Consider the following 57,671-nt stretch of genomic DNA (forward strand, 5'->3'; position numbering starts at 1 on the left):
TAAGCGTTCGCCTGCTCGACCGCGGAGAGTCCCCGGGTTATCCGCCCGGGGACCCTCCGCGTGTGTGACGCTTGATCGCATGCCTGTCGTACGTGACTTGCGCGTACTCCTGCGCCTGACGAATTTCCGGCGGCTGCTTGCTGTCCGGCTGCTCTCCCAGTCGGCCGACGGTGTCTACCAGGTCGCGCTCGCCACGTACGTGGTCTTCTCCCCGGAGAAGCAGACCTCGCCGGCCGCGATCGCCTCCGCAATGGCGGTGCTGCTGCTGCCGTACTCCGTGATCGGTCCGTTCGCCGGCGTCCTGCTGGACCGCTGGCAGCGCAGGCAGGTCTTCCTCTACGGGAATCTGCTGCGGGCCCTCCTCGCGAGTGGTACGGCCGTGCTGGTCCTGGTCTCCGTGCCCGACTGGCTCTTCTACGCCTCCGCCCTGTCCGTCACGGCGGTCAACCGCTTCGTACTGGCGGGGATCTCTGCCTCGCTGCCCCGGGTGGTCGACGCGGACCGGCTCGTCATTGCCAACTCGCTCTCTCCGACGGCGGGCACGCTCGCGGCGACCGCGGGCGGCGGGCTCGCCTTCGCCGTGCGGCTGGTGTCGGCAGACTCCGACGCCGCAGTGGTGCTCCTCGGTGCCGTGCTCTACCTCTGCGCCGCGCTTGCCTCCCTGCGGATGCCGCGTGACCTGCTCGGCCCCGATCCGCAGTTGGTCCAGCCGCGACTGATGTCCGCCCTCGCGTCCACCGCACGCGGTCTGGCGGGCGGGCTGCGGCATCTGGCCGAACGCCGAGCGGCCGCCCGTGTGCTGGTCGCGATGACGCTGATGCGCTTCTGCTACGGCGCGCTGACCGTCATGGTGCTGATGCTGTGCCGGTACGCCTGGTACGAGAAGCAGTCGGACGGCCTGGCTCTGCTGGGCGTGGCCATTCTCATCTCGGGTGCCGGCTTCTTCGCGGCGGCCGTGCTGACCCCGTGGGCGGTCGGCCGGCTCGGCCAGTTCGGCTGGGTGGTGGCGTGCGCGGGGACGGCAGCCATCCTCGAACCGGCGCTGGGGCTGCCTTTCGAACCCGGGCCGATACTGGTCGCCGCGTTCGTCCTCGGACTGATCACCCAGGGCGCGAAGATCGCCACGGACACCGTGGTGCAGATGTCGGTGGACGACGCCTTCCGCGGCCGGGTCTTCTCCATCTACGACGTGCTCTTCAACGCCGCCTTCGTGGGTGCTGCGGCAATCGCCGCGCTGATGCTGCCTCCTGACGGCAGGTCGGTTCAGCTGGTGGTCGTGGTGGCGGTCATCTACGCGGCGGTGGCGGCAACGATGGCCCGTTGGAGGCGTGTTGGCGCGGTGATATAGCGTGCGCGCGTCAAAGAATTGATCGCACACGTTCACTGGGGGACTCCCGCATGACCTATCCGCCTCAGCAGGGCCAAGGCGCGTACGGCCACCCTGACCCGTACGCACAGCAGCCTCAGCAGCCGTACCCGCCGCAGCCCGGCTACGGATATCCGCAGCAGCAACAGCCCTACCCGCAGCAGCCGCAGCCGGGGTACGGGCAGCCTCAGCAGCCGCACCCGCAGCAGCAGTGGGGCGCCCCGCCGCCCCCGCCGCCCTCGTCCGGGCGTAGCGGCCTCGGCATCAAGAACATCCTGAAGATCATCGGCGTTGTCATCGCCCTCATAGTCTTCGCGATCGTCTACTTCACGAGTCAGGACGACGCTGACAAGGCGGAGGTCGGCGACTGCATGCACAACAGCGGCTCCAAGCTCACTCCCGACCTTGAGGTAGTGAAGTGCGGCGACGCGAAGGCTGATTACAAGGTCGTCGAGGTTCACCCCGACACGACCGACCAAAAGCTCTGTGAAGGTAAGTCCGACGTTGGCTACTTCGAGCAGACGCGCGGCAGCCGACGCAGCTCGGGCAAGCAGTTTGTGCTCTGCCTGAACGAGATCAAGAAGTAGGCGCGGAAGCAGCCGCGTGCACCGAGGGGCGATGTTTCACGTGAAACATCGCCCCTTCGCTCGTCGATCCGGCGCCATGTTTCACGTGAAACATGGCGCCGTTTCACGCTCAGCCCTGCGTCGCCCACCATTCCTTGAGCGCCGCGACCGCCGCATCATGCCCCATCGGCCCGTTCTCCAGACGCAGCTCCAGCAGGAACGCGTACGCCTTGCCGATCACCGGGCCTGGCCCCACGCCCAGAATCTCCTGGATCTGATTGCCGTCCAGGTCGGGCCGGATCGCGTCCAGCTCTTCCTGCTCCTTCAGCTGTGCGATGCGCTGCTCGAGCCCGTCGTAGGTCCTGGAGAGGGCGATCGCCTTGCGCTTATTGCGCGTGGTGCAGTCCGAGCGGGTCAGCTTGTGGAGCCTGCTCAGCAGCGGTCCGGCATCGCGTACGTACCGCCGCACCGCCGAGTCGGTCCATTCGCCGGCACCGTAGCCGTGGAACCGCAAATGCAGCTCCACCAGTCGGGAGACATCCCTGACCATGTCGTTGGAGTACTTGAGCGCGGTCATCCGCTTCTTGGTCATCTTCGCGCCCACCACCTCGTGATGGTGGAAGGAGACCCGGCCGTCGGCCTCGAAGCGCCGGGTGCGCGGCTTTCCGATGTCATGGAGCAGCGCGGCAAGCCGCAGCACCAGGTCCGGCCCGTTCTCCTCCAGATCGATGGCCTGATCCAGGACGGTCAGCGAGTGCTCGTACACATCCTTGTGCCGATGGTGCTCATCACTCTCCAGCCGCAGCGCCGGCAGCTCGGGCAGCACATGATCGGCCAGGCCGGAGTCGGCGAGCAGTCCCAGCCCCTTGCGCGGGTGGGCAGAGAGGATCAGCTTGTTCAGCTCGTCGCGCACGCGCTCGGCGGAGACGATCTCGATGCGGTCCGCCATCTCCTTCATCGCGGTGAAGACCTCGGGGGCGACCTCGAAGTCGAGCTGCGCCGCGAAACGGGCGGCGCGCATCATGCGCAGCGGATCGTCGGAGAAGGACTCCTCCGGCGTGCCGGGGGTCCTCAGTACACGCTCGGCCAGGTCCTCAAGGCCGCCGTGCGGATCGATGAACTCCTTCTCCGGCAACGCCACGGCCATCGCATTCACGGTGAAATCGCGACGTACGAGATCTTCTTCGATCGAATCACCGTAGGACACTTCGGGCTTCCGAGAAGTCCTGTCGTACGCCTCCGAGCGGTACGTGGTGACCTCGATCTGGTAGCCCGCCTTCTGGCAGCCGACCGTGCCGAACGCGATCCCGACCTCCCACACCGAGTCCGCCCAGGGACGGATGATCTTCAGTACGTTCTCGGGGTGGGCGTCGGTCGTGAAGTCCAGGTCATTGCCGAGCCGGCCGAGGAGCGCATCCCGGACCGAGCCGCCGACCAGGGCAAGACTGAACCCGGCCTCCTGGAAGCGTCGGGCGAGATCGTCGGCGACAGGCGAGACACGCAGCAGTTCACTGACCGCGCGGCGTTGCACCTGGCTCAGTGCGGTGGAGTTGTCTTCGTTGGCGTTCGGCACAACAGAAAAGGGTACGTGCCGCGGCCCACCCGAGCGTCCCCGTTTATGGCGGCGCACAGAGTAACCGCTCACAGCGGCGCTCTCGGCCACCCGGAAGTCCCTTCCGATCACGTGGGCCACTCCGCGGCACTTCGACGCCGCGCACCTCGTTACCATGCGTGGACGCAAGAACCGAGAACCACCACCGGCAGCAGACGACGAGGGACGGGCGAGCGCGTGGCCGACGCGGCAGACTTCCAGGGGATGGGTCCTTCTCCTGCCCGCCGGTGGCTGCGCCGCACAGCCTCCCTGATCCTCGGCGCACCTCTGGTGGCCGGACTGCTGAGCGGTCCCGCCACACCGGCCGCGCACGCCCACGAGGCCGCCTCGAGCTCGCAGACCGCTTCCGGTTCGCACACGGTGGATGTGTCCCTCGACACTCTGACGCCGGCAGCTCCTGGACAGCACGACACGCTCACCGTCTCCGGCTCGGTGACCAACAAGGGCAAGCAAACCGTCACCGACGCCCAGATCGATCTACGGGTGGGCCCGAGGCTGTCCGGCAGGACCGCGATCGACCGCGCCGCCGAGCGGACCGGTGATACCGCGGTCGCCGACGCACCACCCGTCGGTGGCAAGTACAGCGTCAAGCTCCCGCAGCTTCTCTCCGGCATCAGCCGGGACTTCACGCTGTCGATCCCGGTCGATGAGCTGGGACTCGACGACGACGGCGTCTACCAGCTCGGTGTCTCCCTCTCGGGCCAGACCCCGGCCGAACCCTTCGATCAGCTCCTGGGCGTCGAGCGGACCTTCCTGCCCTGGCAGCCGGAGGCCACCGAGAAGAAGACCCAGTTCAGCTATCTCTGGCCGCTGATCTCCTCGACCCACCTCACTTCGGAGACCGGTTCGGACGAGCAGCAGACGCCCGTCTTCGAGGACGAGGCGCTGGCTACGGAGCTCGCCCCTGGCGGGCGGCTGGACCAGCTCGTCTCGCTCGGCAAAGAGCTGCCCGTCACCTGGGTCATCGACCCGGATCTGCTGGCCACCGTCGACGCGATGACCAGGAGCTACCAGGTCAAGAACGGGAACACCACGGTTCCGGGCAAGAACCAGGCCCTCGCGAAGCGGTGGCTGAGCGCCGTCGAGGCCGCCGTCCAGGGCCGCAAGGTGGTCGCGCTTCCCTTCTCCGACCCAGATCTGGCGTCCCTGGCACACCGCGGAAAGAACGTCTCCGGATCCCTCAGCCATCTTCAGCCGGCCACCGAGGTCGCCGAGACGACCGTGGAGACGATCCTCCATGTGAAGCCGTCCATCGACTTCGCCTGGCCCGTCAACGGCGCCATCGACTCCTCGATCGTGGATGTCGCCACCTCGGCCGGCGCCCACAAGGTGATCGCCCGCAGCGACAGCCTGCGGGACGACCTGTCGTACACGCCCAGCGCTGCCCGGCCGATCGGCGGCGGGACAACGGCGGTGGTCGCCGATTCCCGGCTCTCCACCGCCTTCGAGGGCGACATGATCAGTACGGAGAATTCGACGCTCTCGGTCCAGAAGTTCCTGGCCCAGACACTTGCGCTGACCCTCCAGGACCCGGACAACCAGCGGAGCATCGTCGTCGCCCCGCAGCGGATGCCCACCGCGTCCCAGGCGCAGTCCATGGCACGTGCGCTGCAGGCCCTCGATGGTCAGCGCTGGACGCACCCGCTCGACCTGGTCGCGGCGGCGGGCGCCAAGCCCGACGCCAATGCCACGACCAAGGTGCCCGGCACCTCCCGGTACCCCGGGCATCTGCGCAAGCAGGAGCTGCGGATCCAGGCGTTCCGGGACATCAGGAACACGCAGAACACCCTCGACAACTTCAAGGTCATCCTCACGGCGCAGGACCGGGTCGAGACCCCCTTCGGCAGGGCGATCGACCGGGAGATGTCCACTTCCTGGCGAGGCAAGCCGGTGGAGGCCAAGGGGTACCGGGACCAGGTACGGGCCTATCTGCGGAGCCTCACCGAAGAGGTGCAGCTGATCGAGAAGTCGGCCATCACGCTCTCGGGGCGTAGCGCGACGATCCCGGTCACCGTGCAGAACAGGCTGGTCCAGGGAATCGACCACCTGGTCCTGCGGCTTACGTCGGACAACCCCACCCGCCTCAACCTCGACCACGACAAGGGCACCGCCGAGCAGCCGATCAAGGTCGAAGGGGGCCACAGCCAGTCCGTGAAGTTCGCAGCGTCGGCCAACGCCAACGGCCCCGTGAAGATGACGGCACAGCTCTTCACCGAGGACGGCAAGCCGTACGGCGATGCCATGGAGTTCACGGTGAAGGTCTCCGAGATCACCCCTACTGTGATGCTCGTCATCGCGGGTGGTGTCCTGCTGCTCGTCCTCGCCGGCATCAGGATGTACAGCCAGCGCAAGCGCGCGGCAGCCCGCGAGGCGACCGCGGCTGACGCAGACGGGCCGGAGGGGATGGAAGACTCCGACGACGCGGATGACGAGGACGGCTCCGAGGGATCTGAGGACGCCGAAGGTGGCATCGAAAGCCCCGATCCCGGGCAGGCGAGTGACCCGACACCGGACACCGGACCGGAAAGCGGCGACCCGTCCGGCACTGGTGAGAAGGTGGACCGTTGAGCGATGTCGTGGCCGGTCGGCCGGGGACGATGAGGTGGGGTTGCAATGAACGCGCCGTACGACGGTGACCGCGGCCAGGATGTGAGCAGAGACCCGGCAGGCCAGGTTCCGCCGCAGCCGACCCCTGAGCCCTCCACACAGGACCCGTACATCCAGGACGCCTATGCCCATGATCCCTACGGGGCGCAGGATCTGTCGGCCCAGGACCCGGTGACCGAGGCGCTCTACGACCGCGCCGCGCACCCGCCGCCACCCCCAGGCACCTACCAGGAGCCCCAGCCGCTGTACCAGCAGCCGCCGTCCCCGCAGCACACACCGGACCCGCGTATCTGGGCGCAGACCCCGCCGCCCGAGCCCGCGGGGCCGTCCCGTCACCTGCCGTTCGGCGACGACGTCAGGACCACCCAGTTCACCGGCGTCGACGATCTGGTGACCCGGGCCGGCGAGCAGGAGCCGGAGCCCGACGCCTTCGCACACCTCTTCCGGGACCAGCAGGCATCCGGTCAGCCCGAGCCCGCCCCCGAACCGCTCCCGGCAGCTCCGGCCCCCAAGAAGCCGGGCGGCCGGGGCTCCAGCCTGCTGAAGTCCAGCGCTGTGATGGCGGCCGGCACGATCGTCTCCCGGATGACGGGCTTCCTGCGCACCCTGGTCATGGCCGCGGCAATCGGTGTCGGCACGCTCAACGACTCCTACCAGGTCGCCAACGTACTTCCGACGATGATCTATGTACTGGTCGGCGGCGGTGCTCTGAACGCCGTCTTCATCCCTCAGCTCGTGCGGGCAATGAAGAACGACGACGACGGTGGCGAGGCGTACGCCAACCGGCTGCTGACCCTCGTGGTGGTGCTGCTCGCCGGTGTCACGACGATCTGTGTGCTGGCCGCGCCCGTCCTCATCCGGATGATGTCGACGGAGATCGCGTCCGACCCGCAGCGGATGGAAGTAACGGTCGCATTCGCGCGCTACTGCCTGCCCACGATGTTCTTCATGGGCCTCCATGTGGTGCTCGGCCAGATCCTCAACGCCCGCGGCAGGTTCGGCGCGATGATGTGGACCCCGGTCCTGAACAACATCGTGATCATCGCGACCTTCGGTGCCTTCATCTGGGCCTTCGGCAGTTTCACCGGCTCCCGGTTGCAGGCCGAGACCATCACCCCGGAAGGCGTCCGGCTGCTGGGCCTCGGCACCCTTCTCGGCCTCGCCGTACAGGCGCTTGCGATGGTTCCGTATCTGCGCGAAGCGGGCTTCAAGATGCGGCTCCGCTTCGACTGGAGGGGCCACGGTCTGGGCAAGGCCATCCGGCTCGCCAAGTGGACCTTCTTCTTCGTCCTCGCCAATCAGCTCGGCATGATCGTCGTCACCCAGCTCGCCACCTGGGCGGGCTCCGTGGCCGAGAAGCAGGGCTTCACCGGCACCGGCATCACCGCATACAACTACGCGCTTCTGCTGTGGCAGATGCCACAAGCCATCATCACCGTCTCCGTGATGACCGCGGTTCTGCCGAGAATCTCCCGATCGGCCCATGACGGCGACCCCGCCGCGGTGCGCGACGACATCTCGTACGGGCTACGCACCTCCGCCGTTGCGATCGTGCCGTGCGCCTTTGCCTTCCTCGCACTCGGCGTGCCGATGGCGACGCTGCTCTACGCGGGCTCGGGCGCCGAGGGCGCCCGCGGCATCGGCTTCATCCTGATGGCCTTCGGTCTCGGCCTCATCCCGTACTCCGTGCAGTACGTCGTGCTGCGCGGCTTCTACGCCTACGAGGACACCCGGACCCCCTTCTACAACACCGTCATCGTGGCCCTCGTCAATGCCGCAGCTTCCGGACTCAGCTTTGTCGTGCTGCCGGCCCGCTGGGCGGTCGTCGGCATGGCCGCCTCGTACGGCCTCGCCTACGCCGTCGGCGTGGGTATCGCCTGGCGGCGGCTCAAGAACCGCCTCGGTGGCGATCTGGACGGCTCGCACGTCATGCGCACGTACGCGCGCCTCTGCATGGCTTCCGTTCCCGCAGCGGCGGCCGGAGGTGCGGTCGCCTTCGTCATCATCCAGGCGCTGGGCACCGGTGCCCTCGGTTCGCTCGCCGCCCTGGCCGGCGGCGGGGTCGTGTTGCTGGGCGTCTTCTTCGTTGCCGCGAAGCGGATGCGCATCGACGAGCTCAACGCAATGGTCGGCATGGTGCGCGGGCGCCTCGGACGCTAAGGAGCCCGCGGGTCCCGCACAACCATCGTCGGCCGCCGTGTGTCGTGCATAGGGGCCGACTGTGGGCACAATTGGCATGGCTGTTGAATATGCGCAACGGATGGGGAGGCAGGAACGACGGTGGCGGAACGTAGCACGGCTGCCGTCGACGTGGCCGACAACAGCGGAGACGATCCGCTGACCGCGCAGGCGGGCAAGGCCACGACCGACGGGGCGGCGGAATCCCAGGACACAGCGGAGAAGACCGCACCGGACACAGGCAGCGAACGGCAGGACACCGATCCCGCCATCGCGACGCCCGAACTGCACAGTGGTCATAAGCTCGCCAGACGCTATCGGCTGGAGGAGTGCGTCACCCGTCTGGACGGTTTCAGCAGTTGGCGTGCTGTCGACGAGAAATTGCGCCGCGCCGTCGGCGTCCATCTGCTCCCCGCCGACCACCCGCGGGCCCGTTCCGTGCTCGCGGCGGCCCGCTCATCGGCGCTTCTCGGCGACCCCCGCTTCGTACAGGTCCTGGACGCCGTCGAGGAGAACGACCTCGTCTACGTCGTCCACGAGTGGCTTCCGGACGCGACAGAACTCACCGCGCTGCTCGCCATGGGACCCATGGAGCCGCACGACGCGTACCAGCTCGTCGACCAGCTCTCCCAGGCCATGGCCGCGGCACATCGTGAGGGGCTGGCACACCTCAGGCTCACCCCGGGCGCGGTACTGCGGAGTTCGACCGGCCAGTACCGGATCCGCGGCCTCGCGGTGAACGCCGCCCTGCGCGGAATCACCGCGGACCGACCCCAGCGCACCGACACCGAGGCGATCGGCGCCCTGCTCTACGCGGCGCTGACCCAGCGCTGGCCGTACGAGAACGACGCGTACGGACTGTCCGGCCTGCCCAAGGGCGTCGGACTCCTCGCTCCCGACCAGGTCCGGGCCGGGGTGCACCGCGGGCTCTCCGAGCTCGCCATGCGCGCCCTGGTCAATGACGGCGCCACGGCATCCCGCCAGGAGCCGCCCTGCACTACGCCCGACGAACTGGCCAGGGCCGTCGCAGCGATGCCCCGCATCCGGCCGCCGGAGCCCGCGTTCACCTCCCCGCCCGAGTACCAGCGGACCACGTACCAGCAGGGCACGTACGGCCGTCCTGCGGCCCGCCCGGGCCCCACGGCGCCCCAGCCGGTGGCAACCCCGCCGGCGCCGCTCCAGAGCCGCACCGGCAAGGTCCTGAAGTGGACCGTGGCCGCGCTGCTCATCGCAGCGCTGGGACTCGGCAGCTGGCAGATCGCCGACAAACTCATCGACCGTGACAAGGACCCGGTGGATCCGGGTACGTCGCAGCCGAACAGCGGCGAGAGCAACACCGGCGACGACAAGTCCGGCAAGCCGGTAGCCATCGCCGGTGCCCGTGACTTCGACCCCTTCGGCCAGGATCGCTCGGAGAAGCCTGCCGGGATCAAGAACAGTTACGACAACGATCCGACCAGCTACTGGAACACCGACGGCTACAAGTCCTCAGCCTTCGGGAACCTGAAGTCCGGTGCCGGCATCATTCTGGACCTCGGTAAGGTCCAGCAAGTCGGCACTGTGGATGTCTCGTTCCTCGGTGGCGAGACATCCGTGGAGCTTCGGGCCGCACCCGAGGGGACCACGGCTGAGCCGACGACGTTCAACGAGTTCACCAAGGTATCGGCCGGGACCGGGGTGAATGTGTCCCTCAAGCCCGGAAAGCCGGTGCAGGCGCGATACGTTCTGCTCTGGCTGACAAAGCTGCCGCCGAGCGGCGACGGCGACTGGCGGGGCAAGGTATCGGAGATCAAGATCACCAGCTGACGGCACCAGGGGAGGGGGCTCACCGTTGGACGACGCGACACTCGGCGACACGAGCGACCAGGACCTTCTGGCTCGCCATGTCGCGGGGGACCCGGATGCCTTCGGTGAGCTCGTACGGCGACACCGCGACAGGCTCTGGGCAGTTGCCCTGCGCACGCTGGGAGACCGCGAGGAAGCCGCGGACGCGGTCCAGGACGCCCTGGTGTCCGCCTTCCGGGCCGCCCACACCTTCCGTGGCCAGTCCGCCGTCACCACCTGGCTCCACCGCATCACGGTCAATGCCTGTCTGGACCGGGCACGCAAGGCCGCCTCACGGAAGACCTCTCCCGTCGACGACACCGAGCGACTGGAGCAGCTCCTCGAACCGTATGAGTCCGCCGAGGCCCCGGCCGAGCGTCAGGATCTGCACCGCGAACTCCTCGCCGCCCTGGCAAAGCTTCCCGTCGACCAGCGGGCCGCCCTGGTACTGGTGGACATGCAGGGCTATCCAGTGGCGGAGGCTGCGCGCGTCCTCGATGTGCCGACAGGGACCGTGAAAAGCCGGTGCGCTCGCGGTCGGGCGCGGCTGTTGCCGATGCTCACTCATCTGCGCGGTGATGCAGGGGATAACACGCAGCTCAGCATGGGAAGGAACCGGACGCCGGGGACATCCGTCCCACCGGCGTCAGGGCAAGAGAACGCAGGGACGAGTGATCCTGCAGCTGTGAAGGGCGGAGGTGGGCGCGCGTGACTTCCACGGCCGACACGACTCAGCATCCGGACGTCTCAGAAATCTCCGACCTCACCGAAGGTCTGCTCTCCCCTTCCCGAACTGCCGACGTACAAGAGCATCTGGACAGCTGTCCCCTGTGCGCCGATGTACGTGCGTCCCTCGAAGAGATCCGCGGGCTGCTCGGCACACTGCCCGGAGCCCATCGCATGCCCGCCGATGTCGCAGGCCGCATCGATGCCGCTCTGGCCGCTGAAGCTCTCCTCAACGCGACCATGCCCGAGGAAGCCACGCATGTTTCACGTGAAACATCACCCTCCCCGCAGCCGGCCGAGACCACCCCTGCCGATCGTCCAGCGGGCCACGCGCGCGCCGCAACCGGCCCCGGCCGCAGCCGCAAGGCCCAGCGGCGTCGAAAGACTGTGCTGGGCACCGTCTTCGGCGCAGCCGCGGTCGGCATGAGCGTCCTGCTCCTCCAGTCGCTGCAGCCCACTGGTGGGAACAGCGCCGACTCGGCCAAGAAGGATGCCAGCGTCAGCGCTGCAGCAGGAGACTCCCAGGACTTCTCCGCGTCCGGCCTCCAGAAGCACGTACAGGCACTGCTCTCCACCAGCTCCGGTCAGCCGGAGCAGCGGATCGAGAAGGGGCCGTCCATCGAAGGCCAGACCAGTCCCGCCTCACCCCGGATGCTGGAGCACCCGACGGTGCCGCCCTGCATCCAGAAAGGCACCGGCCGGACCGAGACCCCGATCGCCTTCGAACGGGGCCAGTACAAGGGCGACAATGCCTACCTCGTCGTGCTCCCGCATCCCACGGACAGCAAGCAGGTTCAGGCGTATGTGATCGACGCCGCATGTGTCGACACGGCGTCCGCGCCCACGGGAGAACTCCTGCTGACGAACACCTATCCTCGCCGCTGACACACACCACTGCGTCGCTCGGGTATCCCGGGAATGCAAGCCCCGTAGGATCCGTTGGGTCGGGTGGGAGTCATTCTCCCGGCCCAGTAGGCAGCATGCAGTCCGCAGAGACGAGGAAGAAACCCGTGAGCGACGTCCGTAACGTGATCATCATCGGCTCCGGGCCGGCCGGCTACACGGCGGCGCTCTATACGGCGCGCGCATCGCTGCAGCCGCTGGTCTTCGAGGGTGCCGTCACCGCAGGCGGTGCACTGATGAACACGACCGATGTGGAGAACTTCCCCGGTTTCCGCGACGGCATCATGGGCCCCGACCTGATGGACAACATGCGCGCCCAGGCCGAGCGCTTCGGCGCTGAGCTGGTGCCGGACGACGTCGTCTCGGTCGACCTCAGCGGCGAGATCAAGACCGTCACCGACACTGCGGGCACCATCCACCGGGCCAAGGCCGTCATCGTCACCACCGGCTCCCAGCACCGCAAGCTCGGCCTGCCGAACGAGGACGCGCTCTCCGGACGCGGCGTCTCCTGGTGCGCGACCTGCGACGGGTTCTTCTTCAAGGACCAGGACATCGCCGTGATCGGCGGTGGTGACACGGCGATGGAGGAGGCAACCTTCCTCTCCCGGTTCGCCAAGTCCGTCACCATCGTCCACCGCCGTGACACGCTGCGCGCCTCCAAGGCGATGCAGGACCGTGCCTTCGCCGACCCGAAGATCTCCTTCGCCTGGCACAGCGAGGTGGCGGAGATCCACGGCGACCAGAAGCTCACCGGTCTGACCCTGCGCAACACCAAGACCGGCGAGACCTCTGCGCTCCCCGTCACCGGGCTGTTCATCGCAGTGGGCCACGACCCGCGGACCGAGCTCTTCAAGGGCCAGCTCGACCTGGACGACGACGGCTACCTGAAGGTCGATGCGCCGTCCACGCGCACCAACCTCAGCGGTGTGTTCGCCGCGGGTGACGTCGTCGACCACACCTACCGTCAGGCCATCACCGCTGCCGGCACCGGCTGTTCCGCCGCTCTCGACGCCGAGCGCTACCTCGCCGCTCTCGCCGACGGCGAGAAGGCGGCAGAACCGGAGAAGACCCCCGTGGTCTGACCTCCTGCGCACCATCCCCCCTCTCACCCCCGTAAAAGAAGTAAGGAGGCCGCCGTGGCCGGCGCCCTGAAGAACGTGACCGACGCATCCTTCGAAGAGGACGTCCTCAAGAGCGACAAGCCCGTACTGGTCGACTTCTGGGCCGCCTGGTGCGGTCCGTGCCGCCAGATCGCTCCGTCCCTCGAGGCCATTGCAGCCGAGCACGGTGACAAGATCGAGATCGTAAAGCTCAACATCGACGAGAACCCGGCCACCGCAGCCAAGTACGGTGTCATGTCCATCCCGACGCTAAACGTCTACCAGAACGGCGAGGTCGCCAAGACGATCGTCGGCGCCAAGCCGAAGGCCGCGATCATCCGCGATCTTGATGGCTTCATCGGCGAGTAGTCAGGGCCTCACTGTTTCACGTGAAACACGAGTGGGCTCATCCCCTGACCGGGGATGAGCCCACTTTTGCGTGCGGGGTCTCACAGGGGCCGCAGAATGGGCTCCTTCTGTACAGCGCCGAGCAGCCGGTCCAGCGCCAGCTCCACATCTTCCTTCCAGGAGAGCGTGGTCCGCAGTTCCAGTCTCAGCCGGGGATACGTCGGATGCGGACGCACGGTCTTGAAGCCGACGGCCAGAAGATGCTCGGCGGGCAGCACACAGGCGGGCTCCTTCCAGCGGGCATCGCCGAATGCCTCGATCGCACGGAAACCGCGTCGCAAGAGATCCTTGGCCACCGTCTGCACGATGACCCTGCCGAGCCCCTGTCCTTGATACCCCGGGCTGATCCACGCGGTCATCAGCTGGACGGCGTCGGGTGAGACCGGGCTCGTCGGGAAGGCCGTGGACCGTGGCACATAGGCCGGAGGCGCATAGAGCACGAAGCCGACCGGCACGTCGTCGACATAAACAACCCGGCCGCAGGAACCCCATTCGAGCAGCACGGCCGAGATCCAGGCCTCTTTTTCAAGCTCGGGAGTTCCCGCCTTTACCGCGGCTTCTCCACTGACCGGATCAAGCTCCCAGAAGACGCACGCACGACAGCGCTTGGGAAGGTCCGACAGGTTGTCCAGCGTGAGCGGTACAAGCCGACGCCCCATGAAGGCTGTTCCTCGCTTCCTTCACCCGCCGCGCTACGAGCGGCTGCCAGCGCGCTCCGCTCCTGGAGCAGGCTGCTGATAAAACCTCCGACTGCCCCAAGGCCCAAGCCTGCTGTCACCAGTTGGCTGCGGCTCACCGTTCGCATGGCCCTCGCCCTCCCTCTGAGGTGGATCAAGGTGGATGCGCCATACCAGAACGCATCGTATCCACCCAGCCCCGGCACGGGTACCGCCCTACAGCAAAGGGCGGGTCGCGTCCGGTCAACCCACCGGACGCGACCCGCCCTTTCCCACACCCTGAAGCCTCAGACCTCGTCGTCCTCGGGCCCCTCAGCAAGTCCCTGCTCCAAGACCCGCCCCTCGCCAGGTGCGAGGGTGCCGAGGATCCGCTCCAGATCGTCTATCGAGGCGAATTCGACGACGATCTTTCCCTTCTTCTGACCGAGGTCGACCTTCACTCGGGTCTCGAAACGGTCGGAGAGCCGTGAAGCGAGGTCGGTCAGAGCAGGCGACAGCCGGGCACCGGCACGCGGGCTCTTCGGCTTGGACGTGCTCTTCGGGTTCGAGTTGATCAGCGTCACGATCTCTTCGACCGCTCGGACCGAGAGCCCCTCGGCCACGATCCTGTGTGCCAACCGGTCCTGCTCCTCGGAGTCCTCCACCGAGAGCAGCGCGCGCGCATGACCGGCCGAAAGCACCCCTGCGGCGACCCTGCGCTGGACGGGGGGCGACAGACGCAGCAGGCGCAGCGTGTTGGAGACCTGCGGACGCGAGCGTCCGATCCGGTCGGCCAGCTGGTCATGCGTGCAGTTGAAGTCCTTGAGCAGCTGGTCGTAGGCGGCAGCCTCTTCCAGCGGATTCAGCTGCGCGCGGTGCAGGTTCTCCAGCAGCGCGTCCAGGAGAAGCTTCTCGTCGTCCGTGTGCCGGACGATCGCGGGGATCCGCTCCAGAGCGGCCTCACGGCAGGCCCGCCAACGGCGCTCGCCCATGATGAGCTCATAGCGCTCCGGCCCCAGCTGCCGAACGACGACGGGCTGGAGAAGCCCCACTTCCTTGATGGAAGTAACCAGTTCGGCGAGAGCGTCCTCGTCGAAGACCTCACGCGGCTGGCGCGGGTTGGGCGTAATGGCGTCGAGCGGCAGCTCGGCAAAGTGCGCGCCGGCCGGCTCCGCGGGCGATGCCGCCTCCGGCTCCGGCGCGGGCGTGATCGCCTCGGGCGAGGCAGCGGCCGCCGGAAGCGTTGTCACCTTGGCTGCTGCCACCCCACGTTCCGCCGTCAGAACCGGAGCCGCTCCCGGAGAGCCGGAAGCCCCGGCAGGGGGCACCTGCTTCTCCTGGGGAGCGGCAGGGATCAGGGCACCGAGCCCACGCCCCAATCCTCTACGTCGCTCGCTCACTGGATCCCCTCCGAGATGTTCTGCTGACTGTTCTGGCTGCCCACATGGGCCTGCTGCGGGTCGTAGTGAATCCCGACCCCACGCAGGGCGATTTCACGAGCCGCCTCAAGATACGACAGCGATCCGCTGGAACCCGGATCGTAGGTCAGCACCGTCTGTCCATAACTCGGCGCCTCCGAGATACGCACCGAGCGCGGGATGCTCGTCCGCAGCACCTCGTCACCGAAGTGGCTGCGCACCTCGTCCGCCACCTGCGAAGCGAGCCGGGTTCTGCCGTCGTACATGGTGAGCAGAATCGTCGAGACATGCAGCGTGGGGTTGAGATGCCCGCGCACCAGATCCACGTTCCTCAGCAGCTGTCCCAGCCCCTCCAGCGCGTAGTACTCGCACTGGATGGGGATGAGCACTTCCGCACCGGCGACCAGCGCATTGACGGTCAACAGACCGAGCGACGGCGGGCAGTCGATGAGGATGTAGTCCAGCGGCTGCTCATAGGCCTGGATAGCCCGCTGCAGTCGGCTCTCCCGCGCCACCAGCGATACCAGCTCGATCTCCGCACCGGCGAGATCGATGGTGGCGGGGGCGCAGAAGAGGCCTTCGACGTCCGGGACCGGTTGGACCACCTCGGAGAGCGGCTTGCTCTCCACCAGGACGTCATAGATCGAGGGGACTTCGGCGTGGTGATCGATCCCCAGTGCCGTGGAGGCGTTGCCCTGTGGATCCAGGTCGACCACCAAGACGCGCGCGCCATGCAGCGCGAGCGAGGCGGCGAGATTGACCGTGGTGGTGGTCTTCCCTACGCCGCCCTTCTGGTTGGCCACGACCATGACGCGTGTCTGCTCAGGTCGGGGAAGACCCTCACCGGCACGCCCCAGCGCCTCCACGGCCAGCTGGGCAGCACGGCCAATGGGGGTGTCGTCCATCGGGGGCGGTGTTTCACGTGAAACATCCTCCCCCGACGACTCGGTACGGGGACCGGGGACCGGATCGGTCATCGGTCCCGCGATGTTGGCGTCGGACCGCAAGGATTCACTCTCCTCGACTTCAGGCTCGCAATGAACAGAGCCTGCCATGCTTTCGGGGTCGTGAACCAGCGAGGCCCGTGGTTCTGTGGATGAATCCACATCTGTGGATAATTTCGTAGCCCTCATGAGGGGCTTGCGGTCCCGCATCGGGGCGGCAGCACGGCCGCGGCTGATGATTCCCTGCAGCAGTGAGCGACGTTTCACGTGAAACACGATGCACGCGCCGCATGCCTACAGCCGCTCGACACTCCGAATTGCGTACGTATGGCAGCTTGTATGGAGCATCGCTGATAGACAGTACGAACTGTGGATCAGCGACGCCGACGGGTCCGGCTGGTTCGGGCGGCCTTGGCCCGCTTCGCCGCGAAACGCACTCCGCCGGGGCTCTCCCCGACCACGACGCGCACCACGGTGGACAGTGGATCGACCAGCCCTTCGCCGACATGCAGCACCGAGGTCTCCACCACACCGAGCTTGCTCAGCGCGGCCCGGGCTCCCTGAATCTCCTCCTCCGCAGTGTCGCCCTTGAGCGCCAGCATCTCGCCGTACGGACGCAGCAGGGGCACCCCCCAGCCTGCCAATCGGTCCAGCGGAGCCACGGCCCGGGCGGTCACCACATGGACCGGGGGCAGCGTGCCCAGTACTTCTTCGGCCCGGCCGCGGACCACACTCACATGGTCCAGACCCAGCAGCTCGACCACTTCCTGGAGGAAGTTCGTCCGCCGCAGAAGCGGCTCAAGGAGCGTGATCTTCAGATCGGGGCGCACCAGCGCGAGCGGAATGCCGGGCAGCCCCGCCCCCGAGCCCACATCGCAGACCGTGACGCCCTCCGGCACGACCTCTGAGAGCACCGCGCAGTTCAGCAGATGCCGCTCCCACAGCCGCGGCACCTCACGGGGACCGATCAGGCCACGCTTGACTCCGGCGTCCGCGAGCAGCTCCGCATACCGCACGGCCTCCGGAAAGAACTCGCCGAATACCGTCCGCGCCACTTCTGGCGCCTGGGGAAGCTCTGCTGCCTCCGTCACGGGAACCGTCCTTCCGTACCGCACTGTCGCAATGTGGACTGTGGTGGCTGACTATCAGGCTGACAAAGATCGGCCCCGCCTGCGAACAGACGGGGCCGAGGAAACGATGAGGGTCAGGCAGGGAGCACGACGACGAAGCGCTGCGGCTCCTCGCCCTCGGACTCACTGCGCAGACCCGCGGCCGCAACCGCGTCGTGCACGACCTTGCGCTCAAAGGGCGTCATCGGGTTCAGCTTCACCGGCTCACCGGTGCTCTTCACCTCGTCGGCGGCCTTGGCGCCGAGCTCGGCAAGCTCCGTGCGCTTCTTGGCCCGGAAACCCGCGATATCGAGCATCAGCCGGCTGCGATCCCCGGTCTCCCGGTGCACGGCGAGCCGCGTCAGCTCCTGGAGAGCCTCCAGGACCTCGCCGTCACGACCGACAAGCTTCTGCAGATCCCGGCTGCTCGCGTCACTGATGATCGAGACCGCAGCCCGGTCGGCCTCGACGTCCATGTCGATATCGCCGTCGAGATCGGCGATGTCGAGCAGACCCTCGAGGTAGTCGGCCGCGATCTCCCCTTCCTGCTCAAGGCGGGTCAGGGTGTCGCCACCCTCGGCGGCGGCGGAGATGGTGCCTTCCGTCACGGATGGACTCCTTTTTACTTCTTGGACGACGGGTGCTTGGGGCGCTGCTGGCCCTTGCGCTGACCGGACTTGGGCTGCTGGCGCGCGGAGCCCGAGGCGGGCTTTCCTGCCGACTTCGGCTGCGCGTCCTGAGGCGCGTCCTTCTGCAGCGAAGGCTTGGCGTCGGCGTCTTCAGAGCTCTTGCCCGTGCCCTGCTGGGCACTGGCGGACTGACGCTGCGACTTGGACTGCCGCTTGGGCTGCTGCCGCCTCTGCGCTGCTCCGCCCTCGGCCTCGGCGACAGCAGTGTCGCTCTTGGTTACGGTTCCGTCAGCCTGAGCAGCGAGGCCCGCCTTGGCCAGGCCAGTGATGAAGCGGCGCTCGTTCTCGTTGCGGTCCGAGCCCTTGGCCACGATCGCCTGGATGACGTTGCGCTTGCGGCGCGACTTGACCTCGTTCTGGGCGGTGACGCCCTTCAGCAGCCGCTGCAGGTAGTGGTCCTGGGCCTTGCTGCCCGGCGTCGGGTTCTGGTTGATCACATACATCTGCTGGCCCATGGTCCACACGTTGGTGGTCAGCCAGTAGACGAGGACACCGACGGGGAAGTTGATGCCCATCACGGCGAAGATGACCGGGAAGATGTACATCAGCATCTTCTGCTGCTGCATGTACGGCGTCTTGACCGTCAGGTCGACGTTCTTCTGCATCAGCTGGCGCTGCGTGTAGAACTGCGACGCCGACATCATCACGATCATGATCGCGGTGACAATGCGCACATCCAGCAGCGTGGCGCCAAGAGCGGCGACCTTCTCCGGACTGTCCGTGAACTTCGAGGCGAGCGGGGCACCGAAAATGTGCGCCTGACGCGCGCTGTCCAGCAGCGATTCATTGATGACGCCGATGGTCTTGCCCGAGGCGATGCTGGAGAGCACGTGGTAAAGGGCGAAGAAGAACGGCGACTGCGCGAGGATCGGAAGGCACGAGGAGAGCGGGTTGGTGCCCGTCTCCTTGTACAGCTTCATCATCTCTTCGGACTGACGCTGCTTGTCGCTCTTGTAGCGCTCCTGGATCGCCTTCATCTTCGGCTGGAGCGCCTGCATGTTCCGGGTCGACTTGATCTGCTTCACAAAGAGCGGGATCAGACAGATCCGGATGAGGATCACCAGCGACACGATGGACAGTCCCCAGGCCCAGCCCGTGTTGGGGCCGAAGATCGCCCCGTAGAGCGTGTGGAACTGGACGATGACCCACGAAACAGGTGTGGTGATAAAGCTGAAGAGACTGGCAATCGTGTCCACTAATCAGGCTCCTTGAGCATTGGGCGAGGTCTCTGCTGCCGGACTCGGGGGTTCGGGGGTCGATCCCCGGGGAGGCACATCGGCGGCGGAGTGCCCGCCCTTGCTGCCACGCAAGGCGTCGCGCAGCATTTCGTGCCACCGCGGTCGCTTACGCGGCGGCACATGGTCCACACCACCCGGCGACCACGGATTGCACCGCAGGATGCGCCAGGCGGTCAGTGCTGTGCCCTTGATCGCGCCGTGCCGGTCGATGGCCGTGTATCCGTAGTGCGAGCAGGACGGGTAGTACCTGCAGACAGGCCCCAGCAGCGGGCTGATCGTCCACTGGTAGATCTTGATCAGAGCCAGCAGCGGGTACTTCATCGAGCGCCCCCTCCCAGCAGCCGCTGGAGAGCGGCATCCAGGTCTCGGGCCAGCTGTGCATGATCGGCGTCGCCCGCACCGGGCAGCGCCCGTACGACCACCAGGCTACCGGGGGGCAGCTCGGCGAGTCGGTCGCGCATGAGGTGGCGCAGTCTCCGCTTGACCTTGTTGCGTACGACCGCCCCGCCCACAGCCTTGCTTACAACGAAACCCGCACACGTCGGGGGAGCGCTCTCCCCAGGCGCGTGCGGGTCCGTTGCACCGCTGCGTAGATGGACGACGAGGAGCGGGCGGCCTGCCCGGCGTCCTCGGCGTACCGCAGTCGCGAAGTCCTCGCGCCGCCTCAGCCGATTCTCGGTAGGCAGCACGTCATGACCTGTACGCGATCAGGCGGACAGGCTGGCGCGACCCTTGCCACGGCGGTTCGCGAGAATCGCGCGGCCGGCACGGGTGCGCATCCGCAGGCGGAAGCCGTGGGTCTTGGCGCGACGACGGTTGTTCGGCTGGAAGGTGCGCTTGCTCACTCGGGGGCTCCAGAAATGATTGTGTGGTGGCGGGACATCGCCTGGCTGTCACCGTGCGCCCACGAGTAGCTCGCGTTTACGCCCGAGTGCACCGCTTCACGATCACAGACCGTGATCATTGCCCATCGGAGGCAGGCGGCAGCAGCCATCGACAACTCGACCTGGTTACGGTACGCGCGGCTACGCCATCCGGTCAAACCAGGGTCACGGCGTGCTCCACTGTGCACAGGCTGTGGACAACAACTTGAACCGCGCGGGTCGCCCTGACTACCGTGGCTGAACTCCAATTCCTTTCCTGCCTGTCTTCCCATCCCGTCCCGAGAACCACACATTCGTGGGACCTGCGAGAGAGCGTGCCTTGTGGCTGACGTACCTGCCGATCTTGCCGCAGTGTGGCCACGAGTGCTGGAACAGCTCCTTGCAGAGGGCCAGCAGGGCATCGAACCCAAGGACAAGCAGTGGATCGAACGCTGCCAGCCTCTCGCACTGGTGGCCGACACCGCACTTCTGGCCGTACCCAATGAATGGGGCAAGCGGGTCCTCGAGGGCCGGCTCGCCCCGCTGATCAGCGAGACCCTCAGCCGTGAGTGCGGCCGCCCGATCCGGATCGCGATCACTGTGGACGACTCCGCGGGCGAGCCTCCGGCCCAGCAGCAAGCCGCCCGCTATCAGGGGCCGCAGCACGACGAGCGGCAGAACGACCCCTACGACAGTTACGGACGCCGACCCCCCAGCGACGACGGACTGCCGGATGTGCGCCCTGCCTATCCCGAGTATCAGCAGCAGCGCCCGGAACCCGGCGCGTGGCCGCGTACGCAGGAGGATCTGTCCTGGCAGCAGCCCCGGCTCGGCGGCTTCCAGGACCGGGACCCGTCCACGGACCAATGGCGCGAGCCCTACGGCACCGCCCGGCCGCGCCCTCCCCAGCACGACTACCGGCAGCCGCAGCCGCCCGAGCGTGCGCAGTACGAGCAGCGGCGCCCGGAGCGTCACGAACTTCCCGACCAGGCCCCGCACCGCGGCGCCGGCTCAGGAGCGACCGGACCGCTCGGCGCACAGCCCTCGCCGGCTCCCCGCCCCGGTGAGCCGCATGCCCGCCTCAACCCGAAGTACCTCTTCGACACCTTCGTCATCGGCGCGTCCAACCGGTTCGCGCACGCGGCTGCGGTCGCGGTCGCCGAGGCACCCGCGAAGGCGTACAACCCCCTGTTCATCTACGGGGAGTCGGGGCTCGGCAAGACCCACCTGCTGCATGCCATCGGGCACTACGCGCGCAGTCTCTATCCGGGCACGCGGGTGCGGTATGTGAGCTCGGAGGAGTTCACCAACGAGTTCATCAACTCGATCCGCGACGGCAAGGGCGACACCTTCCGCAAGCGCTACCGCGATGTGGACATCCTGCTGGTCGACGACATCCAGTTCCTGGCGAGCAAGGAGTCGACGCAGGAGGAGTTCTTCCACACCTTCAATACGCTCCACAACGCCAACAAGCAGATCGTGCTCTCCTCGGACCGGCCGCCCAAGCAGCTGATGACGCTGGAGGACCGCCTGCGCAACCGCTTCGAGTGGGGGCTGACCACCGATGTACAGCCGCCGGAGCTGGAGACGCGCATCGCGATCCTCCGTAAGAAGGCGGTGCAGGAGCAGCTCAACGCTCCGCCGGAGGTGCTGGAGTTCATCGCCTCCCGGATCTCTCGCAACATCCGCGAGCTGGAGGGCGCGCTGATCCGGGTGACGGCGTTCGCGTCGCTCAACCGGCAGCCGGTGGACCTCGGGCTCACCGAGATCGTGCTCAAGGACCTGATCCCGGGCGGGGAGGACGCGGCCCCCGAGATCACCGCAAGCGCGATCATGGCCTCGACCGCCGACTACTTCGGTCTCACGGTGGAGGATCTCTGCGGATCCTCGCGCAGCCGGGTGCTGGTGACGGCCCGCCAGATCGCGATGTATCTGTGCCGCGAGCTCACCGATCTGTCGCTACCGAAGATCGGCGCACAGTTCGGCGGCCGTGACCATACGACCGTGATGCACGCGGACCGCAAGATCCGCGCGCTGATGGCCGAGCGGCGCTCCATCTACAACCAGGTCACCGAGCTCACCAACCGGATCAAGAACGGCTGACGACAGCGGCCGCAGCGGCCGCTGCGGCCGCCGAAGACGCCTTCGAGGGCGCCCCAGGACCTGAGTCCTGGGGCGCCCTTCGTCGTCCCCAGCCTGTCCCGCCGATGTCCGCTGTTCGAATCCGCGGCGACGGGAAGGTGTTCTCCACAGATCTGGGGACTATCTCCCATCCACAGCCTGGGGACTGGGAAGTTGTCCAGATTGCGTCCACAAGGGCGGTTGCTGAAACTTCATCACGCCAGGTCAGCAGGTTGTGGATTTGTGGCCAACCGTGCTCCACAGTCTGTGGACGCCGAGACCGTCCACAGGGCGTGATCAAGGTTGTCCACCGGCGGCCCACAGGCAGCACCGCGTTGCCCACAGCTTCTCCACACCCCTGTCCACTGTTCGGCAACGAAACACCAGAGATCACCGCGTCGAGTGAAAGGCGTCACACCAACGTGGTCGGTTGGGCTGTGGGGAACGCGGGTAAAGCTGGGGACAGCACTGGGGAGAAGTCCCCCGGGTCTGTGCATCGGATGTGCAGAACTTTCCGGCGTCCACAGAAACACCGGGTTGTCCACCGGCTCCACCCACAGGTCCCGTGGACAAAAAAACGGGTCTGACCTGCGCAGACAGGGTTATCCACCGTTTCCACAGGCCCTACTACTACTCCCACTTAGAGTTACCGGGGAATTCGCTTCGAAGAAGGCCCTGTGCACAACTCGAGCCCGGAGCACCCGACACCTCTTGCCACGACTTGACCCCGACCCGCACCGACTGTCGGTGCCGTACGTCAGACTGGTCCCCGGCGACACAGCCGACGACGAAGGCCAGCAAGGGCGAGCCAGCAACAGCAGGAGGCGGTTCCGGTGAAGATCCGGGTGGAGCGCGATGTACTCGCGGAGGCGGTGGCCTGGGTGGCCCGCAGCCTTCCGGCCCGTCCGCCGGCGCCCGTACTCGCGGGCCTTCTCCTGAAGGCGGAGGACGGCGCTCTCAGCTTCTCGAGCTTCGACTACGAGGTCTCGGCGCGAGTCTCCGTGGAGGCGGAGGTGGACGAGGACGGCACCGTGCTCGTCTCCGGCCGGCTCCTCGCCGACATCTGCCGCGCCCTGCCCAACCGTCCGGTGGAGATTTCCACAGACGGTGTACGGGCAACCGTGGTCTGCGGCTCCTCGCGATTCACCCTCCACACCCTGCCTGTGGAGGAGTACCCGGCGCTGCCGCAGATGCCGACCGCGACCGGCACCGTGCCCGGTGAGGTCTTCGCCTCCGCCGCCGCCCAGGTGGCCATCGCCGCGGGTCGCGACGACACGCTCCCCGTGCTCACCGGCGTACGCATCGAGATCGAGGGCGACACCGTCACGCTGGCCTCCACCGACCGCTACCGCTTCGCGGTCCGCGAGTTCCTGTGGAAGCCGGAGAACCCGGAGGCGTCCGCCGTCGCGTTGGTGCCCGCCAAGACGCTGCTGGACACCGCGAAGGCGCTCACCAGCGGTGACACGGTCACGCTGGCGCTTTCCGGCTCCGGTGCCGGCGAGGGGCTCATCGGTTTCGAAGGCGCCGGGCGGCGGACCACGACCCGGCTGCTCGAGGGCGATCTGCCGAAGTACCGGACGCTGTTCCCCACCGAGTTCAACTCCATCGCGGTCATTGAGACCGCACCCTTCGTCGAGGCCGTCAAGCGCGTGGCGCTGGTCGCCGAGCGGAACACCCCGGTGCGGCTCAGCTTCGAGCAGGGCGTGCTGATCCTGGAGGCCGGTTCCAGCGACGACGCACAGGCTGTGGAGCGTGTGGACGCCCAGCTGGAGGGTGACGACATCTCGATCGCCTTCAACCCGACGTTCCTGCTGGACGGTCTGAGCGCGATCGACTCGCCGGTGGCCCAGCTCTCCTTCACCACCTCGACGAAGCCCGCGCTGCTGAGCGGGAAGCCGGCGGTGGATGCCGAGGCGGACGAGGCGTACAAGTACCTGATCATGCCCGTACGCCTCTCGGGCTGACGCACACAAGGGCGTTGGGCCCGGTCGGCGGTCCGGGGTGGTCCCCCGGAACAACGCGGTACGCGTGAGCGGATGAGCCCGGGCGACTGAGCGCCTGACCCCACAGGTGTGCACCCGCGTCCGGGCGTAGGCTCGGTCGCGGGTACGAAAACTGCACACAACGCTTAAGGAATCTCTGATGGAGCTCGGTCTCGTCGGTCTCGGCAAGATGGGCGGCAACATGCGTGAGCGCATCCGCCGCGCAGGCCACACCGTCATCGGATACGACCGCAACCCGGACCTCGCCGATGTCCGCAGCCTTGAGGAGCTTGTGGGCAAGCTCAAGGGCCCGCGCGTGGTGTGGGTGATGGTTCCGGCGGGCGCCGCGACCCAGTCCACCGTCGACGAGCTGGCCGCGCTGCTCGAGCCCGGCGATGTGGTGGTCGACGGAGGCAACTCCCGCTGGACGGACGACGAGAAGCACGCGGTCGAGCTGGGCATCAAGGGAATCGGCTTTGTCGACTGCGGTGTCTCCGGCGGCGTCTGGGGCCTGGACAACGGCTATGCGCTGATGTACGGCGGCCACAAGGAGCATGTCGAGCGGGTGCAGCCGATCTTCGACGCGCTCAAGCCCGAGGGCGACTTCGGCTCGGTCCACGCGGGCAAGGTCGGCGCCGGGCACTTCGCGAAGATGGTCCACAACGGCATCGAGTACGCGATGATGCAGGCCTACGCCGAGGGCTGGGAGCTGCTGGAGAAGGTCGACTCGGTCACCGATGTACGCGAGGTCTTCCGCTCCTGGCAGGAGGGCACGGTCATCCGTTCCTGGCTGCTCGACCTCGCGGTCAACGCGCTGGACGAGGACGAGCACCTGGACAAGCTGCGGGGTTATGCACAGGACTCCGGCGAGGGCCGGTGGACTGTGGAAGCCGCGATCAACCACGCGGTGCCGCTGCCCGCGATCACCGCGGCGCTGTTCGCTCGGTTCGCGTCCCGCCAGGACGACTCCCCTCAGATGAAGATGATCGCCGCGCTGCGCAACCAGTTCGGCGGTCACGCGGTCGAGAACAAGAAGTAGCCCTGAGCCGGGGGAGGTCGGCGTACATCCATGCACGTCACGCATTTGTCGCTGGCCGACTTCCGCTCGTACGCCCAGGTCGAGGTCCCGCTCGACCCGGGCGTCACCGCGTTCGTAGGGGCGAACGGGCAGGGGAAGACCAATCTCGTCGAGGCCGTCGGCTATCTGGCGACGCTGGCCAGCCACCGGGTCTCGTCGGACGCTCCGCTGGTGCGGATGGGGGCGGACCGGGCGGTGATCCGGGCCGCCGTCACGCAGGGCGAGCGTTCCCAGCTGATCGAGCTGGAGCTCAATCCCGGTCGGGCGAACCGGGCCCGTATCAACAGGTCATCGCAGGTCAGGCCACGTGATGTGCTGGGGATAGTCCGGACCGTGCTGTTCGCGCCGGAGGATCTGGCGCTGGTGAAGGGCGATCCGGGCGAGCGGCGGCGGTTCCTGGACGAGCTGATCACGGCGCGCTCGCCGCGGATGGCGGGAGTGCGATCCGACTACGAGCGGGTGCTCAGGCAGCGCAACACCCTGCTGAAGTCCGCTGCCATGGCGCGGCGGCACGGTGGGCGTGGCATGGACCTGTCCACGCTGGATGTGTGGGACCAGCACCTCGCGCGGGCGGGCGCGGAGGTGCTGGCGCAGCGGATCGATCTGATCACGGCGCTGGAGCCGCTGGTGGAGAAGTCGTACGAGGCGCTCGCTCCCGGCGGCGGTCCCGTTGAGCTGGAGTACCGTTCCTCCGCCGGTGGGGAGGGCGGCGTTCACGGGCGGGACGCGCTGTACGAGCAGTTGCTCGGCGCGCTGGCCGAGGTGCGCAAGCAGGAGATCGAGCGTGGCGTGACGCTGGTCGGGCCGCACCGGGACGATCTTGTGCTCAAGCTGGGGCAGCTGCCGGCGAAGGGGTACGCAAGCCACGGCGAGTCCTGGTCGTATGCGCTGGCGCTGCGGCTGGCCTCGTACGACCTGCTCCGGGCTGAGGGCAATGAGCCCGTCCTGGTGCTCGACGATGTCTTCGCGGAGCTGGATGCGCGGCGTCGGGAGCGGCTGGCGGAACTGGTGGCTCCGGGTGAGCAGGTGCTGGTGACGGCGGCGGTCGAGGACGATGTGCCCGGGGCGCTGGCGGGGGCGCGGTATGTGGTGGCGGACGGGGCGGTGGAGCGGGTATGAGCGAGGACCCCGGCGGCGAGCCCGTCCAGACGCCGAAGGCGCCCGAGTCGTCGGGTGTCGACCTGGCGCGGGTAGCGCTGCGCGCGGCGAAGGAGCAGGCGAAGGCGCGGGGCGCGGCGGCGCAGCAGAAGAAGCAGGCCAGGCGGGGCGGCGGGCTGCGGTCGGGGGCGCGTGCGGATGGCCGCGATCCGCTGCCGCTGGGTGCGGCGATCAACCGACTGATCACCGAGCGGGGCTGGGAGACGCCGGCCGCCGTGGGCGGGGTGATGGGGCGCTGGCCGCAGATTGTGGGCGAGGACCTGGCGAACCACTGTGTGCCGCTGACGTACGACGATGATCCTGACGAGCGCGTGCTGACGGTGCAGTGCGACTCGACCGCGTGGGCGACGCAGCTGAGGCTGCTGGCGCCGCGGTTGGTGGCGCGGCTGAACGAGGATCTGGGGCACGGGACGGTACGGCTGATCAAGGTGCTGGGGCCGGGCGGGCCGCAGCGGGCGTACGGGCGGTTGCGGGCGCCGGGGAGTGTGGGGCCGGGCGACACGTACGGCTGAGATCGGGGGCCTCCCCCACCCTGCCGCTTCCCGAAACCCGGGGCGCCGCCCTGTGCCCCGCCCCACCCGCCCCTTTCACCTCGATCGCACCCCCCGACCCATGTGACGTGTCCCTCACCGTAGCCAGTGGTTGACAGGCCGAAGCGCTCAAAGCCCGTGTGAGCCTCCTGAAGCCCCTTCCCGGATATGGGGAGTCGGACCGTGATGGTTCAGGGCGGCACATGCGGACTCAGCTACCGGCAAACCCCCATTCGGGTCGGCGGTACCGGTAGACTGATAGACAATCCCGCCCACTCGCGGAACATGTCGAACGACGCAGCCGCTCCCGCCTGCCCGGAGAACGGCTGTGCTGTGCCAGAAAGGGCGCTTCGTGGCCGATTCCGGCAACCCCAACGAGAACATTCCGTCCACTCCTGCCGGTGGGAACGGCGAGGTAACCGCCTCGTACGACGCCAGCGCGATCACAGTCCTCGAGGGTCTGGACGCGGTCCGCAAGCGCCCCGGCATGTACATCGGCTCGACCGGTGAGCGTGGACTTCATCACTTGGTGTACGAGGTCGTCGACAACTCCGTCGACGAGGCCCTCGCAGGCCACGCCGACAGGATCGATGTCACGATCCTTGCCGACGGTGGCGTACGTGTGGTCGACAACGGCCGCGGTATCCCGGTGGGCATCGTCCCGTCCGAGGGCAAGCCGGCCGTCGAGGTCGTGCTGACCGTTCTGCACGCCGGCGGCAAGTTCGGCGGCGGCGGCTACGCCGTCTCCGGCGGTCTGCACGGCGTCGGTGTCTCGGTCGTCAACGCCCTGTCGTCCAAGCTCTCCGTCGAGGTCAAGAGCGACGGCTACCGCTGGACGCAGGACTACAAGCTCGGCGTCCCCACCGCCCCCCTCGCGCGGAACGAGGCCACCGGCGAGACCGGTACCACGGTCACGTTCTGGGCCGACGCCGACATCTTCGAGACGACCGAGTACTCCTTCGAGACGCTCTCGCGCCGGTTCCAGGAGATGGCCTTCCTCAACAAGGGCCTGACCCTGACGCTGACCGACGAGCGCGAGTCGGCCAAGGCCACCGCGGGCGCGGACGCCCCCGAGGAGCCGGACGAGGAGCCGCCCGCCAGGACGGTCACGTACTACTACGAGGGCGGCATCGTCGACTTCGTGAAGTACCTGAACTCCCGCAAGGGCGATCTGATCCACCCGACTGTCATCGACATCGATGCGGAGGACAAGGAGCGGCTGCTCTCTGTCGAGATCGCGATGCAGTGGAACTCCCAGTACACCGAGGGTGTGTACTCCTTCGCGAACACGATCCACACCCATGAGGGCGGTACGCACGAAGAGGGCTTCCGAGCCGCGCTCACGGGCCTGGTCAACCGTTACGCGCGCGACAAGAAGCTGCTGCGCGAGAAGGACGACAACCTCTCCGGCGAGGACATCCGCGAGGGTCTGACCGCGATCATCTCGGTCAAGCTGGGCGAGCCGCAGTTCGAGGGTCAGACCAAGACCAAGCTGGGCAACACCGAGGCGAAGACCTTCGTCCAGAAGGTCGTGCACGAGCACCTCACCGACTGGTTCGACCGCAATCCCAACGAGGCCGCGGACATCATCCGCAAGTCCATCCAGGCGCAGACGGCGCGTGTCGCGGCCCGTAAGGCGCGCGACCTGACCCGTCGCAAGGGCCTGCTGGAGTCGGCTTCGCTGCCGGGCAAGCTGAGCGACTGCCAGTCGAACGACCCGACGAAGTGCGAGATCTTCATCGTCGAGGGTGACTCCGCCGGTGGTTCGGCGAAGTCCGGCCGTAACCCGATGTACCAGGCGATCCTGCCGATCCGAGGCAAGATCCTGAACGTCGAGAAGGCGCGGATCGACAAGATCCTGCAGAACACCGAGGTCCAGGCGCTGATTTCGGCCTTCGGCACCGGAGTCCACGAGGACTTCGACATCGAGAAGCTCCGCTATCACAAGATCATTCTGATGGCGGACGCCGACGTTGACGGCCAGCACATCAACACGCTGCTGCTGACCTTCCTGTTCCGCTTCATGCGGCCGCTGGTCGAGGCCGGGCACGTCTACCTCTCGCGCCCGCCGCTCTACAAGATCAAGTGGGGCCGGGACGACTTCGAGTACGCGTACTCGGACCGTGAGCGCGACGCGCTCGTCGAACTCGGCAAGCAGAACGGCAAGCGGATCAAGGAAGACTCGATCCAGCGCTTCAAGGGTCTCGGCGAGATGAACGCCGAGGAGCTGCGCATCACCACGATGGACGTGGACCACCGCGTGCTCGGCCAGGTCACGCTCGACGACGCGGCGCAGGCCGACGACCTGTTCTCGGTGCTGATGGGCGAGGACGTCGAGGCGCGGCGCTCGTTCATTCAGCGCAATGCCAAGGACGTCCGCTTCCTCGACATCTGAGTCGGTCTGTCGCTGACCGCTTCGAAAGGATTTTGACCAGCAATGGCCGACGAGAACACTCCCGCCACGACTGAAGAAGAAGAGCCGACGCTGCGGATCGAGCCCGTCGGGCTCGAGACCGAGATGCAGCGCTCGTATCTCGACTACGCGATGTCCGTCATCGTCTCGCGTGCGCTGCCCGACGTACGGGACGGTCTCAAGCCCGTCCACCGGCGTGTGCTGTACGCGATGTACGACGGCGGCTACCGGCCCGAGAAGGGCTTCTACAAGTGCGCCCGCGTCGTCGGTGACGTCATGGGTACGTACCACCCGCACGGCGACTCCTCGATCTACGACGCGCTCGTGCGTCTCGCCCAGCCGTGGTCGATGCGCATGCCGCTGGTGGACTCCAACGGCAACTTCGGCTCTCCCGGCAACGACCCGGCCGCCGCCATGCGGTACACCGAGTGCAAGCTGATGCCGCAGTCGATGGAGATGCTCCGGGACATCGACGAGGAGACCGTCGACTTCCAGGACAACTACGACGGCCGTAACCAGGAGCCGACGGTCCTGCCGGCGCGCTTCCCGAACCTCCTGGTCAACGGCTCGGCCGGCATCGCGGTCGGTATGGCCACCAACATCCCGCCGCACAATCTGCGCGAGGTCGCGGCCGGCGCGCAGTGGGCGCTGGAGCACCCCGAGGCCACCCACGAGGAACTGCTCGACGCGCTCATCGAGCGGATCAAGGGCCCGGACTTCCCGTCCGGCGCGCTGGTCGTCGGCCGCAAGGGCATCGAGGAGGCGTACCGCACCGGTCGCGGCTCCATCACGATGCGCGCGGTCGTCGAGGTCGAGGAGATCCAGAACCGCCAGTGCCTGGTGGTCACGGAGCTTCCGTACCAGACCAACCCGGACAACCTCGCGCAGAAGATCGCCGACCTGGTGAAGGACGGCAAGATCGGCGGCATCGCGGACGTCCGCGACGAGACCTCCTCCCGTACGGGACAGCGCCTGGTCATCGTGCTCAAGCGCGACGCGGTCGCCAAGGTCGTGCTGAACAACCTCTACAAGCACACCGACCTGCAGACGAACTTCGGCGCGAACATGCTGGCGCTGGTCGACGGCGTGCCGCGCACGCTGTCGCTGGACGCCTTCATCCGCCACTGGGTGCACCACCAGATCGAGGTCATCGTCCGGCGTACGAAGTTCCGCCTGCGCAAGGCGGAGGAGCGGGCGCACATCCTGCGCGGTCTGCTCAAGGCGCTGGACGCGATCGACGAGGTCATCGCGCTGATCCGGCGCAGTGACACGGTCGAGGTCGCGCGCGAGGGCCTGATGGGCCTGCTCACGATCGACGAGATCCAGGCCAACGCCATCCTCGAGATGCAGCTGCGCCGACTGGCCGCCCTGGAGCGCCAGAAGATCGTCGCCGAGCACGACGAGCTGCAGGCCAAGATCAATGAGTACAACGCGATCCTGGCCTCGCCCGAGAAGCAGCGCCAGATCGTCAGCCAGGAACTGGCCGTCATCGTCGAGAAGTTCGGCGACGACCGGCGCTCCAAGCTGGTGCCCTTCGACGGTGACATGTCCATCGAGGACCTGATCGCCGAGGAGGACATCGTCGTCACCATCACGCGTGGCGGCTATGTGAAGCGTACGAAGACGGACGACTACCGCTCGCAGAAGCGCGGCGGCAAGGGCGTACGCGGCACGAAGCTGAAGGAAGACGACATCGTCGACCACTTCTTCGTCTCGACGACGCACCACTGGCTGCTGTTCTTCACCAACAAGGGCCGGGTCTACCGTGCCAAGGCGTACGAGCTGCCGGACGCCGGCCGTGATGCGCGCGGCCAGCACGTCGCCAACCTCCTCGCCTTCCAGCCGGACGAGCAGATCGCCGAGATCCTGGCGATCCGCGACTACGACGCCGCGCCCTATCTGGTGCTCGCCACCAAGGGCGGTCTGGTGAAGAAGACGTCGCTGAAGGACTACGACTCGCCGCGCTCGGGTGGTGTCATCGCGATCAACCTCCGTGAGACGGAGGACGGCAGCGACGACGAGCTGATCGGCGCGGAGCTGGTGTCGGCCGAGGACGATCTGCTGCTCATCAGCAAGAAGGCGCAGTCGATCCGGTTCACGGCGACGGACGATGCGCTGCGCCCGATGGGACGCGCGACGTCCGGCGTCAAGGGCATGAGTTTCCGCGAGGGAGACGAGCTCCTCTCGATGAATGTTGTGCGGCCGGGTACGTTCGTGTTCACTGCCACCGATGGCGGGTACGCGAAGCGGACCGCCGTTGACGAGTATCGCGTTCAGGGGCGTGGCGGCCTCGGAATCAAGGCAGCCAAGATCGTTGAGGACCGCGGTTCGCTGGTCGGCGCGCTGGTGGTCGAGGAGACGGATGAGATCCTCGCCATCACGCTGGGCGGCGGTGTGATTCGTACGCGAGTCAACGAAGTCAGGGAGACGGGCCGTGACACCATGGGCGTCCAACTGATCAACCTGGGCAAGCGCGATGCCGTGGTCGGTATCGCTCGAAATGCCGAGGCCGGCCGTGAGGCAGAAGAGGTCGAAGGGACCGTTGAGGTCGAAGGGACCGTAGAGGCCGACACCGAGGCGGCCGAGGTGGCAGTCGAGGGCACGCAGCCCTTGGCCGGGGAGCACGAGGAGTAAAGCGTGAGTGGAGCCACGGGCGCCGGATCGGCCGCTGCTGGAGCTGCTGGAGCGAACGGTGCCGGTGGCCCCGCCACGGACTCCCAGGGGGTTACGGTGACGGACACCCGGGGGGCAAACCCCCCGTACGAGACGTACGGCGGCGAGCAGCCGCCCCAGCAGCCTGCGCAGCCGTACCACCCGCCACAGGCGTATCCCTCGCCGCAGGGCGGTGGCGCCGCGCCGCAGGCGGGCGGCGCCGTGCGCCTTCCCCGCACCGGGGCGCGCACGACGCCGCGTACGCGCAAGGCGCGGCTGCGGGTGGCCAAGGCCGACCCGTGGTCGGTGATGAAGGTCAGCTTCCTGCTCTCCATCGCGCTGGGCATCTGCACGGTGATCGCGGCAGCCGTGCTGTGGATGGTCATGGACGCGATGGGCGTCTTCTCCACGGTCGGCGGGACGATCAGCGAGGCAACCGGCTCCAACGAGAGCAATGGCTTCGACCTCCAGTCGTTCCTGTCGCTGCCGCGGGTCCTCATCTTCACCGCGGTGATCGCGGTGATCGATGTGGTGCTGGCGACGGCGCTGGCGACACTGGGAGCCTTCATCTACAACCTGTCGGCCGGCTTCGTGGGCGGTGTCGAGCTCACGCTCGCCGAGGACGAGTGAGGCATGACAACCGATTTTGGGACTGGCCCCGACGTGCGCTAATCTTCATGAGTCAGCGCGCAGCGCGGCGGGGCTATAGCTCAGTTGGTTAGAGCGCATCCCTGATAAGGATGAGGCCACAGGTTCAAATCCTGTTAGCCCCACCAGCCGAAAGACCCCCAGGTGATCAAGCCTGGGGGTCTTTTGCATCAGTAGCTGACATCAGCCGATGAGCGGATCTTCTAAGAGGTCGGCGAGCAGGGCCGCAGCCTCGCGTCGATCGGTATCGACAACGTGTGTATAGATGTCCATCGTCATGCTGATCTGGCTGCGCCGGAGGATCGCCTGGGCGACCTTGGGATGCACTTTCAGGAAGGCCAGCAGCGTCCCGCAGGTGTGACGAGTCGGCCACACCGTGATCCGCCGAAGACCAGCTCGCTTCACCAGGGCGTCGAAGGTACGAGAGAAGCCGCGAGGCTCGATCATCCCGCCGTGCCGCTCCGAGAAAATCAAGTCTGCGTCCTCGCTGCCCCGGCGTAGGTCCAGTGGGCGAGCACGAGCGTGGAGCCCTCCTGGTCGTCGGGGTCGATGTCCGGCAGGCCGCGGGCTTGGCGGTCCTGGCGGGCGCGGTAGTCGGCGCGGACCTGGCGGAGTGCGCCGAGGGTGGTGGAGTACGGGCGGGACTTGGTGGAGAAGTGGCCGCGGAAGCCGAGCATGTGGGACCAGCGCGCCAGCAGCCGTTCCGGGTAGTCGGCGTCCAGGTCCCAGCAGGCCTCGATGAGCCGCCGGGTGTGGGTGGGCAGGTTCAGCCGGTCCAGCTCCGAGATCTCCCCAATGCGGCGGTCGACGGTGCCGGTGGTCTCGGCGGTCTCGGCGGTCTTGGTGGCGTACTTGGCCACGTATGCGGCAACTGCCTGTTCGGTCAGGTCCTCCCGGCCGAGAGCCCCAATGGCCTGCACGTCTACCTGCGTTTCCCCAGCGCAGCGTTCGGGCCCGGTGGGTGCCGACCGAAGGCACCTCCACAGCCACACCGGCGGCAGCAGCACGGATCGCGTCGTCGAGGAGTGGCACGGTGGCCCAGGCCGGAGGCTCGGTGTCCGGGCCGTCGAGGCGCACGACAGCGTGGAAGTGGACCGCGCCGCGCTTTTGGAATTCGGCGACCTTGCCGAAGGAGACCCGGCAGGGGTCGGCCAGGGCGCGTTGGGAGAGGCCCGCGCGTGCGGCGATCTCACGGCGCAGGTAGATCGTGAAGCGCTGCCAGAGCTGCCCGGCGTAGTTGTTCCAGAGGACCGCCCCGGAGTAGTCGTAGCGCTCCGGGTTCAGCGCCGTGCCGAGGGCGGGATCGTCCTCGTGGTGGGCGGTGCCGCAGCGGCAGACGCCGGAGGCCGGTCGGTTGTGCACCGGGCCGAACGAGGGTGCCGTGAGAGTGGCGAACACGCGAGGGTGATCCCGGACGGTTGCGGGCACGTCCTTGCGTTCGTCGCCTGTGATCCCGGCGCGGATCAGGCGGTAGGTGTCCCCCGCGTAGGTCCAGGCGCAGGAGGGGCAGCGGGAGGCGCGGCGGTTGCCGCAGGCGACCCGGAGCCGTCCGCCTGGCTCGGACTCGGTCGAGTAGGCGTACAGGGTCTCGGCCGTCTGGCGGTCCTTGGTGATGGTCCAGCCCTGGAGGTGGATCGGGTCGGAGCAGCCGCCCGTGCGCCGGATCTGTTCCTGCCAGCGGTCGAACCCGGGTGTGGAGGCGACGCGTAGGAGGTCGGCGAGGGTGAGCGGGTCGGTGCCCACGGCCGCCGCCACATCAGCAACGGCGGCCGGGGGAACGGGCAGGCGGGTCATGCAGCCACCGCCCCGGAGACAGGAGCCAGCGCATTGCCGGTCTCCCAGTCGAAGGGAACGGCCATCGGGCACCGCTCGCGACCACGGGCGTTGTGGACGAGGACGCCGATGCCGTTCACCTTGATCCAGTCCGTACCACCCGCGATTCCGCAGGCTTGGCCGCCAGCGACCATCCGCCTGTTCGACACCGCCGCAGCGCGCGTCAACTACCTCCGGAAAGAATTTTAAGAACGAAGTTGTACATGGGTCCGTACCTGGAGCAGGTCCTGCTGCCGGACCAGGCTGTGTGTGCCCCAAGGCGCCATGTGGAGGTTCCATTTACGACGAGTAGATCACCGCAAACTGCCCACGGCATCGCCTGGATCCAGTCGAGGCGATGCATTTCGCTGGCGACTGCCCCGGCCCGCCAAATCCGACGAGACGAGAAAGGTCTGGCCTGATGCGAATCTTCAGGCGGAGTTGAGATGGTCGCCATTTCTTCCATTTTCGGAACGACGAGGTCCGGTTGAAAGTCTGTGATATCTCCTGATTCCCTCATATCGGGACAAAGGGCCACCATATCCCGGACTGTGGCCGAATCTTATGCACTGAATGGCCGATATTCGCCCGCAAGAGAATAGCACATTTGTGCGATGATTCCCAGGTCAAGCAGGTGAACCATACGTTAGGTCACCTCGATCATGGAGGCGTCGATGAAGAAGACTGCACGAACTCTGTCCATTGGAGCGTCAGTGGGAGTTGCGGCCCTTGCGGCAGTGCTCGTGACAACGACGCCGGCGGCGGCGGCGGCCAGTGTGAGGTGGCACGTCAATAAGTCCATGGCGTACTGTAAAACGCTGGACAATGGCACGACACTGGGCAAGATGAAGAGGGCTCAGTGCGAGAGTGAGACCCTCTCACTCCAGGCGATGCTCGTGAACGAGTCTATTGCGCGGCAGACCGAAATCCTTCGCACGCTGAACTGGCCTGGGCCTGGGCACTAACGACTGAGCCGTCCAATAATTACAGCTAATTTCCGCCTTGACTCCGGAAGGTAAGGCCTCGCTCTGGGATTATCTCGGAGCGAGGCCTTACACGCGTCGAGAGCTGCGTGAGGCACACAGTGAGCTTTTCGACAACAATGCGAGTCAGGGAAGACCTGACGTCCTTTGTCCGTTCCCCGCAGCTATGTCGACAATGGCGACTCGTGGGACCAGGGGATCTCGGTGGCGTCCTGGACGCCCTGGCCGCATGGATCGACTGATACGGCGACCCCGGTCGTGAGTTGCCCGCCGGGCATGCCCCTGTGCAGCAAGGCCGATTCCCACGACGAGCAGAGACAGGGGGCGGAGGTTCCAGCTGATCAACATCAGCATGGCGCCCGCTCCCCAAAGCCTTGGCTGCCGCACTCATCGCTGGAACCACGGGCCAGGCAGGCGGCCGAGCAGCAGAGCGTGCACCTCGATGACGGTCCAGACGATGGCAGCGTGAGCAGCACCAAGAGAAGTGCAACGAACAGGTACAACCCCATCCCTTTTTGTCAAGGCCGCATGCATGGGCTGACAGCAGCGACTGGCACCGACAAGCGCGGACAGCGGCGGTCGGCGCCGGGCCTTAGTGGACGAACATTCGAGATACCGGGCCAGCTGACCGACGTTGCAGGCACACCGCGATCGACCTGATGAGGATGAGGCCACAGGTTCAAACCCTGTTAGCCCACAGTCATGATTCGGCCCGGACGGAGATTCTCCGTCCGGGCCGATCGCTTTGTCCGAGGCCTTAGTTGAGCCGTGGACAGGTCGTACGCAGGTCACCGATCGGTATCGGTCGGTGTGTATAGTCGGGCGCCAGAAGTCCTCATACGTCAAGGAAAGACGAGGTCGCGCGGTGAAGAAGCTTCTCCTGGTCGCACTGGCCGCCATCGGCGGGCTCCTCGTGTACCGCCAGATCCAGGCGGATCGCGCCGAGCAGGATCTGTGGACGGAGGCGACCGACTCCGTGCCCGCAGGTTCGGGTGTGTGAGACGCAGCATTCTTGGATCACCAAGCCCCGGTCGCTGAAGCGGCCGGGGCTTTGTGCTGCCCGGTCCCGGTCGGCAGGGGAGGTGTTGCGCGACCGTGACAATCCTGCTCTTGAGTTCGCCCTAGCAAATCACTAGCTTGCAAGAGCAAACTTGGGGGACTCGAGTGAAGGCACGACTGGGCCACCGCGCGACGGCGGCGACGATCGGAGCGGCGCTGCTGGCCCTGGTGGCCGGCCCGCTGCCGGTCGCGAGAGCCGCCACACCGGCGGGGAAGGCCGGGCAGGGGATGGGAGCCGGGCAGGCGGTACGGGCCGAGGTGCCCGACGGGACGAGCGGGCTGGTCATGGTGCTCGACTCCTCCGGCTCCATGGCCGACGACGACGGCACCGGACAGCCCCGGATGGCATCCGCCCGAGCGGCCGTCGGAACGGTCGTCGACGCCCTTCCGGACGGCTTTCCCACCGGCCTGCGGGTCTACGGCGCGGACCAGCCCAAGGGCTGCACCGACACCCGGCTGGCCCGGCCGGTGGGCCCACTGGACCGCGCCGGCATGAAACAGGCCGTTGCAGCCGTGCAGCCCAAGGGCGACACCCCCATCGGGCTCTCGCTGCAGAAGGCCGCCAACGACCTCCCGGCGCCCGCGGAAGGCTCCATCGGGACCCGTACGATCCTGCTGATCTCCGACGGCGAGGACAACTGCGGCTCCCCGCAGCCCTGCGAGGTCGCCCAGCAGCTCTCCGAGGGCGGGATCGGGCTGCGCATCGACACCGTCGGCTTCCAGGTGCGGGGCGCGGCACGAGCACAGCTGGAGTGCATTGCGAAGGCGGGCAACGGCCGCTACTACGACGCACCCGACGCCAAGGCGCTCGCCCGCCAGCTGCAGCGCTCCGCACAGCTGTCGGCCGACGGGTACCGCTTCCGCGGAAAACAGGTCGAGGGCGCGCTCCAGCGGGACGCGGCACCGGCTCTCGTACCGGGGCAATATCTGGACACCATCGGCCCGGGCGAGCAGCGGTACTACGCGGTCGACCTCGATGCCGAAGCCACTGTTCAGTTCTCGGCGACGGCGGTGCCGCAGCCCGGGGCGGCGGTGGACACCTTGGACGCGCTGCGCACCAGGATCGCGTACGGCACTGACAGTGCCTGCGCGACCAGCACCGAGCACTTCTTCCAGAAGGAGGGGGCGACGACGCTGACTTCGGCGGTTGCCCGGATTCCCAGCGAGAAGGGCATGAGCTCCTGCGACAAGGCGGGCCGGTACTGGCTGGTCGTGGAGCGGGAGAGCAAGAAGGGCTCGGACGCCGCGCGCTGGCCGCTGGAGCTGACGTACGGGTCCGAGAAGCCGCTGCCCAAGGGCGTGACGCCGGCCCAGTCGCAGCCCGAGTACGGGAATGGCGGCAAGGCCGCCCAGCTGCCGACCGGGGACCCTCGCGATGTGGCGGGCGGCACCGGCTTCAACGACGCCAGGGAGATCGGGCAGGGCGTGTGGCGGGACAAGGTGCTGCCGTCGCAGACCCTCTGGTACAGGGTCCCGGTCGGCTGGGGGCAGCAGCTGCGCTACGACGTGGAGTTCGCCAACGAGCCCACTGTGGACGGCTCCTCCTCGGTCTGGTCCTACGGAGCCACACAGGTCTTCACGCCCGGTCGGGCGCCGGTCGGCGGCGGCACGGCGGAGTTCAGCCCGCAGTCCATCTACAACGGCCGGCCGATGGCACTGAAGATGGGCACCGTGCCGGTCGCCTGGACCAACCGCCACGAGTCCCACCCCAATGTCGTCCCGGTGCACACCAAGGGCGGTTTCTACATCGCCGTCACGCTGGGCGCCAAGGCCGCCGAAATCGCCGAGAACCCCCGGATCGGGGTCGTGTTGCGGGTGGCGGTGCTGGGCGACGAACTGTCCGGTCCGCAGCATGACGCGCCCCTGCTGGCGAAGAAGGGGGACAAGCAGGGTGATTCGGCAGCCCGCGAAGACAGCGAAGCGGCTGCCGGGGCAGGATGGTCCGGCACCGCGACCGCCGCGGCGGCAGGCGGCGTGGTCGTCCTGATCGCGGGCCTGGTGCTCGTACTGGTACGGCGGACAAGGAGAAGCGCGTGAAGAGGCAGCGCGGCAGCGGCCGGGTGACGCTGGCGGCCATGGCGGCGATGTGCGCGGTGGCGGCGCTGCCCGGGCAGGCCTGGGCAGCCGGCGAGCCCAATCCGTACGCCTTCGACAGCGAGGCCAAGACGGTCAAGGGCTCGGCGGTGAACAGCGACGGGCCGCCCCTGAGGGCCGGATCGACCTACCGGGACACCATCAGGCCGGGCGAGAAGCACTACTACCGCGTCGACCTGGACACCAAGACCAATGCGTACATCTCGGCTGTGGCCGTCCCCAAGCTGGCGACCAAGGTCGCGTACGCGGACAAGCTCGCGGTGAGCATCGAGGACCGCTCGGGCATCAAGTGCGGTGACAACGACGCCCAGTTCGGCTCCGCCACGTATGCCAGGCCGGTGGCCGCGTATGCGGACCGGACCATCGAGAAGGACAGCAGCAGCTGCCAGGACGCAGGGGCGTACTACGTACTCCTGGAGCGGTCCGGCGAGGATACCTCGACGCCCGAGCCGTGGGACGTGGAGATCCGATTCGCCTCCGAGCCCGGTCTGAAGTCGGCCGGTCCGAGCGCGCCGCCCGAGAACTGGCCGTCCGCATCGCCCGCCGCGCCCGGCGGCGGCCCTCAGAAGCGGCACGGCGGCACGAGCTTCACGGACGCCACCGGCCTGAAGGAAGGCGAGTGGCAGGACAAGATCACCCCTGGCCAGACGCTCTTCTACCGGGTTCCGGTGAACTGGGGGCAGCAGATCTTCGCCAGCGCCGACCTCGGCAGCAGCGCGGCGCCCGACAGCGCGCAGAGCGTCAGCAACGCCCTCGTCATGGCCCTGCACAACCCGGCACGCGGGATGGTGGAGGACACCTGGAGCATGTACTACGACGGCAAGCAGAAGACGCTGGCGCTGGATCCGCTGCCGCCGGTGGCGTACGAGAACAGGCACGATTCCGACCCCTCCGCCAGCGCCATGCGGTTCGCCGGCTGGTACTACCTCTCGGTCACGCTCAGCCCTGAGATCCGCGAGCAGTACGGCAAGAAGGCAATCCCGCTGACGCTGCGGGTGAACGTCGAGGGCGAGGCGACGAGCGCTCCCGCATACGCCGGGCCCGCGAGGGACTTCGAGGTCACCCAGGACGACCAGGAGGCCGCGGACAGCGGGAAGAGCGCGCCTCAAGAGGCGAAGAGCGACACTATGAAGCTGGTCGCGGCGGCCGGGATCGGCGCGGGGACCGTGCTGGTGGTGGGGCTCGGCGTGTGGACGCTGCTGGCCCGGCGGCGGACGGGCTCGGGTGCGGTGCCCGAGGCGGCGCCGGGGCCGGTCGCTCCGTTCCCGCCGCAGGCGCACCTTCAGGGGCAGGCGCACGTCCCCGGGCAGGCGCAGGTGTCGGCGCAGGGGCAGGTTCCGGGACAGGCGCCCGGGCAGTACGGGCCGCCGCCCACTTGGTAGTTGAGGGCCGGCGGTTCAGGCCTGGGCCAGTGCCCAGATGCCGACCGCGAAACACAGCAGCGCAACGATCAGCACCGGGACCGCGACCTTCGGGGGCGGTCCCGGACGCTTTCCGGCCGCCGTCGGAACTGGCGCATGCGAGAGCGGAACCTGCGGGCTCTGAGCGGTGTAAGCACGAGTAGAAGGCGGTTCGTACTGCAACGGGGCGGTCGGCCCGGTCGGAGGATGAAGGAGGGAGGCGCCGTGCGCCGGTACGGGTGCGGGGAGGGGGGTCGGCGTGGGCGTCGGCTCCGGGGCCGCGGGCACGGGGGGAGGAGTGGACGGCTGGGCCACGTGCGGGAGTTGTGCGGGCGGCTGCTGCGGTGGCGGGGCCAGATGGAAACTGCCCGTCTCCGACGGCGGGAGCGGCGGCCGCACGGGAGCCTGCGCCGCCTGCGGGACCGCGAGGGCCTGCCGGGCAGCATCTGCGGCCGTTACGGGACCGGTGGGGCCGAAGCCCGCAGGGAGCGGCCCGATCTGGTCGAAGACCTCGACCGGCTCGTCGTCGGCCCCGGCGTCCGGAAGCATGTCGACGGCCGCCGTCAGCGCCTTCCGCGCGCCCGTAGCCGTACGGAACCGGGCCTGCGGATCGGGCTGCAGCAGACCGGCCAGCACCTGCCACAGCGGTTCCGGGATGCCGTGGGGAGCGCCGGGTGTTCCGTTGTCGGCGAAGTGCTCGACCAGCGCCCTGGAGTCGGGCTTCTGGCCCTGGAGCAGATAGAGCGCGACCAGGCCGACCGCGAAGAGATCGGCCGGGAAGTCCGGCTCCGCGCCCATCATCTGCTCCGGCGCGAAATAACCGGGCGTGCCCACCACATAGTTCGTCTCGGTCAGCCGCGGCTCGCCCTTGCGCATCGAGATGCCGAAGTCGGACAGCCGCAGATGCGGCCGCCCCGTTCCGGTGGCCTCCAGCAGGATGTTCGCCGGCTTGATGTCGCGGTGCACGACCCCCTCCGCGTGCACCGCGGCAAGTCCGGACAACAACTGATCGAGCAAGGTGCACACAAAACGGGAAGGCAACGGGCCATAGTCACCGATCACATGCGCCAGCGACCCGCCACTCACCAGATCCATGGTGAACAGCACCTTGTCGTCGTCCGCGGCCCAGCTGGCCGGGGCGAGGACATGCGGGTGATCGATCCGCAGAGCCTGCTCGCGAACGAAGCGCAGCAGCGTGTGCGCATCGCTCTGCTGCAGCACCTTGGCCGCGACATAGCGACGGCGCCGGTGGTCCCAGGCACGCCAGACCGCACCGACACCGCCGCGTCCGATCGGGTCGATCAGTTCATACCGACCAGCGAAGACCTCACCCATTGCGCTGCGCCCGCTCCCCGTCCCCTAGTGAGGCCCGCTGCCTCAGTCAGCTCTGATGCGACTCGTAGTGCGCGACCGCGTCAGCCGTGCGCCCCGCGCCGTACACCCGGAGGAACTCTGCCAGCTCCGGGTGGCTCGGGGCGAGCGAGTCCGCAGCATCGATGATGTCGCCCGCCGCGGCCACAGAACGCAGCAGCGACTGGATCTCCCGGACAACACGGCGCACCGTCGGCGCACCGGAGCTGCTCGTGCTCTGGCTGGTGCCGGTCAAGACGGAGCCCCCCTGCGACTTCTTGATCTCCTCCATCCGGTCGGTGGCCTCGACGGCGCTGACGCTGCCGTCGGCGACCTGGCTCGCCAAATCCTGCAGCGCCTGCACACGCTGGACGACCGCGGGGTTGCCGATCTTGGCGCGCTGGCCGCTCATCAGCTGGGAAAGCATGGGAGCCGACAGCCCGAGCACCGCCGCGAGGCGGGCCTGATTCAGCCCCAGATCATCGATCAGCCGACGGAAGAGCGCCCCCAGCGGCTCTCCGTACCAGCTGCGCTGCAGCTCTCTGGCTCTTGCGGTTGTTTCCTGCTGAGCGGCGTCCATTTGCGTCTCCCCATCGCTTCCCCAAAGCGGGCTTCGCTGCTGCGAACCACGACGAGCATCCTACGGAGCGTGGTCGTCCATAGGGAGTCCCAATCCTTTTGCAGGATCCGGGGGGTCACCCGGTACTCTGGTCTGCGGCGGTCGCCGAGACAGGTTTTCTGCTCGGCCGTACCCACCCATCCCGGGGCCTTAGCTCAGTTGGTAGAGCGCTGTCTTTGCATGGCAGATGTCAGGGGTTCGACTCCCCTAGGCTCCACAACCCAAGGGCGCTCCGATCTGTTCTCGACAGATCGGAGCGCCCTTTTCGCTGCCCTGCCCACCGCCTCGCGGCTGTCCTCGCACCGCGGATGGGACCGTCCGGGTGGTGTTCATCGGAAGAACTGCACAGCGGCGGCGTAGCTACCGCACTTCTCGAGATGCGTACACATCATGAGGAAGGTATGTAGATCGCTCAACCCGAAAGCGAGGGGTCATGGCCGCCCTGAAGGTCAGAAATCTGTGGACCGCGTTCCTCAGCGCGCTCTTTGCACTGCTTGCCTCCGTGGGGCTGACCACCGCCGCCACCGCTGCCCAGCAGCCGGCCGCGCAGACGCCGGACCGGCCGGGTCTGCCGACCGTGCCGAAGCAGCGGCGCAGGCAAGCCGTCCGGGCGACGGCATCATCCCCCCATACACGCGGGAACCCGATCGCGCGCGACAGATCGCTGCCGCCGACGATCAAGCAGCGCATCCGCGCCGAGGCCCACGGCTCATCGCCCGCCGGCCGGCACCTGCACGCACCCGACACCGACAGCGCCGACGGCCTCGACCTTCCCGACCGCGGGCCGCGCATCACCTCCGACACCGCCACCGACCGGGCACTCGCCTCAGCATGAGGCGCCGGGAGCTCTCACTGCCTCCCGGCGCCACCAGCCATCAGCGACGGTCGTCGCGATCCGCTTCCGCCTCAGCCTGCTTCGCCTGCACATCCGGGTCGAGATCGGTTCGCTCACTGCCGTCGACGGACGACAGCGGCGCGCGGTCGGACACCTCCGTGGCAGCGGGCGGTTCCACCAGCCAATCGGGGTTGGCCTGCTTGTCCCACCACTTCCAGACAGCGAAGGCACCACCGGCCACCACGCCGATGATCGCAAGACCCTTGGTGATACGACCGGCCCTGGCGCGCCGTTCGTGCTTCCTCACCAACTTCTCGATCTCCTTCGCCGTCACCTGCCCACGCAGCGCGGCCAGCGCCGCAGCAGAGCGGGCCACAGCCTCTTCCCGAACGGGCTGAGTGACGGCCACCGCGTGCTCGACACGCGGAACGGTGTAATCCGCCGCCTGACGAGCGGTCCTCCGGGCCTGAATCGCGGCCCGGCGCGCGGCGCGGTCCACCTTCGGCGGCACATGCGGCGCCACACGCGTGCCGTACTGCACACGCGCCTGCACACGCGCCTTCTTGGCTGCCTTCGAGACTTGTGGCGCGAGCCGTACGCGGGCCTCGTGCGCATAGTGCGCGGCCTGGTCTTTTGCCGTATCGGCGTAGGGCGCCACCACGTCCGCGGCGTGCAGCACGCTGTCCTTCGCCGTACCGGTCGCGGCGCGCACGCTGTCCATGCGGGTCACGGGATCCTCCTCCTCGGTGGCGTTCTGGGGGACTGGGGCTTATTCCCAGTTGGGCACAGTTTCGCCTTTCCACCCGTCTCGAAATCATGCCTGCTGACTTCCCTCTCGGCATGCGGGGCGGGCATCCGGGTCATGTAGGTACCTTGTGGACGACGATGCCACGGTTCGCCTCATAACGCGCCGCCCAGTCGACTACCCGGCGGCTTTTATCCCTACACGACTCTTCCGTGCGAGGATCGGGAGACGTCAGAGAAGACTTACGGAAGGCAGACCGTGGCCGAGCAGCTTTACGCCACCCTCAAGACCAACCAGGGCGACATCGAGATTCGGCTCCTGCCGAACCACGCCCCGAAGACGGTCAAGAACTTCGTGGAGCTCGCCAAGGGCGAGCGTGAGTGGACCCACCCGGCGACGGGCAAGAAGTCCACGGACAAGCTGTACGACGGCACGGTCTTCCACCGCGTGATCAGCGGCTTCATGATCCAGGGCGGCGACCCGCTGGGCAACGGCACCGGCGGCCCCGGATACGAGTTCGGGGACGAGTTCCACCCCGACCTCGCCTTCGACAAGCCGTACCTGCTGGCCATGGCCAACGCCGGCCCGGGCACCAACGGCTCGCAGTTCTTCATCACTGTGTCGCCCACCGCCTGGCTCACCCGCAAGCACACCATCTTCGGCGAGGTCACCAACGAGGCCGGCAAGAAGGTCGTGGACACCATCGCGGGCACCCAGACCAACCCGCGCACCGACCGCCCGGTCCAAGACGTCGTCATCGAATCGGTCGTCGTCGAGACCCGCGAAAGCTGATCCCCCGGGAACCAATACGCCCCGCCCGTCCGTATGGATGGGCGGGGCGGTGTGTTGAGCCAGTGGTGTTGAGCTAGGGAGATCGAGGACCTCATGGACCAGGCGCCAGGCAGTCCGCAGGAGCCGCAGGACGCGCACAGCCTGCCCAGCTGCTACCGGCATCCCGGCCGCGACACGGGCATCACCTGCACCCGTTGCGAGCGGCCGATCTGCCCGGACTGCATGGTCAGCGCGTCGGTCGGGTTCCACTGCCCCGAATGCGTACGCAGCGGATCCGGTACGGGACACTCCGCGACCGCCGGCCAACCGCGGACCGTCGTCGGCGGTGCCGTGTCGGCCAGCCCTCACCTGGTCACCAAGATCCTCCTGGCGATCAATGCTGCCGTGTTCATCGCCGCGCTGGCGAGCGACCGCGTGGTCAGCGATCTGGCTCTGGTCGGACAGTGGCCGCCGGCGCCGTACGCCCCAGTGGAAGGCGTTGCCGAAGGACAGTGGTACCGGCTCTTCACCTCGATGTTCCTGCACCAGGCGGTATGGCACTTCGCATTCAACATGCTGGGCCTGTGGTGGCTCGGCGGCCCCCTGGAACAGGCGCTCGGACGCATCCGCTACCTCGCGCTCTATCTGCTCTCCGGGCTGGCCGGCAGTGCTTTCACCTATCTGCTCGCCTCCCCGGACCAGGCCTCGCTCGGTGCCTCCGGCGCCATCTTCGGACTGCTCGGAGCCACGGCTGTACTGATGCGCCGCCTCAACTACGACATGCGGCCGGTCATCGCGCTGCTCGCGCTGAACCTGCTCTTCACCTTCACCTGGTCGGGCATCGCCTGGGAGGCGCATGTCGGCGGCCTGATCGCGGGCACGGCCATTGCCTTCGGCCTGGTGCACGCGCCGCGCGAGCGACGCACCCTCGTGCAGGCCGGGACCTGTGCGCTGGTCCTCATCGCGACTGTCGTGACCGTGCTGGCCAGGACCGCGGCGCTCACCTGAGCGAGACCTTTCCCCAAGGTTGTCCACAGCGCGTGGCGGATCTTGTGCATGCTGTGGGGAACAAGCGTGCCCCTCGTCGCTGAGCTGGGTTTTCCCAGCAGGGACAAGGGGCGGGGCGCTTCACCAAGATGGCCGATGCAGTCACACCGGCGTCAACGCCCGGAGAGTTATCCACAGATCGTCTGACCTTTTCCCCATGTGGAAAACCTGTGGATAACCTCAGGGCAGGGCTTGGCGGCCGGGCTGCGGAGGCAGCCGAAGCTGCGGAAGCTGCGGAAGCTGCGGAGAAGCTACTTCCACTGGGTGGAGACACCGAAGCCGGCGGCGATGAAGCCGAAGCCCGCGACGATGTTCCAGTTGCCGAAGCTCTTGATTGGCAGGTCGCCCTCGGTCACATAGAAGAGGACGATCCAGGCAAGACCGATCAGGAACAGCGCGAGCATCACCGGCGCGACCCAGCTGCGGTTGGTCAGCTTGATGTTCGTCGCCTGCTTCGACGCCGGCGGCGTGAAGTCGGCCTTCTTGCGGATACGTGACTTCGGCACGAGGGACTCTCCTGTCGATGCGCTGCGTGACCGCGCAGGGGAACTGTGGCTGGCGCCGGGGCTGGAGCGAGGGGGACCACTGCCGCACCCGGGCGTCCGTTAGCGTAGTGCTTCCGCGGCGCCTAAGGAGATAAGGGTACGTTGAGCAATTCTGCGGACTCCCCCCAAGGGTCGGTTCACCGCTTCGAGTGGCGGCTGGTCCGGCTGCTCACGGCCGCCGTTTTCGCGCTTGCCGGGCTGATCTTCGTGACCAGCTTCAATACCGCCAAGGGCACCAACATCCGTACGGACACGTCGCTGCTGAAGCTCTCCGACCTGATCCAGCAGCGCAGCGCCAAGAACGCCGACCTCGACGAGTCCACCGCGGCGCTGCGCGGGGACATCGACGCCCTCGCGCAGCGCGACGACGGCTCCACCAGGGCCGAGGACGCGAAGCTCGGCGCTCTGGAGAAGACCACGGGCACCAGGAAGATCAGTGGGCCCGCCGTCACCGTCACCCTCAACGACGCGCCGCCGAACGCGCAGGCCGCCCCCGGCTACCCCGAGCCGCAGGCCAATGACCTGGTGATTCACCAGCAGGACCTGCAGGCCGTCGTCAATGCTCTGTGGAAGGGCGGCGCCAGGGGCATCCAGGTCATGGACCAGCGGCTGATCTCGACCAGCGCGGTGCGGTGCGTGGGCAACACGCTGATCCTTCAGGGTCGCGTCTACTCCCCGCCGTACAAGATCACCGCGGTCGGTGACCGGGGCGCGCTCAAGAAGGCGCTCACCGCCTCCCCGGCGATCCAGAACTACCAGCTCTATGTGAAGGCCTACGGCCTCGGCTGGAAAGTCGACGACCGCGAGGCGGTGACTCTCCCCGGCTACTCGGGCACAGTGGATCTCCACTACGCGAAGCCGGTGCAGTAGCCCCTGGGGGGACGGTGCGACGGACGGTGTCGGCACGACTGGTCGTCAGGACGTTCAGCGAACTCTGCATCACCGCCGGCACCTTGATCGTTCTCTTCGTGGTGTACGTGCTGTTCTGGACCGGCGTCAAGGCGGCCGGTGCCGGCGACGGCCAGATCGACAGGCTCCAGCAGGAGTGGTCCCAGGGCCCGGTCGCGTCTCCCGCCCCGGCGCCCCCGGGGACGACGACGCCCGCTCCGCCGGCCCCCAAGGCGTACGAGGACGGCAAGCCCTTCGCCGTGATGTACATCCCCCGCTTCGGCGGGAGTTGGGACTGGCCGGTCCTGGAAGGCACCGCGACGGGCACCCTGAAGAAGGGCCTCGGGCACTATGCGTCCACCACGGCGCTCGGCGGCACCGGCAACTTCTCGGTCGCCGGGCACCGGCGCACGTACGGCGATCCCTTCAAGGACTTTCCACAGCTGCGCCGGGGGGACGCGGTCGTCCTGACGGACGGGACGACCTGGTTCACGTACCGCATCGACAACGAGCCCTACCGGACCGTCCCGAGCGACATCGGCGTGATCGATCCCGTCCCCGGGAAGTCCGGCTTCGACGGGCCGGGGCGCTATCTGACCCTGACCACGTGCGATCCGGAATGGGGCAGCAGCCACCGGCTGATCGCCTGGGCGCATCTGAAGGCCACGCAGCCTGTGACCGACGGCAAACCGGAAGCTTTGCACAGCTGACCCATGCACCCCTGGCGACCTTTAGTCTGGTGCGGTACCGAACGGAAAGGGACAGCATGTACGGCTGGATCTGGCGGCATCTGCCGGGCAATGCATGGGCGCGGGCGTTCATCTCGCTCGTGCTGGTCCTCGCGGTCGTGTACGTGCTGTTCCAGTACGTCTTCCCGTGGGCGGAGCCGCTGCTTCCGTTCAACGATGTGACGGTCGACGGAGCGGGGGCGGCCCGATGAGCGCGCGCATTCTGGTCGTCGACAACTACGACAGCTTTGTCTTCAACCTCGTTCAGTACCTGTACCAGCTCGGTGCGGAGTGTGAGGTTCTGCGCAACGACGAGGTGGCCCTCTCGCATGCGCAGGACGGCTTCGACGGGGTGCTGCTCTCCCCCGGGCCGGGCGCGCCGGAGCAGGCCGGGGTCTGTATCGAGATGGTCCGGCACTGCGCGGACACCGGCGTGCCGGTCTTTGGCGTCTGTCTGGGCATGCAGTCGATGGCGGTGGCGTACGGCGGCGTGGTGGGGCGCGCGCCCGAGCTGCTGCACGGCAAGACCTCGCTGGTCACGCACGAGGGCAAGGGGGTGTTCACCGGGCTGCCCTCGCCCTTCACCGCGACTCGCTACCACTCGCTGGCCGCAGAGCCGGCGGAGCTGCCGGACGAGCTGGAGGTCACGGCGCGTACGGCGGACGGCATCATCATGGGGCTGCGCCACCGTGAACTGGCCGTCGAGGGTGTGCAGTTCCACCCCGAGTCGGTGCTGACCGAGCATGGCCATCTGATGCTCGCCAACTGGCTGGAGCAGTGCGGCGACACCGGCGCGGTCGGGCGTTCGACGGGGCTCGCACCGGTGGTGGGCAAGGCCGTGGCGTGAGCTCGCCACGGCCTGGGGACGGGCACGAGTACGACCCGCTGACGGATCCCCTGCCGCCGGGGGAGCATGGCTCGCCGTGGTTCCGGGCGACGGACGGTCCGGCGGACGAGGGGAATGAGCAGCCGGAGCCGCAGCCTCGGTCTCAGGAGTGGTCCGGCTATCAGCAGCAGTACGCCGTGGATGACTCTGAGGGCTATCAGCGGGACTGGTATGCGCGGCCGCAGCCGGAAGTGGAACCTCAGCGGATATCCGAGCCCGTACCGATGCCTGAGCCGGTTCCGGTGTCCGAGCCGATACCCGTACCGGACGACGAGACCGTCGCCCTGCGTACGTCGGAGACCCGGCGCGCCGCCGAGACGCCCGCCGGTCCCGGCCGCGCCGAGCGCCGCAGGGCGGCCAAGGCCCGCGGGCGCAGGCGCCCCGAGCCCGCTGCCGCCTCGGCCTCCGGGGCGCCTGCGGCGCCCGCCAGGCCTCTGTCGCGCGTCGAGGCCCGCCGTGCCGCGCGTGCGGCGAAGGACAGCCCCGCTGTCATCGCCAGCCGCGCCATCGGCGAGCTCTTCATCAGCTTCGGCGTGCTGATGCTGCTCTTCGTCACCTACCAGCTCTGGTGGACGAACATCCGCGCCGGGCAGGAGGCCAGCCAGGAGACGAACAAGATCCAGGACGACTGGGCGAAGGGCCGCAAGCCCGGTGCGTTCGAGCCGGGGCAGGGCTTCGCCATCATGCACATCCCCAAGCTGGATGTGGTCGTCCCGATCGCGGAGGGCATCAGCAAGCACGCTGTCCTCGACCGGGGAATGGTGGGTCACTACGGCGAGGGAAAGCTCAAGACCGCAATGCCTTCGGACAAGTTGGGCAACTTCGCGGTCGCGGGCCACCGCAACACTCACGGCGAACCCTTCCGGTACATCAACCGTCTCAAGCCGGGGGATCCGATCGTCGTGGAGACCCAGGACGCGTACTACACGTACAAGATGGAGAGCATCCTCCCCCAGACGTCGCCGTCGAACGTAGGCGTGATCGGTCCGGTGCCGCCCGGCTCCGGGTTCACCGAGCCGGGCCGGTACATCACGCTGACGACGTGTACGCCGGAATTCACGAGTACGTACCGAATGATCGTGTGGGGCAAGATGGTCGAGGAACGGCCGCGCAGCAAGGGCAAACCCGACGCGCTTGTCGGCTGAACGCGGTGGGACTTCTGGGACTTCAAGACGGGAAAAGTGCAGTGTCACGTGCGCGTAGCCGGACTGCCGGCGTCATCAGTGTCTTCGGCGAGCTGCTGATCACTGCGGGCGTGGTGCTGGGGCTCTTCGTCGTCTACTCCCTGTGGTGGACGAACGTCCTTGCCGACCGCGAGGCTTCCAAGCAGGGAAACGAGATGCGCGACGGCTGGGCCGGCAGCCCCGGCGCGCTCGACACCAGGGACGGCATCGGCTTTCTGCACGTACCCGCCATGAACAACGGCGAGGTGCTGGTGAAGCAGGGCACCGATTCCAAGAGCCTCAACGACGGTATCGCCGGCTACTACAAGGTCCCGATCAAGTCGGCGCTCCCCTGGGACAAGAAGGGCAACTTCACGCTGGCCGCGCACCGCGACGGCCACGGTGCGAAGTTCCACAACATCCACAAGCTGAAGGACGGCGACCCGATCGTCTTCGAGACGCGGGACACGTGGTACGTCTACAAGGTCTACGAGAAGCTCACTGAGACCTCGAAGTTCAACGTGGATGTGCTGCAGCCGGTCCCGAAGGAGTCGGGGAGGACAAAGCCGGGCCGGTACATCACGCTGACGACCTGCACGCCCATCTACACCTCCGACTACCGGTACATCGTGTGGGGCGAGCTGGTGCGTACGGAGAAGGTCGACAAGGACCGTACGCCGCCGGAGGAACTGCGCTAGCCGTACGATGAGTCGGGCCCGAAGCCGCAACTGAGCCTTGCGACTTCGGGCCCTTTGTCTGTACGGCGCCGGCTACCGCAGAACGTTCAGCGCCGTGCCCGCGCTCCAGGCCTCCAGCAGCCCTCGATGCACGGCGGTGATGCCGCCCTCGGCGGAGATGCTGAGCGCTTCCCGGGTGAACGGCGGGGGCCTTCCAGCCGGCGCAGCCGGGTGTGGTGGAGGCAGAGCTTGCGCTCGACGTGTTGGATTCCTGGCGCAGGGCTATCAGTTCCTTGCGGTGTTCGCCCGAGGTCTCGATGAGGGCGTTGAACATGGGGACGACGGCTGTGCCGAGGATGTCGGCGATGCGACGGTCGATGCGGGCGTCGAGCGCTGCGGGCTCGGGCTCCGTGTCGACGTTGTCCACAGGCAAGGGCCGCGCCACGTACTCCGCGTCGAGCAGGTACACACGCACCTGACGTGCGACGTCGCTGTCGCGGAGGAGCATGGCGACGTTCAGGACGGGGCGGCGGGAGAAGATCGCGACTGCCCGCGAGCGCGACTGAATCCCACAGGCCCTCTTGAAGAGGGTCGGTCGCGTACCTGCCAGAATCTGCAGGCCGTTGGTGTCCAGTTCTTCCCTGGGTCTTCCACCACGGACTCAAGGGTCTTCACGGTCACCTCGAAATACGCCGCGACCCTCGCCGTCGTCACACGCATGCCGTCCGGTAGCAATGACAGCGCCTTGACCCTGTCGAGCGCCTCCGTGCGGGTAGCCAGGCTGGTGCGCAGCGATTTCGACTCAAGTAGCGCGAGGTCGTCGATCACGCCTCTGCCCTCCCCACTCGTGCATGGCCCTGAGGCCAGGGCGAATCCCAATACCCCACCCCACCGTTTCAACGCAGAAAGGCCCCGGCGCCCATCAAGGGTGCCGGGGCCTCCGTCGTACCGGGGGCGGCGACTAGCCGAAGATCCCGCCGTCGTTCCCGCCGTTGTTGCCGTTGTTTCCGCCGCCACCGTCGATGGTGCGGACACTCACCTGCTGGCCGGGAGTCGCAGGGGTGCCGGCCGCCGGATCCTGGATGATGACCCGGGCGTTGTCGTCGTTGGGACCGTCGACGTTGCCGAGCTGCAGGCCCGCCTGGGCGAGGAGCTGCTTGGCCTCGCCGAGTGTCTTGTTGAACAGGTTCGGCACCTGGGCGGTCTGCTGCGGGCCCTTGGAGACCTGCAGGGTGACCGTGGTTCCCTTGGCCGCCTTCGAGCCGCCCTGGGGGTCCTGCGCGATGACCTGGCCCGCGGGTTGATCGGAGTCCACGTCGGCCCGAACGACCTGGAATTCCAGGGTCGTCAGCTGGCTCTTGGCGGCGTCGAACTGCTGGCCCACGACCGGAGGCACGTCGATCTTGGACTGCTTGGCCAGTGTGAGGGTGACAAGCGAGCCCTTCTCGGCCAGGCTGCCGCCCTTGGGGTTCTGGGAGAGCACCGTGCCGGGCTTCTCGGCGGACTCGATCGCCCTAGTGTCGACCTTGAAGCCCTCGCGCGTCAGCGCGTCCTTGGCCTTCTGCTCCGACTTCTCCGTGACGTCCGGGACCTCGACCTTGGGCGCGCCCTCGGAGACGACGACCTGGACGGTCTCGCCCTCCTTCATCTTGCCGCCCTCGCCCGGCGTCTGGCTGCAGATGCTGCCCTTGGGCTGCTCGCACCTCTGCGTGCCGGACTGCGCGACCTTCACGTGCGAGTTGGTTGCGAGATCCTGCGCCTCGGTCAGTGTCTTGCCGACCAGCGCGGGCACCGGCACATCGCCGCTGCCGCCGCCACCGCCGAAGACCGACTTGCCGATCAGTACCGCGCCGACCAGTACCAGGATGCCCGCGAGGATCAGCAGGATCGTCGAGGTGTTCGACTTCTTCTGGCGGCGGCGGTCCGGACGGTCGTCGTAACCGCCGTAGCCGCCGTCGTCCGGGTTCATCGGCGGGAGCATCGACGTCTGGCCCGCCGGGTCGGCCTGGCGCAGTGCCGTGGTCGGCTGGTCGTCCGCGCCGTACCCGCCGTAGCCGACCGCGCCCATCGCCGCCGTCGCCGCGACCGGCTGGCCGTCGAGGCAGGCCTCGATGTCCGCGCGCATCTCGTCGGCCGACTGGTAGCGGTAGTCGGGGTCCTTGACCAGGGCCCGCAGGACGATGGCGTCCATCTCGGGCGTGATCTCGGGGTCGAAGTTGCTGGGCGGCTGCGGCTCCTCGCGTACATGCTGATACGCCACCGCCACCGGGGAGTCGCCCACGAACGGGGGACGGACGGTGAGGAGCTCGTAGAGCAGGCAGCCGGTGGAGTACAGGTCGGAGCGCGCGTCGACCTGCTCGCCCTTGGCCTGTTCCGGGGAGAGGTACTGGGCGGTGCCGATGACGGCCGCGGTCTGTGTCATGGTCATGCCGGAATCGCCCATGGCGCGGGCGATGCCGAAGTCCATGACCTTGACCTGGCCGGTGCGCGTCAGCATGACGTTCGCCGGCTTGATGTCGCGGTGGACGATGCCGTTGCGGTGCGAGTACTCGAGCGCCTGGAGGATGCCGATGGTCATCTCCAGCGTGCGCTCGGGCAGCAGCTTGCGCCCGGAGTGCAGCAGCTCTCTGAGCGTGGAGCCGTCCACGTACTCCATCACGATGTACGGGATCGAGACCCCGTCGACGTAGTCCTCGCCGGTGTCGTAGACAGCGACGATCGCAGGGTGATTGAGCGAGGCGGCCGACTGGGCCTCACGGCGGAACCGGGCCTGGAAGGACGGGTCGCGGGCGAGGTCGGCCCGCAGCGTCTTCACGGCGACGGTGCGGCCGAGCCGGGTGTCGTGGGCGAGGTAGACCTCTGCCATGCCACCGCGGCCGAGCACCGAGCCCAGTTCGTACCGGCCGCCGAGGCGACGCGGCTCTTCCATAGCTGTTCCAGCCCTCTCCGTCAGTCCCGACCGCACCCTCGTGTGGTCCGGCGGTTAGCTGTTCGCGCATACGCTACCGGCCGCGTACCACCTGATCGGCCCGTGACCGTCACCTGATACCCGACCGGTATCGCAATGTGCAGGTATGGACGCCGGACGTGATCCGTGTCACTTCTTGCTGTCCAGTACCGCCTGCATCACGGCCTTGGCGATCGGGGCGGCGAGGCCGCCGCCGGTGATGTCGTCGCGCTTGGCCTCGCTGTCCTCGACGACGACCGCGACGGCGACCGGTGATCCGTCGCCGGTCTTGGCGTACGAGATGAACCAGGCGTACGGGTTTTTGCTGTTGTTCTCGCCGTGCTGGGCGGTGCCGGTCTTGCCGCCGACCGTGGCGCCGTCGATCTGGGCCTTGGTGCCGGTGCCGTTCTCGACGACGTTCTCCATCATCTGCTGCAGGAGCTGCGCGTTCTTCTGGGAGAGCGGGCGGCTCATCTCCTGCGGCTCGTTCTTCTTGAGGACGTCCAGGTTGGGCGATTCCAGCTGGTCGATCATGTACGGCTTCATCAGCTTGCCGTCGTTGGCGATCGCCGCGGTGACCATGGCCATCTGGAGGGGGGACGCGGCGGTGTTGAACTGGCCGATGGAGGACAGCGCGTTTCCGGGGCGGTCCATCGCCTTGTCGTAGACGGAGGCGGCGGCGCGCACCGGGGTGTCGATCTCGGGGTTGTTGAAGCCGAACTTCTGCGCCGTCTCCAGCATGTCGTCGCGGCCGACCTTGTCACCGAGCCTGGCGAAGACCGAGTTGCAGGAGACCTTGAGCGCCTGGTTCAGGCTGGCGTTCTTGCAGCCGCTGGCGTGGTTGACCATCGGCGTGCGGGTGTCGGGCAGGATGTACGGCTCGGGGGTGTCCGTCGGCGCCTCGATGTCCGTGACCTTGCCGTGCTCCAGGGCGGCGGCTGCCGTGACCACCTTGAAGGTGGATCCGGGCGGGTAGACCTCGCGCAGCGCCCGGTTGAGCTTCGGCTTGTCCTTGTCCTTCTCGAGCTTGTTCCAGGCGACCTCGTCCGATGCGCCGTAACCGGCGAAGGAGGCGGGGTCGTACGAGGGGGTGGAGGCCAGTGCGAGGATCCTGCCGGTCTGCGGGTCGATGGCGGCGACGGCGCCCTTCTTGGAGCCGAGGCCCTTGTAGGCGGCCTTCTGCGCGGCGCCGTTGAGCGTCGTGACGACGTTGCCGCCCTTCTTCTTGTCGCCGGTGAACATCGCCATCGTGCGGTCGAAGAAGAGCTGGTCGGAGTTGCCGGTGAGGATGCCGTCCTCGAGCTTCTCGATCTGGTTGGCGTCGAATGCCTGGGAGGCGTACCCGGTGACGGGCGCCCACATGGGGCCGTTGACGTAGGTGCGCTTGTACTTGAAGTCGGTGTCGTTCGTCGCGGCGGAGCCGGTGATGGGCTTGCCGTCGACGATGATGTTGCCGCGCTCGTAGGAGTACCGCTCGATCTGGACGCGGCGGTTGTACTTGTGCGAGTTCAGCTCGTCGGCGCGGACGTACTGGAGCCAGTTGTCCCTGATCAGCAGGGCGAGGACCAGGAGGCCGCAGAAGATCGCGATCCGGCGCAGGGGCTTGTTCACGGTCGGACCACCTGGGTCATCTCGGCGTCGGGGGACGGGGCGGGGGTCGGCGCGGGTCGCCGCGCGGTGTCGCTGATGCGGATCAGGATGCCGACCAGGGCCCAGTTGGCGATCACGGATGAACCACCCTGCGCGATGAACGGCATGGTCATACCGGTCAGCGGGATAAGGCCCATGACACCGCCGGCGACGACGAAGACCTGGATGGCGAAGGCGCCGGACAGGCCGATGGCGAGGAGCTTGCCGAAGGGGTCCCGGGCGGCGAGGGCGGTGCGGACGCCGCGCTCGACGATCAGGCCGTAGATCAGCAGGACGGCCATCATCCCGGCGAGGCCGAGCTCTTCGCCGACCGTGGCGAGGATGAAGTCGGAGTTGGCGGCGAAGCCGATGAGGTCGGAGTGGCCCTGGCCGAGGCCGGTGCCGAGGGTGCCGCCGGAGCCGAAGGCCATGAGGGACTTGGCGATCTGCTCGCTGGCCGCCACTTTGCCCCAGCCGGCGAACGGGTCGAGCCAGGCGGTGACGCGCTGCTGGACGTGCGGTTCGAAGGTGGCGACGCCGACGGCGCCGACCGCGGACATCAGCAGACCGAAGACGATCCAGCTGGTGCGCTCGGTGGCGACGTACAGCATCACGACGAACATGCCGAAGAACAGCAGCGAGGTGCCGAGGTCGGTTTCGAAGACCAGGATGAGGATCGAAATCGCCCAGACGACCAGGATGGGTCCGAGGTCGCGGCCGCGGGGCAGGTAGAGGCCCATGAAGCGGCGGCTTGCCAGCGCCAGGGCGTCCCGCTTCACCATGAGGTAGCCGGAGAAGAAGATCGCGATGATGATCTTGGCGAACTCGCCGGGCTGAAGGGTGCCGACGCCGGGGATGTTGATCCAGATCTTCGCGCCGTTCACCGCCGGGAAGAAGACCGGCAGGACCAGCAGGAACAGCGAGACCACCATGGAGATGTAGGTGTAGCGCTGCAGGATGCGGTGGTCCTTGAGCAGGATCAGTACGCCGACGAAGAGCGCGACGCCCACCGCGGAGAACATCAGCTGCTTGGAGGCGGCGGGGGCGAAGGTCTTCAGCGACTGGAAGCGCTCGGACTGGTCGAGGCGCCAGATGATCGCAAGACCGAAGCCGTTGAGGAGAGTGGCCAGCGGCAGCAGCAGGGGGTCCGCGTACGGGGCGAACTTGCGCACCACCACGTGGCTGACGGCCGCCAGCAGGCTGAGTCCGATTCCGTATCCGAGCATGCCGGCCGGGAGCGCGCCATTGATGGCGAGGCCCACGTTGGCGTACGCGAACACCGAGATCGCGACGGCGAAGACGAGCAGCATCAGCTCGGTGTTGCGGCGGCTCGGTGCTTCGATCGCGCCGATCGTGGTGGTGTTGGTGACAACGCTCATGGTGGAGAGGCCCCCTACGGCCTATTACTGCTTTCCGCAGTTCGAGGCCAGCTTCCGCTCCTCCTCCGAGAGGGTGGGGCCCGGAGAGGGAGTGGCTGCGGTCGGCTTGGTCTTGGCGTTCTGAGTGGTCGGCTTGCCGGTGGTGCCACCGGCCTGGCCCTCGCCGGGCGGCGCGGTGCTCGCGCGGTCGGCCGCTTCGCGGCGCTGCTCGTCCTTCTTGCAGGCCGAGGCCTGCACGGCGAGCTCGTCGATCTTCGCGCGGGCCTTGCCGAGGCTGTCCGCCGTGATCGTCGCCTCCACCTGCTTGCGCTGGTAGGGCGGGAGGTACTTGAGTTCGATCTCGGGGTGGTCCTTCTCCACGTTCGAGAGCGAGACCCAGGCCAGGTCCTGGCTGATGCCCTGGTAGAGGGCGACGTGCTCGTCGTTGGAGCCGACGAAGTACTGGGTCTGGGTCCAGCGATAGCCGCCGTACAGACCGCCGCCGACGACTGCCAGTGCGAGCACGGCGTAGAGGCTTCTCTTCAGCCACTTGCGGCTGCCGCGCGGCTTGATGAAGTCCTCGTCGGTGTACGCCCCGAAGCTGCCCTCGGGCGGCATGCCGCCGTAGCCCATTCCGTCGCCGCTGCCGGGCGGGCCGAAGCTGCCGGGCTGTGGGGGTGTGGGGCGGCCGAGGCCGGCGGCGCGTCCCGCCGGGGTCTGCATGGCGCCGTCGTCGTTGAGCTGGAGCTGGTTCTCGGCGACCGCGCCGACGACGACCGGCGTGTCGTTGAGCTGCCCGGCCAGGGTGTCGTTGGAGTCGGTGTCGAGGACGTCGGCGACGATGCAGGTGATGTTGTCCGGGCCGCCGCCGCGCAGGGCGAGCTGGATCAGGTCCTGGACGGTCTCCTGCGGGCCCTGGTAGCTGGCGAGGGTCTCCTCCATCGTCTGGTGGGAGACGACGCCGGAGAGCCCGTCGGAGCAGATCAGATAGCGGTCGCCGGCGCGGACCTCGCGGATGGAGAGGTCGGGCTCGACATGGTCGCCGCTGCCCAGCGCACGCATCAGCAGGGAGCGCTGTGGGTGGGTGGTGGCTTCCTCTTCGGTGATCCGGCCTTCGTCGACGAGGCGCTGCACCCAGGTGTGGTCCTGGGTGATCTGGGTCAGCACGCCGTCGCGGAGGAGATAGGCGCGTGAGTCGCCGACGTGTACGAGGCCGAGGCGCTGGCCGGTCCAGAGCAGGGCGGTGAGCGTGGTGCCCATGCCTTCGAGCTGGGGGTCCTCCTCGACCATCAGCCGCAGCTGGTCGTTGGCGCGCTGCACGGCAGTGCCGAGCGAGGTGAGGATGT

General features: G+C 67.7%; 52 protein-coding genes, 2 tRNA genes and 1 pseudogene (2 of these 55 running past the window's edge). 33 read left to right on the forward strand and 22 right to left on the reverse strand.

The genetic code is table 11. From position 1 onward, the window contains the following. From ACQEVG_RS19310 to ACQEVG_RS19320, 3 genes are all read left to right on the forward strand, one after another. Positions 1-3, forward strand: partial view of an inositol-3-phosphate synthase gene (locus tag ACQEVG_RS19310; RefSeq protein WP_432985620.1) — the end only. Its footprint begins 1,080 nt before the window's first position; only the last 3 of its 1,083 coding nucleotides appear in the window; its start codon lies off the left edge, out of view; it ends in the stop codon at positions 1-3. 76 nt (positions 4-79) lie between these two features. Continuing rightward, positions 80-1,348 (forward strand): MFS transporter, encoded by a 1,269-nt coding sequence (locus ACQEVG_RS19315; protein ID WP_432985622.1) that lies wholly within the window; start codon positions 80-82, stop codon positions 1,346-1,348. A 50-nt stretch (positions 1,349-1,398) separates the two neighbouring features. Further along, entirely contained in the window at positions 1,399-1,953 is a 555-nt protein-coding gene (locus ACQEVG_RS19320) for an LppU/SCO3897 family protein (protein WP_432985624.1), read from the forward strand. A 109-nt stretch (positions 1,954-2,062) separates the two neighbouring features. On the opposite strand, the gene ACQEVG_RS19325 is transcribed toward ACQEVG_RS19320, so the two are convergent. After that, positions 2,063-3,505, reverse strand: a complete 1,443-nt coding sequence (locus ACQEVG_RS19325) for a CCA tRNA nucleotidyltransferase (protein ID WP_432985626.1) — start codon at positions 3,503-3,505, stop codon at positions 2,063-2,065. Positions 3,506-3,721: 216 nt separating this feature from the next. Between ACQEVG_RS19325 and ACQEVG_RS19330 the strand changes: the two genes are divergently transcribed. From ACQEVG_RS19330 to trxA, 7 genes are all read left to right on the forward strand, one after another. Beyond that, the gene (locus tag ACQEVG_RS19330) at positions 3,722-6,112 is read left to right on the forward strand and encodes a DUF6049 family protein (protein WP_432985629.1); all 2,391 of its coding nucleotides are present in this window, start codon (positions 3,722-3,724) and stop codon (positions 6,110-6,112) included. A gap of 45 nt (positions 6,113-6,157) precedes the next feature. Beyond that, positions 6,158-8,311, forward strand: coding sequence for a murein biosynthesis integral membrane protein MurJ (gene murJ, locus ACQEVG_RS19335; RefSeq protein WP_432985631.1), 2,154 nt, complete (start codon positions 6,158-6,160; stop codon positions 8,309-8,311). A 120-nt stretch (positions 8,312-8,431) separates the two neighbouring features. Next, complete coding sequence (locus ACQEVG_RS19340; protein ID WP_432985633.1) at positions 8,432-10,135, forward strand: serine/threonine protein kinase; 1,704 nt, start codon at positions 8,432-8,434, stop codon at positions 10,133-10,135. Positions 10,136-10,160: 25 nt separating this feature from the next. After that, positions 10,161-10,865, forward strand: coding sequence for an RNA polymerase sigma factor SigM (sigM, locus tag ACQEVG_RS19345; protein WP_432985635.1), 705 nt, complete (start codon positions 10,161-10,163; stop codon positions 10,863-10,865). After that, positions 10,862-11,764 carry an anti-sigma factor family protein gene (locus ACQEVG_RS19350; RefSeq protein WP_432985637.1) on the forward strand — a complete coding sequence of 301 codons (903 nt, stop codon included), beginning with the start codon at positions 10,862-10,864 and terminating at the stop codon, positions 11,762-11,764. The genes sigM and ACQEVG_RS19350 overlap by 4 nt, the downstream gene beginning before the upstream one ends. Positions 11,765-11,889: 125 nt before the next feature. After that, on the forward strand, positions 11,890-12,864 hold the full coding sequence (gene trxB, locus ACQEVG_RS19355; RefSeq protein ID WP_432985639.1) for a thioredoxin-disulfide reductase: 975 nt from the start codon (positions 11,890-11,892) through the stop codon (positions 12,862-12,864). 54 nt (positions 12,865-12,918) lie between these two features. After that, positions 12,919-13,251, forward strand: a complete 333-nt coding sequence (gene trxA, locus ACQEVG_RS19360; protein ID WP_432985641.1) for a thioredoxin — start codon at positions 12,919-12,921, stop codon at positions 13,249-13,251. Between the two features lie 80 nt (positions 13,252-13,331). Here trxA and ACQEVG_RS19365 read toward each other — a convergent pair whose 3' ends face one another. The 9 genes from ACQEVG_RS19365 to rpmH form a co-directional block, all read right to left on the reverse strand. Next, the gene (locus ACQEVG_RS19365; RefSeq protein ID WP_432985643.1) at positions 13,332-13,949 is read right to left on the reverse strand and encodes a GNAT family N-acetyltransferase; all 618 of its coding nucleotides are present in this window, start codon (positions 13,947-13,949) and stop codon (positions 13,332-13,334) included. A 305-nt stretch (positions 13,950-14,254) separates the two neighbouring features. Continuing rightward, positions 14,255-15,346, reverse strand: coding sequence for a ParB/RepB/Spo0J family partition protein (locus ACQEVG_RS19370; RefSeq protein ID WP_432985645.1), 1,092 nt, complete (start codon positions 15,344-15,346; stop codon positions 14,255-14,257). After that, a complete protein-coding gene (locus ACQEVG_RS19375; protein ID WP_432992743.1) occupies positions 15,343-16,419 on the reverse strand; it encodes a ParA family protein in 1,077 nt (358 codons plus the stop codon). Before ACQEVG_RS19375 ends, ACQEVG_RS19370 begins: the two co-directional genes overlap by 4 nt. Positions 16,420-16,682: 263 nt before the next feature. Further along, positions 16,683-17,399 (reverse strand): 16S rRNA (guanine(527)-N(7))-methyltransferase RsmG, encoded by a 717-nt coding sequence (rsmG, locus tag ACQEVG_RS19380; protein ID WP_432985647.1) that lies wholly within the window; start codon positions 17,397-17,399, stop codon positions 16,683-16,685. A gap of 113 nt (positions 17,400-17,512) precedes the next feature. Continuing rightward, positions 17,513-18,025: a protein jag gene (locus tag ACQEVG_RS19385; RefSeq protein WP_432985649.1), complete on the reverse strand. Its 513-nt coding sequence runs from the start codon at positions 18,023-18,025 to the stop codon at positions 17,513-17,515. A gap of 14 nt (positions 18,026-18,039) precedes the next feature. After that, positions 18,040-19,302, reverse strand: a complete 1,263-nt coding sequence (gene yidC, locus ACQEVG_RS19390; RefSeq protein WP_432985651.1) for a membrane protein insertase YidC — start codon at positions 19,300-19,302, stop codon at positions 18,040-18,042. Positions 19,303-19,305: 3 nt separating this feature from the next. Then, positions 19,306-19,665, reverse strand: a complete 360-nt coding sequence (gene yidD, locus ACQEVG_RS19395) for a membrane protein insertion efficiency factor YidD (RefSeq protein ID WP_432985653.1) — start codon at positions 19,663-19,665, stop codon at positions 19,306-19,308. Further along, entirely contained in the window at positions 19,662-20,033 is a 372-nt protein-coding gene (gene rnpA, locus ACQEVG_RS19400) for a ribonuclease P protein component (RefSeq protein ID WP_360867113.1), read from the reverse strand. The genes yidD and rnpA overlap by 4 nt, the downstream gene beginning before the upstream one ends. Positions 20,034-20,051: 18 nt before the next feature. Next, positions 20,052-20,189: a 50S ribosomal protein L34 gene (gene rpmH, locus ACQEVG_RS19405; RefSeq protein ID WP_006381191.1), complete on the reverse strand. Its 138-nt coding sequence runs from the start codon at positions 20,187-20,189 to the stop codon at positions 20,052-20,054. A gap of 360 nt (positions 20,190-20,549) precedes the next feature. Here rpmH and dnaA point away from each other — a divergent pair, with 360 nt between their 5' ends. The 9 genes from dnaA (at position 20,550) to ACQEVG_RS19450 (ending at position 32,917) form a co-directional block, all read left to right on the forward strand. Then, a complete protein-coding gene (gene dnaA / locus ACQEVG_RS19410; protein ID WP_432985656.1) occupies positions 20,550-22,310 on the forward strand; it encodes a chromosomal replication initiator protein DnaA in 1,761 nt (586 codons plus the stop codon). Between the two features lie 851 nt (positions 22,311-23,161). Next, complete coding sequence (gene dnaN, locus ACQEVG_RS19415; RefSeq protein WP_432985658.1) at positions 23,162-24,292, forward strand: DNA polymerase III subunit beta; 1,131 nt, start codon at positions 23,162-23,164, stop codon at positions 24,290-24,292. 178 nt (positions 24,293-24,470) lie between these two features. Next, complete coding sequence (gnd, locus tag ACQEVG_RS19420) at positions 24,471-25,349, forward strand: phosphogluconate dehydrogenase (NAD(+)-dependent, decarboxylating) (RefSeq protein WP_432985660.1); 879 nt, start codon at positions 24,471-24,473, stop codon at positions 25,347-25,349. Between the two features lie 30 nt (positions 25,350-25,379). Continuing rightward, entirely contained in the window at positions 25,380-26,507 is a 1,128-nt protein-coding gene (gene recF, locus ACQEVG_RS19425; protein WP_432985662.1) for a DNA replication/repair protein RecF, read from the forward strand. After that, on the forward strand, positions 26,504-27,058 hold the full coding sequence (locus ACQEVG_RS19430; protein ID WP_432985664.1) for a DUF721 domain-containing protein: 555 nt from the start codon (positions 26,504-26,506) through the stop codon (positions 27,056-27,058). Before recF ends, ACQEVG_RS19430 begins: the two co-directional genes overlap by 4 nt. A 346-nt stretch (positions 27,059-27,404) precedes the next feature. Next, entirely contained in the window at positions 27,405-29,471 is a 2,067-nt protein-coding gene (gene gyrB / locus ACQEVG_RS19435; RefSeq protein WP_432985666.1) for a DNA topoisomerase (ATP-hydrolyzing) subunit B, read from the forward strand. A gap of 42 nt (positions 29,472-29,513) precedes the next feature. Next, positions 29,514-32,123: a DNA gyrase subunit A gene (gene gyrA, locus ACQEVG_RS19440; RefSeq protein ID WP_432985668.1), complete on the forward strand. Its 2,610-nt coding sequence runs from the start codon at positions 29,514-29,516 to the stop codon at positions 32,121-32,123. Positions 32,124-32,219: 96 nt separating this feature from the next. Continuing rightward, a complete protein-coding gene (locus ACQEVG_RS19445; protein WP_432985670.1) occupies positions 32,220-32,771 on the forward strand; it encodes a DUF3566 domain-containing protein in 552 nt (183 codons plus the stop codon). Between the two features lie 69 nt (positions 32,772-32,840). Further along, a tRNA-Ile gene (locus ACQEVG_RS19450) sits at positions 32,841-32,917 on the forward strand. Positions 32,918-32,972: 55 nt separating this feature from the next. Here the strand turns inward: ACQEVG_RS19450 and ACQEVG_RS19455 are convergent. The 3 genes and pseudogenes from ACQEVG_RS19455 to ACQEVG_RS19465 form a co-directional block, all read right to left on the reverse strand. Further along, positions 32,973-33,263, reverse strand: a complete 291-nt coding sequence (locus ACQEVG_RS19455) for a tyrosine-type recombinase/integrase (RefSeq protein WP_432985672.1) — start codon at positions 33,261-33,263, stop codon at positions 32,973-32,975. 5 nt (positions 33,264-33,268) lie between these two features. Beyond that, positions 33,269-34,583 (reverse strand): annotated as a pseudogene (gene repSA / locus ACQEVG_RS19460) (replication initiator protein RepSA); the annotation flags it as partial. Further along, positions 34,580-34,771: a hypothetical protein gene (locus ACQEVG_RS19465; protein ID WP_432985674.1), complete on the reverse strand. Its 192-nt coding sequence runs from the start codon at positions 34,769-34,771 to the stop codon at positions 34,580-34,582. The pseudogene repSA and the gene ACQEVG_RS19465, both read right to left, overlap by 4 nt. A 504-nt stretch (positions 34,772-35,275) precedes the next feature. Here ACQEVG_RS19465 and ACQEVG_RS19470 point away from each other — a divergent pair. From ACQEVG_RS19470 to ACQEVG_RS19485, 4 genes are all read left to right on the forward strand, one after another. Then, entirely contained in the window at positions 35,276-35,566 is a 291-nt protein-coding gene (locus ACQEVG_RS19470; RefSeq protein WP_432985676.1) for a hypothetical protein, read from the forward strand. Between the two features lie 883 nt (positions 35,567-36,449). Beyond that, on the forward strand, positions 36,450-36,584 hold the full coding sequence (locus ACQEVG_RS19475; protein ID WP_003958712.1) for a DLW-39 family protein: 135 nt from the start codon (positions 36,450-36,452) through the stop codon (positions 36,582-36,584). Between the two features lie 164 nt (positions 36,585-36,748). Further along, a complete protein-coding gene (locus ACQEVG_RS19480; protein WP_432985678.1) occupies positions 36,749-38,680 on the forward strand; it encodes a vWA domain-containing protein in 1,932 nt (643 codons plus the stop codon). Beyond that, positions 38,677-40,119 carry a hypothetical protein gene (locus ACQEVG_RS19485; RefSeq protein WP_432985680.1) on the forward strand — a complete coding sequence of 481 codons (1,443 nt, stop codon included), beginning with the start codon at positions 38,677-38,679 and terminating at the stop codon, positions 40,117-40,119. Before ACQEVG_RS19480 ends, ACQEVG_RS19485 begins: the two co-directional genes overlap by 4 nt. 15 nt (positions 40,120-40,134) lie before the next feature. Here the strand turns inward: ACQEVG_RS19485 and ACQEVG_RS19490 are convergent, their stop codons facing one another. Next, positions 40,135-41,472, reverse strand: coding sequence for a serine/threonine-protein kinase (locus ACQEVG_RS19490; protein WP_432985682.1), 1,338 nt, complete (start codon positions 41,470-41,472; stop codon positions 40,135-40,137). 46 nt (positions 41,473-41,518) lie between these two features. Next, complete coding sequence (locus ACQEVG_RS19495) at positions 41,519-42,067, reverse strand: helix-turn-helix domain-containing protein (protein ID WP_328682482.1); 549 nt, start codon at positions 42,065-42,067, stop codon at positions 41,519-41,521. A 183-nt stretch (positions 42,068-42,250) separates the two neighbouring features. On the opposite strand from ACQEVG_RS19495, the gene ACQEVG_RS19500 reads away from it, so the two are divergent. Beyond that, a tRNA-Ala gene (locus ACQEVG_RS19500) sits at positions 42,251-42,323 on the forward strand. A 216-nt stretch (positions 42,324-42,539) separates the two neighbouring features. Then, positions 42,540-42,941 carry a DUF6344 domain-containing protein gene (locus ACQEVG_RS19505; protein WP_432985685.1) on the forward strand — a complete coding sequence of 134 codons (402 nt, stop codon included), beginning with the start codon at positions 42,540-42,542 and terminating at the stop codon, positions 42,939-42,941. A gap of 40 nt (positions 42,942-42,981) precedes the next feature. On the opposite strand, the gene ACQEVG_RS19510 is transcribed toward ACQEVG_RS19505, so the two are convergent. Next, positions 42,982-43,671: a DUF5324 family protein gene (locus ACQEVG_RS19510; RefSeq protein WP_432985687.1), complete on the reverse strand. Its 690-nt coding sequence runs from the start codon at positions 43,669-43,671 to the stop codon at positions 42,982-42,984. A gap of 273 nt (positions 43,672-43,944) precedes the next feature. On the opposite strand from ACQEVG_RS19510, the gene ACQEVG_RS19515 reads away from it, so the two are divergent. After that, positions 43,945-44,478: a peptidylprolyl isomerase gene (locus ACQEVG_RS19515; protein WP_432985689.1), complete on the forward strand. Its 534-nt coding sequence runs from the start codon at positions 43,945-43,947 to the stop codon at positions 44,476-44,478. A gap of 93 nt (positions 44,479-44,571) precedes the next feature. Beyond that, complete coding sequence (locus ACQEVG_RS19520) at positions 44,572-45,465, forward strand: rhomboid family intramembrane serine protease (protein ID WP_432985691.1); 894 nt, start codon at positions 44,572-44,574, stop codon at positions 45,463-45,465. Between the two features lie 290 nt (positions 45,466-45,755). Here ACQEVG_RS19520 and crgA read toward each other — a convergent pair whose 3' ends face one another. Then, positions 45,756-46,010, reverse strand: a complete 255-nt coding sequence (gene crgA, locus ACQEVG_RS19525) for a cell division protein CrgA (protein ID WP_360867069.1) — start codon at positions 46,008-46,010, stop codon at positions 45,756-45,758. A gap of 141 nt (positions 46,011-46,151) precedes the next feature. Here crgA and ACQEVG_RS19530 point away from each other — a divergent pair, with 141 nt between their 5' ends. The 6 genes from ACQEVG_RS19530 to ACQEVG_RS19555 are packed head-to-tail and all read left to right on the forward strand — an operon-like array spanning position 46,152 to position 50,412. After that, the gene (locus ACQEVG_RS19530) at positions 46,152-46,919 is read left to right on the forward strand and encodes a DUF881 domain-containing protein (RefSeq protein ID WP_432985694.1); all 768 of its coding nucleotides are present in this window, start codon (positions 46,152-46,154) and stop codon (positions 46,917-46,919) included. A 26-nt stretch (positions 46,920-46,945) separates the two neighbouring features. After that, positions 46,946-47,647 (forward strand): class E sortase, encoded by a 702-nt coding sequence (locus tag ACQEVG_RS19535; protein WP_432985696.1) that lies wholly within the window; start codon positions 46,946-46,948, stop codon positions 47,645-47,647. Between the two features lie 29 nt (positions 47,648-47,676). Further along, positions 47,677-47,877, forward strand: coding sequence for a hypothetical protein (locus tag ACQEVG_RS19540; protein ID WP_432993198.1), 201 nt, complete (start codon positions 47,677-47,679; stop codon positions 47,875-47,877). Further along, positions 47,874-48,512 carry an aminodeoxychorismate/anthranilate synthase component II gene (locus tag ACQEVG_RS19545; RefSeq protein WP_432985698.1) on the forward strand — a complete coding sequence of 213 codons (639 nt, stop codon included), beginning with the start codon at positions 47,874-47,876 and terminating at the stop codon, positions 48,510-48,512. Before ACQEVG_RS19540 ends, ACQEVG_RS19545 begins: the two co-directional genes overlap by 4 nt. Then, positions 48,509-49,696, forward strand: a complete 1,188-nt coding sequence (locus ACQEVG_RS19550; protein WP_432985700.1) for a class E sortase — start codon at positions 48,509-48,511, stop codon at positions 49,694-49,696. Before ACQEVG_RS19545 ends, ACQEVG_RS19550 begins: the two co-directional genes overlap by 4 nt. A gap of 41 nt (positions 49,697-49,737) precedes the next feature. Continuing rightward, positions 49,738-50,412, forward strand: a complete 675-nt coding sequence (locus tag ACQEVG_RS19555; protein WP_432985702.1) for a class E sortase — start codon at positions 49,738-49,740, stop codon at positions 50,410-50,412. 495 nt (positions 50,413-50,907) lie between these two features. On the opposite strand, the gene ACQEVG_RS19560 is transcribed toward ACQEVG_RS19555, so the two are convergent. The 5 genes from ACQEVG_RS19560 to ACQEVG_RS19580 form a co-directional block, all read right to left on the reverse strand. Next, positions 50,908-51,219: a hypothetical protein gene (locus tag ACQEVG_RS19560; RefSeq protein WP_432985704.1), complete on the reverse strand. Its 312-nt coding sequence runs from the start codon at positions 51,217-51,219 to the stop codon at positions 50,908-50,910. A 133-nt stretch (positions 51,220-51,352) separates the two neighbouring features. Next, positions 51,353-53,320, reverse strand: coding sequence for a Stk1 family PASTA domain-containing Ser/Thr kinase (pknB, locus tag ACQEVG_RS19565; RefSeq protein ID WP_432985706.1), 1,968 nt, complete (start codon positions 53,318-53,320; stop codon positions 51,353-51,355). A 168-nt stretch (positions 53,321-53,488) separates the two neighbouring features. After that, entirely contained in the window at positions 53,489-54,949 is a 1,461-nt protein-coding gene (locus ACQEVG_RS19570) for a peptidoglycan D,D-transpeptidase FtsI family protein (protein WP_432985708.1), read from the reverse strand. Next, positions 54,946-56,346 (reverse strand): FtsW/RodA/SpoVE family cell cycle protein, encoded by a 1,401-nt coding sequence (locus ACQEVG_RS19575; protein WP_432985710.1) that lies wholly within the window; start codon positions 56,344-56,346, stop codon positions 54,946-54,948. Before ACQEVG_RS19575 ends, ACQEVG_RS19570 begins: the two co-directional genes overlap by 4 nt. A 24-nt stretch (positions 56,347-56,370) precedes the next feature. Next, positions 56,371-57,671, reverse strand: the 3' portion of a protein-coding gene (locus ACQEVG_RS19580; RefSeq protein ID WP_432985712.1) for a PP2C family protein-serine/threonine phosphatase. The gene runs 193 nt beyond the window's last position; the window shows 1,301 of its 1,494 coding nt (coding positions 194-1,494); its start codon lies beyond the right edge, outside the window — the gene reads right to left on this strand; it ends in the stop codon at positions 56,371-56,373.

It is taken from the genome of Streptomyces sp. CA-135486 (genome assembly GCF_050936555.1).
In the GTDB taxonomy this organism is placed as follows: Bacteria; Actinomycetota; Actinomycetes; order Streptomycetales; family Streptomycetaceae; genus Streptomyces.

Coding starts and splice junctions, on each gene's coding strand:
- ACQEVG_RS19315 (WP_432985622.1), top strand. CDS start 80: ATGCCTGTCGTACGTGACTTGCGCGTACTCCTGCGCCTGACGAATTTC.
- ACQEVG_RS19320 (WP_432985624.1), top strand. CDS start 1,399: ATGACCTATCCGCCTCAGCAGGGCCAAGGCGCGTACGGCCACCCTGAC.
- murJ (WP_432985631.1), top strand. CDS start 6,158: ATGAACGCGCCGTACGACGGTGACCGCGGCCAGGATGTGAGCAGAGAC.
- ACQEVG_RS19365 (WP_432985643.1), bottom strand. CDS start 13,949: ATGGGGCGTCGGCTTGTACCGCTCACGCTGGACAACCTGTCGGACCTT.
- ACQEVG_RS19375 (WP_432992743.1), bottom strand. CDS start 16,419: ATGGCAGGCTCTGTTCATTGCGAGCCTGAAGTCGAGGAGAGTGAATCC.
- yidD (WP_432985653.1), bottom strand. CDS start 19,665: ATGAAGTACCCGCTGCTGGCTCTGATCAAGATCTACCAGTGGACGATC.
- gnd (WP_432985660.1), top strand. CDS start 24,471: ATGGAGCTCGGTCTCGTCGGTCTCGGCAAGATGGGCGGCAACATGCGT.
- recF (WP_432985662.1), top strand. CDS start 25,380: ATGCACGTCACGCATTTGTCGCTGGCCGACTTCCGCTCGTACGCCCAG.
- ACQEVG_RS19430 (WP_432985664.1), top strand. CDS start 26,504: ATGAGCGAGGACCCCGGCGGCGAGCCCGTCCAGACGCCGAAGGCGCCC.
- gyrA (WP_432985668.1), top strand. CDS start 29,514: ATGGCCGACGAGAACACTCCCGCCACGACTGAAGAAGAAGAGCCGACG.
- ACQEVG_RS19470 (WP_432985676.1), top strand. CDS start 35,276: ATGAAGAAGACTGCACGAACTCTGTCCATTGGAGCGTCAGTGGGAGTT.
- ACQEVG_RS19490 (WP_432985682.1), bottom strand. CDS start 41,472: ATGGGTGAGGTCTTCGCTGGTCGGTATGAACTGATCGACCCGATCGGA.
- ACQEVG_RS19495 (WP_328682482.1), bottom strand. CDS start 42,067: ATGGACGCCGCTCAGCAGGAAACAACCGCAAGAGCCAGAGAGCTGCAG.
- ACQEVG_RS19505 (WP_432985685.1), top strand. CDS start 42,540: ATGGCCGCCCTGAAGGTCAGAAATCTGTGGACCGCGTTCCTCAGCGCG.
- ACQEVG_RS19520 (WP_432985691.1), top strand. CDS start 44,572: ATGGACCAGGCGCCAGGCAGTCCGCAGGAGCCGCAGGACGCGCACAGC.
- ACQEVG_RS19545 (WP_432985698.1), top strand. CDS start 47,874: ATGAGCGCGCGCATTCTGGTCGTCGACAACTACGACAGCTTTGTCTTC.
- pknB (WP_432985706.1), bottom strand. CDS start 53,320: ATGGAAGAGCCGCGTCGCCTCGGCGGCCGGTACGAACTGGGCTCGGTG.
- ACQEVG_RS19575 (WP_432985710.1), bottom strand. CDS start 56,346: ATGAGCGTTGTCACCAACACCACCACGATCGGCGCGATCGAAGCACCG.